Below are 41,916 nucleotides of genomic sequence, written 5' to 3'. Positions count from 1 at the left end.
CCGCCAAAGCCGGCCGGATCGGCCGTGTAGGCATCGGTGGCGCCGTCGCTGTTGTTGTCGAGCCCGTATTCGAGCTGCAGGTTCTCGATGCCCTCGGCCAGCGGCACGATGGCCACCGACAAGGTGCCGCCGTTGTTGATGATTTCGGCCCGCTTGAGGGTGGGGATGCCGTCGCCGCTCTTGTCGTTGTTGGCGATGAAGTAGACGTGGATTTCCAGGTAGCGCACGGCGGCCGCCGTGCCGCTGCCGGCCGTGGGCGTGCAGTCGCGCCGGTGCCGGGTCATGGTGGCCATGGTGGGGCCCAGGGCGTAGAAGTCGGCGCTGCTGCCCGAGCCCAGTTCGCTCAGGTTGCCGCACAGGGAAGCCTGGAAATACGGGGCGCCGGCACTGTTGACTTCGCAATTGGGGTCGTCCACCGTGCAGCTGCTGGCATGGCGCACCACCACCATGTCGGTGCCGGTGCGCACGTCGGGCACGCAGTTGAGCTGGCCGCCGGCAGCGTTGTCGTAACCTTGCACATACAGGGGCAAGGCGCCCTGCAGGTCGGCCAGCACCACCGAGCATGGGTCGGGCAGGGCGGCCGGCAGGGCCAGCACGGTGGGATCGAACTCGCCGTAGTAACCGGCGTTGCGCAATTCCTCGCTCAGCAGCTGGACGGCGTAGCGCCCGTTCTCGATCTGGCGGTTCGATTTTTCCAGTTCGGACTGGGACTGGCTGTTGGAGACAAACATGGTCGTCATGGCGGCCAGCACGACCAGGCCGATGACGGCCGCCACCATGATTTCCACCAGGGTGAAGCCTTGCTGCTTATGGGAAGGTCGGTACATGGCGCATCTCCTAGGAACAGGACGGCAAGCCGACGGTAACGTGCACGGCGATGGCGCGGCGGTAACTGTCGTTACCGTACAGGCCGGTGGCGCAAGTGAGCGCGGGGGCCACCGTCTTGTGCGCGCCTTGCCAGGTCACCGTCACCTGGTAGATCCCGGGCCGGCAGACGCCCTTGGTGGTGTCGGGGGCCTGCACCTGTTCCACGCAGCCACGCGCGCCCAGCATGGCGCCTACCTTGGCGCCGGCCTTCTGTTCGGCCGCGCCTTTCAGGGCGTTGCTCCACTCGCACACGTCGCGCGCGGCGCCGGCCGCCTGCGTGCTGCAATCGTCGGGCTGGCTGTCGCCGGTGCCGGCCGGCGCAGCCAGCACAAAGCCGACAGCATTGGCCTGGTTGGCCGCGATGCGTGCCGCCATGTCCTCCAGCAGCACGACGGCCTGGGCTCGCTGGTAAGACTCGATCGTACCGAGCTGCATCTTGCCCTGCAGCGCAGCCACGCCCAGCAGGCCGAAGGCAAGGATGACCAGCGTGACCAGCACTTCGATCATGGTGGTGCCGCGCATGCGGCGCGGGCAGTGCGTGCGGTGTGGGCAATGGCGCGCCATGGTCAGCATCCTCCCGTTTTCAGATAGGGCCGCCCGCTCAGGTCCACCAGCACGCAGCGGTGCTCGGGGTTGCCCGTGGTGCTGATGTCGAAGCTGGGCGCGGTGTTGCCGCGCAGCCGGCCGTTGGCATGGAACACGATGCTGGCCGGCCCCGTCACCGTGGCGTGGGCGATGGCGCCGTGCTGTTCCAGCATGCCGCCAGCCGGGCCCGGGTTAAGCACGGCCCAGCCCGACTGCCACTGGCCGTCGCCCGTGGGCAACAGTGTGACGTCCATGCTGCGCTTGATCGCTTCGCTGCGGGTGCGCGTCAACACCGTGACCAGGTCGGCCGCGATACTCTTGCTGCGCTGGGTTGCGATCATGTGGTTGAACGATGGGGCGGCGATGGCGCCCAGGATGGCGATCACGCTCAGGGTGACCAGCACTTCCGGCAACGTGAAGCCGGCGCCGCGCACGCGGTGGCGGCTGCTGCAGGGGGGGACGGGCTGCGCGCGGCACATGGCATTACCACTTGTTGCTGGGCGACTTCAGGCCCGTGTTGTCGATGGTCAGTGCGCCGTCCGCCTGCTGGTTGGTGCCCACCACCGGAGTGGCGGTGATGGTGAAGGCGGGCGGAGGGCCATCCTGGACAGCGATGGTGATCGTGTATTTGGCGGCCACGGCGGCCGGCGTGGGCAAATTGAGCAAGGCCACGGTGCCGGCGTAGCTGCGGCTGTCGGCCAGGTATTGCTGTTCGCGCTGAGCCAGGTCGAGCAGGTAAGTCTGCGCCGCGGCCCGGTTGGACTTGACGATCTGGCTGGTGTAGGCGGGATAGGCGACGGCGGCCAGGATGCCGATGACGACCATCGCCACCAGCAATTCGATCAAGGTGAAGCCGCGCGCAAGCCGGCCACCGCCTCCATTCCGTTTCTGCTCGTGCATTGCCTGCTCCCGGTAGCGCGCCCCGCGCAAGCGGCGGCGGCGGCAAAATTAGAGTTCCTGCACTAAAGAGTAAGTCAATAGTCTGACATTTCCCTGAGGAATTACTGACAAAAGGCTGACGGCACGACTTTATTGTCAAAAGTGGTGACCGATTATCAATAACAATGCAACTGTCTTCATGGCAGGCGATGCCGGCCAGCCGGACAGCACGTCCAGGCCGTAGCGGCAACGTTTGCGCGCCATGGCCGCTTTGGGGACAAGTGATACGGGTTTTGGGCCAGAGGCGGGCTGGGCCCCCCACAGGCCAGTGCTGCCGGGGCACAATCGCTGTACGCAAACGTATCTTTGGAGCCCCGATGAAACCCGCCCAACCGCAACACCCCCTGCCCGGCCGCGCACTGCCGTCGGTTCGCCATCTGCCCGTCAGCCTGTTCGGCGCCGTCATGAGCGTGGCCGGGCTGGCGCTGGCCTGGCGCCTGGCCAGCAAGACGTATGGCGCCGACATCGCCGTCTCCAACACCATCGGCCTGGTCGCCCTCGCCATTTTCGCCGTGCTGGCGCTGTCCTACCTGGGCAAGCTGGTCAAGTACCCCGAGCTGGTCAGGCATGAATTCACGCATCCCGTGATCGGCAGCTTCTTCGGCACGGTGGGCATCAGCATCCTGCTGCTGTCGAGCGTGCTCGGCACCTACAGCGCCACGGCCCAGCTGGTGGTGTGGTCCATCGGCACGGCCATCACGCTGGCGCTGAGCGTGCTCATGATTTCCCGCCTGCTCAACGGCAACGCCGCGGCCACCAGCGTGGCGCCGGCCTGGCTGATTGCCGGCGTGGGCAGTCTCGACATCGTGGTGACGGGCGGCGCGCTGACGGCCGACTGGACCCATGAATTGAACCTGCTGGCCGCGGCCATCGGCAGCGTCAGCGCCCTCGTGTTCTTCGTGCTGATCTTCTCGCGGCTGGTGCATCACGAACCGCTGGCCGCGCCCATGCGCCCGTCCAAGATGATACTGACGGCGCCGTTCGCGGTCGGCTTCATCGCCTACGTCAACCTGGTGCACCGGGTCGACATGTTCGCGGCGCTGCTGTTCTACTTCGCCCTGTTCCTGTTCGTGGTCATCGGCTACCGCCTGGCCGTGAAACCGGCGCCGTTCTCCCCCTCGTGGTGGGCGATCGGCTTTCCGTTGGCGGCCCTGTCCAATGCCGCGCTGCTGTACGCGAACGCCGTGGGCGGCCAGGGCCTGGGCGTGATCGCCGTCCTGCTGCTGTTCTTGCTGACGGTAGCCATCGCCGTGCTGAGCGTGCGCACGCTGCACGCGCTGGCCACCGGCCGCATGCTGACGGCCTGAGGGGCAAGCCATGCTTACGCCACTGAAGCTGGGCCAGAACCTGGACGACTACGAGGACTTCTACGAGATGCTGAGCGAGTCGCACGAGGACCTGGACGACGGCCAGAGCAAAATGCTGAGCGAGCAGCTGATCCTGCTGCTGTCCAATCACATCGGCGACCTGGCGGTGTTGCGCCAGGCGTTCGCGCTGGCGCGCGTCCAGGTCGAACAGGCGCTGCCGCGCTGACGGCCAGCGCAACGGTGAAACTGCCGGCGGCAACGGCATAGTATGATGGGAGATCACTCTTCGCCGCCTGCTTCATGAACGACGCCCAATTCGACCGCCTGCACGACAAGATCGACGCCCACACCAGGGAAGTGGAGCGCTTTCACGGTGAGGTGGCGGATCTGTCCAGGCAGGTCGCCAATTGCGACCGGCTGGTCAAGCTGGCCAATGCCAGCCTGGGCCAGATCGACGAACGCATCGCCGAAGCGGTCAAGGTCAACGCCCAGGCCCGGCAGATCGCCGATGCGGCCGCTGCCGACGCGGGCCAGGCGGCGAGTGCCGCCACCACCACCGCCATCGGCGGGCTGATCGGTGCCATGCAGGCGGCCACGGCGGCGGCGCAGGACACCAGCACGTCGCTGAACGTGCTGCGCTACAAGACCGGCGGCTGGATCGCGTTCTACGCCGCCATCACCGTGCTGTGCTGCCTGGCCACCGGTTATGTCACCAGCCGGGTCTTGCGCGGCAATGCCCTCACGCCGGAGCAGGCCAACTACGTCGAGCTGGGCAAGGCCCATGAAGCCTTGCTGCGCAACGCCACCGACCGCGAGCTGAAGCAGATCACGGCCATACGCAACCGGCCGGCCAGGACCAAATAGCGCCGGCGTTGCCCCCCGCTTTGCCTGCGGCGCCTCCCAAGGGGCGCCCGGTGGTGCCCTGGTCGCGCGCTTGCGCTCACTGACCACATCGGCATGGGCTTCCCGGTGCGCAGCACAGGCACGAGGAGGCCCTCCTTCATCCTGCCGGCCTTGACGGTTGCAGCACGTTTGCCTGCATCCGCTTCAAGTTCTTCATCCGTTCCCGTTACTTCAACAATCACCGTCATTGAAAAAATACGGTTTGGCTTGCTACGGCCAGGACATGGATTTCGACAGTCCAGGCAAGGCATCGCGATGGCACGCAATAGTGACAATTGGATAGAAATTTCCACAAGGTAATATGTTATGCTAAAGTTGAAATTTAGTTAAATTTATAGCAAGTACATGCACCGCCTAAGGAAATGGCAAGTCCTCAAAGCGATGGCCGTGCCATGTCGGATACATGGTGTCGACCTTAACAGGAGCGCGAGATTTACTTGAAATCAATCCACAGCCCCCAACCTAACCGCTCCCGTCTTACGATCAAATTCATCGTTGCGGCAACTTCTACCGCAATGATCGCTGGCTGCACCACCGATCCACGCACGGGCCAACCTTCATTCAAGGAAACGTTTGCCAGTGACGACCCCTGCTCCAACAATGCCCGCAATATCGGCGTTGCAGTCGGTGCGATCGCCGGGGCCATCCTGGGCAACCAGGCCAAGCATTCAAACGGCGCCCGCCTGCTGGGCGCCACGGCGGGGGCCGCACTGGGCGGCTTGATCGGCCACGATATGGATCAGCGCCGCTGCGCGCTGGCAAAAATCGCCAAACAGTACGACCTGAATTTGAAGACCTCGACGGTGAGTGCCAACGGCACGGTGATCGACGATAGTCAGCTTAAGCGCAACCCCAACGCCGCCGCCATTCAGCAGCATTCCGTGGGCATGGTCGTGGCAATCAGCGATCAACCCGACAAAGGCGGTCATTTTGAAAGCAACTCGGATCAGCTGACCGAGCCGGCTCAGCGCTATTTTTCCGCTATTGCCGACTCCTACAACCTGCGGGTGGCAGCCAACAATATTGCCGATCCAGCGGCCAGGGCCGATTACATCGCGCAAATTTCCAAGCGAAAAATATTATTGATCGGCCATACCGACGATACTGGCAATTCGCGCCTGAATGCCGACTTGTCGGAACGGCGTGCCAGAACGGTGGCCAGCTATATGGAAAAGCGGGGCGTGCCGCGCGATTCGCTGCACTACCAGGGCGCGGGAGAAGCGTATCCGATCGCCGATAACGCCAGCGAAATGGGCCGCGCACAAAACCGCCGGGTGGAAATCGTGGAAGTTGCGGATGCGGCCAGCTTTGACCGTTTCCTGGCCGAACGCAAGCCACGCTATGACTTATATCGCACGGTCGAGTCCGCTTCCGTGCCGCGTCCTGCGGCCAGCACGCCCGCACCGGCCCAGGCCGCGACCAGCGCTCTCCCCCGTGCCGGCACTAGTCGTCCAGCCACGCCAGTGCTGTCCTCGTCCGGTGCCAAACCGGCTGTCCGCAATCCAGCGCCGGCAGCGCTTGCCGCACAGCCCACGGCAGTCGACACCGGCATCGATTTTGGCGGCACGCCGTTGCGCAACGCCATCGCTCTGGCCGACATCGGCACGGTGGAAAACCGGCGCCATAGCGTCTTCCAGCTCATCAGCGATGCCTATGCGGACGAGCCGCCCGTGATTGGCGACTGCACGCGCGACCGGCCGCGCCTGTCCAACGGGGTCAAGACGCTGGCTGACGGCAAGAGCTATCGTAGCAGCGAATTCCTGCCCGGCCTGTATGGCAAGACGTGGACCGAGCAAGTCAATGGCCATCAAGTGGTCTTGAACAAGGTTGCCGTGCTGGCCAACGATGGCGTTGCCGCCAATCGGCCGGAACTGAAGGTCTACGCCAATTACAACCCAGCGCGCAATGCCAATCCAACGCCGTCGTTGCAAGCCACCCCAGAGGTCAACACTTACCTGGGCAACAAGGGTTTGCTCTACCGTATGTTCTTGAACGGCAAAGCCGGTCTGAACTGTGTTGACGTGGTCTTTGCCAGCGAAGGCGGTGCCACGGCCAAGAGCGGGCGCCTCGTCTATACCCATGCCGCGCAAGTGCTGGCGGCCGATTTCAAACCCAAAATCTATCAAAAATAAAGGGATCGCCCTATGAAGGAAATAATTACCGAATCGCCCCTGCTGGCCTGGAGCCTGGTCGGCGTCTTGTTGGCCCTGGTCGTGGTGGCAACGCTGTGGGAGCGGGTCAAGTGGTGGTGGTTTAACACCTGGGTTAACTTCCCGCTGGTCGGCCGCATCGCCACCCTGGCGCGTGACGCCAGCGAAGACGTATCCTACCCCGGCTGGTTTTCCGGCGAGCGCACCTTGTGCCAGGAGTATAAGAATTTCGTCCATGTGCAGGACGAGCACGACTTCAATGAAAAAATCACCTACCTCACCAAGGCCGGCGACAATGGCCGGCGCAGCACACCGGGCTGGATCTGGCTGCTGACGGTCTCCATGGTGTTCGTCGAAGCGCTGGGATTTTCCTACGTGCTGGCCGGCTATACCATCCCCGGCGCCAGCGAGAACATGCAACAGACCGGCGCCTATGGCATCGCTTTCCTGATCTCCGTGATCCTCGTCGCCTTCACCCACTTCGCGGGCCACGAACTGTACAAGTCGCACCGTATCCGCAACGCGCGCCGCGAATGGGTGGAAGACAAGCGCCGCTTCAAGCTGACTACCGGCACCATGCCCTTGGCGCGCTCGCAGTCGGAGGACGACGATCAACCCGCCTACACGCAGTTGTGCAACCGCGTGGGCGCGCACCCGAGCTACATCCTGTCGATCGCCACGCTCGTCATCGTGCTGTTGATCGCCGGTGCCGCCACCTATGTGCGCGGCCAGGTGCTGGAAAAGGAACTGGTGGCGCGCATCACGCAGACCAACGCCGACATCGACAATGCGACACAATCGGCGGGCGACAGCCTGGACATGAGCAAGACGGCAGTGCGACTTCCCGACAGCGATACCGCATCGAACAACAATGCCGACAAGAAGGTGGCGGTCGACCAGGCCGATCTGGACCGTCATGGCGGCTGGGCCACATTTATTATCCTGGCCTTTGTGTTCGTCTTCCTGCAATTGCTGGGTGTAATCTTTGGCTACCGCTGGGGCTTCGCCGGCGAAAACAGCGCCGAAGCCTATCGCGACATCGGTGGCGGCCGCTACTCCAGCTACAGCGCCGTGCGTGATGCCTATCGCCGCGTGGCCGATACGGCCCAGGCCAGATTGGCCGTGTTGCAGCACCGTATCATGGCCGAGAACGGCCATGCCGGCACCTCCGGGCAGCACTTGAGCAAGACATTCCGCGACTATATCCAGGAAACCCGCATCGCCGACGAAGCGGAACGGTTGAACGAACAGCGCCATGCCAGTGCCATCAAGGCCCAGGTCGCGGCCCGTCCGGCAACGCCCGCGCCAGCGGCGCCGCGCCCGGCTACGCCGCCGTCCGGTGAGCAGAGTTGCGCCGACATCCTGGCCCAGCTGGACACCATGGGCGACGACAAGCCGGCCAAGCTGGCATTGTTGTCCACCCTGCCGGAAGAACTCAACGCCCAAGTCGTCGTTGCGCTGAAACGGCAAAAGGAAGAAAAGGCGCTGCGGGCCCGCAATGCGGAACTGGAGGACCTGCTGTGATCGCGGTACGCCTGCTGCCAGCGCTGCTGCTGTCCGGCGCAGCCTGGGCCGGCCCCGGCAATGCCGTTCACCCTTGCCATGACAGGCAATTGCCGGCCGCCGGCGCGCCGGCGCGCGCCATCTTCATCGCGGTCGATCAAACCACGCCGCTTAGTGCCGCGCTCCAGCAATCAGTCGCCGACAATCTGAAGCCATTCCTGGAGCCGGGCAGCAGCTTCACCGTACTGGTGTTTTCCGCCTACACCCAGGGCCATTACACCGACGTGCTGACGGCAGGCCAACTCGATCCCGCGTTGCCGCCCGCCGCCCGCAATGACATCGCCAAGCCCTTGCTGGCCAAGCTGGACCAGTGCCTGCAGCGCCAGCCCGTGCAAGCGGCCCAAGCCGCCGGCCAAGCGTTGCGGACGGCCTATCAGGGAACCAGCAGCAACATCGCGAAGTCGGATGTGCTGGCCAGCCTGAAGGCCATTTCGGCCATGGTGCAGCAATCGCCGGCGGCGGACAAGGTGGTGCTGATCGTGTCGGACATGCTGGAAAACTCGTCGGTGGCGAATTTCTACGCCGAGCAAGGTCGCGCCGTGCGCAATATCGATCCGGCGAAGGAACTGCGGGCGGTCGAAGAAAACCATTTGACCGGCGACTTTGACGGCGCCCGCCTGTACGTGATGGGGGCCGGCCTGTTGCCGGAGGATGGCAAGCAAAACAAGAGCTATCGCGACCCGAAAACCATGCAGGCCCTGTCCGCCTTCTGGAGTACCTATCTGGGCAAGTCAAACGGGAAACTGGTCGAATTCGGCCAACCGGCCCTGCTCAACCCGATCCGCTGAAGCGCGCAATGGCCGTTTCGACGGCTGATGAAAAAGCCCTGCAAGTCAACCACCTGCAGGGCTTTTTTACAGCAGCGTTATTGCTGTGTTTTAGAACGGAATATCGTCATCCATATCCGAGAAGTTCGGCGCCGGCTTCGGTGCCGGGCGCGGGGCCGGTGCCGGGGCCGCTTGCTGCGGACGGGGTGCCGGACGAGCCGGTGGGGCGTCGTAGCCGCCGTCATCCATGCCGGCGTCGCCGCCCATGCCCTGGCGGCCACCCAGCATCTGCATCTGCTCGGCGATGATGTCGGTCGCGTACTTCTCCACGCCGTCCTTGTCCGTGTACTTGCGGGTCTGCAGGCGGCCTTCGACGTAGACGGACGACCCTTTCTTCAGGTACTGGCCGACGATTTCGGCCAGGCGGCCGAAGAAGGAAATGCGGTGCCATTCCGTCAGCTCTTTCTGCTCGCCGGTGTTGCGGTCTTTCGACTTGTACGAGGTCGCCACGGCAATGTTGGCGATCGCGTCACCGCTAGGCATGTAGCGAATTTCCGGATCGCGACCCAGATTGCCGACGATGATGACTTTGTTGACTGATGCCATGAATAAAACTCCTGAGTAACGGCCGCTTCTGCACGCGGTTGATGTTTTGTAGAACCAAACGGCGATTATATGCCAAGCCGCCAGCGCGAGGCCAAGCAATTCGCGCGCCGCCGGCCAACCCCTGCGCCGCAACTTTTTCGTGTCACGGCTGAAACAGCCAATTCGAATACTGTTATTATATACAGTATTTAATACCCAACCTTTAGCGCTGTATCAATTCCGCCGCAGCTTGCGCCCAGGTCCGCGCCGCCGCGGCCGGCAGGGGCGCGGCCACGCGCCGGCGGAAACCCGGCTATAGTACTAGGTTGACCCGTTAGTTCCGGACCCGGACGCGCGCCGGCCCGCACCACTTACTGAAAGCAAGGCACGATAATGGAACAGATCCGCATCCGCGGCGCCCGTACGCACAACCTCAAGAACATCAATCTCGACCTGCCGCGCAACAAGCTGATCGTCATTACCGGCCTGTCCGGCTCGGGCAAGTCTTCGCTCGCGTTCGACACGCTGTACGCCGAGGGCCAGCGCCGCTATGTGGAATCGCTGTCGGCCTACGCGCGCCAGTTCCTGCAACTGATGGAAAAGCCGGACGTGGACTTGATCGAGGGCCTGTCGCCGGCCATCTCCATCGAACAGAAGGCCACGTCCCACAACCCGCGCTCCACCGTGGGCACGGTGACGGAAATCCACGACTACCTGCGCCTGCTGTACGCGCGCGTGGGCACGCCCTACTGCCCCGACCACCCGGAAAATCCGCTGGCGGCCCAGTCCGTGTCGCAGATGGTCGATGCCGTGCTGGCCATGCCCGAAGGCACCAAGCTGATGATCCTCGCGCCCGTGGTGGCCAACCGCAAGGGCGAGCACGCCGACCTGTTCGAGCAGATGCAGGCCCAGGGCTTTGTGCGCTTTCGCGTCCAGAGCGGCACGCACGACGCCAAGATCCATGAAGTGGAGAATCTGCCCAAGCTGAAGAAGACGGAAAAGCACACCATCGACGTGGTGGTGGACCGGGTCAAGGTCAATGCCGAGCTCAAGCAGCGGCTGGCGGAAAGCTTCGAGACGGCGCTGCGCCTGGCCGACGGCCGCGCCGTGGCGCTGGAAATGGATACCGGCAAGGAGCACGTCTATTCCAACAAGTTCGCCTGCAATGTGTGCGGCTATTCGCTGCAGGAGCTGGAACCGCGCCTGTTCTCGTTCAACAACCCGATGGGCGCCTGCCCCGAGTGCGACGGCCTGGGCCATATCGAATTCTTCGACCCCAAGCGCATCGTCGCCTTCCCCAACCTGTCGCTGGCGTCGGGCGCCGTCAAGGGCTGGGACCGGCGCAACCAGTTCTACTTCCAGATGCTGTCCAACCTGGCGGCCTACTACGAGTTCGACCTCGACCAGCCGTTCGAGCAGCTGCCGGCCCCGGCCCAGCAAGTGATCTTGCACGGCTCGGGCAAGCAGCAGATCCCGTTCGCCTACGTCAACGAGCGCGGCCGCACCGTCATCAAGGAACACACGTTCGAAGGCGTGGTCACCAACCTGGCGCGCCGCTACCGCGAAACGGACTCGATGGCCGTCAAGGAAGAACTGGCCAAGTTCATCAACGAGAAGCAGTGCCCGTCCTGCCACGGCGCGCGCCTGCGGGTGGAAGCGCGCTACGTCAAGGTCGGCACCGGCAAGCAGGAAAAAGCCATCTACGAGATCGCGGAAAAGCCGCTGCGTGACACCCTGACCTTCTTCGAGCAGCTGAAACTGAAAGGCGCCAAGAAGGACATCGCCGACCGCGTCGTCAAGGAAATCGTGTCGCGCCTGAAGTTCCTCAACAACGTGGGCCTGGACTACCTGTCGCTGGACCGCAGCGCCGACACCCTGTCCGGCGGCGAAGCCCAGCGCATCCGCCTGGCGTCGCAGATCGGTTCCGGCCTGACGGGCGTGATGTACGTGCTCGACGAACCGTCCATCGGCCTGCACCAGCGCGACAACGACCGCCTGATCGAGACCCTCAAGCACTTGCGCGACATCGGCAACAGCGTGCTGGTGGTCGAGCATGACGAAGACGCCATCCGTACCGCCGACTTCATCGTCGACATGGGCAAGGGCGCCGGCGTGCATGGCGGCGACGTGATCGCCCAGGGCACGCTGAAGGACATCCTGAAGAACAAGCAATCGCTCACGGCCCAGTACCTGAACGGCACGCTGCAGATCGCCGTGCCGGCCAAGCGCCACGTGGCCGATCCGGACCGCCAGCTGGTCATCACGGGTGCCACCGGCAACAACCTGAAAGGCGTCACGCTGAACCTGCCCGTGGGCCTGATGACGTGCGTGACGGGCGTGTCCGGTTCCGGCAAGTCGTCGCTGATCAACGACACGCTGTACCCGGCCCTGTCGCGCCACCTGTACGGTTCGCAGACGGAACCGTCGCCGCACGACAGCATCAGCGGCCTGGAGCACTTCGACAAGGTGATCGCCGTCGACCAGGCGCCCATCGGCCGCACGCCCCGCTCCAACCCGGCCACCTACACGGGCCTGTTCACGCCCATCCGCGACCTGTTCGCCACCGTGCCCATGGCCAAGGAACGGGGCTACAGCGCGGGCCGCTTCTCGTTCAACGTCAAGGGCGGACGCTGCGAAGCGTGCCAGGGCGATGGCGTAATCAAGGTCGAGATGCACTTCCTGCCCGACGTGTACGTGCCGTGCGACGTCTGCCACGGCAAGCGCTACAACCGCGAAACGCTGGAAGTGCACTACAAGGGCAAGAGCATCACGGAAATCCTCGACATGACGGTGGAGGACGCGCACGAGTTCTTCAAGCCGGTGCCGCTGATCGCGCGCAAGCTGCACACGCTGCTGGACGTGGGCCTCGGTTACATCAAGCTGGGCCAGAGCGCCACCACCTTGTCGGGCGGCGAGGCGCAGCGCGTCAAGCTGTCGCTGGAACTGTCCAAGCGCGACACGGGGCGCACCCTGTACATCCTGGACGAACCGACCACGGGCCTGCATTTCCACGACATCGACCTGCTGCTGAAGGTGATCCACCGCCTGCGCGACCAGGGCAACTCGCTCGTCATCATCGAGCACAACCTGGACGTCATCAAGACGGCGGACTGGATCGTGGACCTGGGACCGGAAGGGGGCGCCGGCGGCGGCCAGATCATCGCCAGCGGCACGCCGGAAGAGGTGGCTGCCAACCCGGCCAGCGTGACGGGCAAGTATCTGCAGCCGCTGCTCAACAGCAAATAAGGGTCAAGGGCTGGCGGGCCTGTCTCCAGGCCGCCAGCCGACACCTCAAGCGCCCCTGCCTACTGAACCCAGTTTCGCCTCCAGCTGCGCCAGCCGGTCAAAGCCCCAGAACGGCTCGCCGTCCGCGATCATGAACGGCACGCCGAACACGCCCCTGTCCACCGCGTCCGCGCTGGCCTGCTTGAACGCGGCCTTGACGGCCTCATCCTCCATCCCGGCCAGCAGCGCCTCGCGCTGCACACCGAGCGCGCCGGCGATCCCGGCCAGCACTTCCCTGTCCCCGATATCGACCCCGTCCCCGAAGTAGGCACTGAAACAGGTGCGGGCAAACGAGGCCGCCGTGTCCTCGTCATGGTTGGCGGCCAGCCACATCATGGCGCGCCCCGGCGCCAGCAACAACCTGGGGAAGCCGTCCGGCAAGCGGTAGGGAATGCCCGCCAGCCGCGCGCTGCGTTCCAGGTCGTGCTGCACATACCGCCACTTCAAGGGCACGAACGGCGCCAGCTGGGTGCCTGCCGCCTGGCTCAGGGCCGTCAACAGCACCGGCTTCCAGCGCACCCGGCGCCCGTGGGCGGCGGCCAGCCGCTCGATGCGGGTGGCCGCCAGATAGGCATAGGGCGAAATAAAGTCAAAGTAGAACTCGATGTCACTGCTCATGGTCAGCCTCCTATATGAAAGTCGTCATTACTATCGGGAAGGGAACGCAGCAGCGCCACCAGGCCAGTGGGCCAGGCCAGGTAGAGCGCCACGGGGACAAGCAACAGCCAGATACTCATATCAGCCTCCTTTTTCGCACACCTGTGCGAAATTAAAGCAAAAAAAACGGCCGGGCGCCACCCCGGCCCGCCGGCTACACCTCGTTGAAGCTCTTGTAGGTGGATATCAGCCGGTTGAAGGCGCGCTGGGCGTGGCGCAGCGCCGTGTCGTCATGCAGGAAACGGGTGTCGTGCAGCAAGCCCACGATCAGGCTGTAGATCTCGTACACCAGCTGTTCGGGGTCCGTGTCGGGCCGCAACTGGCCCGCTTCGATGGCCTGGCCTATGGTCTTGCGCAGCGACGCCCGCCACACCAGCGCGCCCTTGGCCAGCCGGTCGCGCACGGGACCGGGCTGGTCGTCGAATTCGAAGGCGCCGGCCGTGTACAGGCAGGAATGCCGCACTTCGCCGTCGCACACGCGGCGCATCCAGTTGCCCACCTGGGCCGTCAAACGGGGCAGGCCGCGCGGCAATTGCAGCGTGGGCAGCAGCACGGCGGCCGTGAAGCGGCGGTCGTATTCGTCCAGTACCGCCTCCTGCAACGCTTCCAGCGAACCGACACGGGAAAACACGCCGCTCTTGCTGATGCCGGTGCGCTTGGCGATCTCGCCCAGCGACAGCTTGCCTATGCCTTCGCCGGCCGCCATCTCGCAGGCGGCCACGATGATGGCGGCATAGGTGGCTTCGCTCTTGGCGGTCAGGGTGTCCATGGAAAGCACTTTAGCACACCTGTGCGAAATTGGCGAGGAATGAAAGAAAAATGAAAAACGCGCCACGTGGGCGCGTTCTTCCTCGGCTTGGTCAGGCTGCCGGGCCGGGCGCCGGGTCCGTTGCGCTAGCCATCAGGCCAGCGCTGGGCCGGTCGCCGCCCCGTCAGCCGCCGGCTCAGCCGTTCAGGCGCTGTTCCAGCTTGGCCATGTTGTCCTTCAGCTCTTGCGGCAGATGGTAGGCCAGCTTCTCGAACAGTTCGGCGTGCAGCTTCAGTTCTTCGCGCCAGGCGTCCTTGTCGATCGAGGTGATGGTCTCGAACTCTTCCGGCGTGAACGGCAGGCCGTCCCAGTGAATGTCGCCATAGCGCGGGGTCATGCCGAACAGGTTTTCGACGCCGCCGGCCTGGCCTTCCAGACGCTCCAGCATCCACTTCAGCACGCGCATGTTGTCGCCGAAGCCGGGCCACACGAAATGGCCCTGCTCGTCGGTGCGGAACCAGTTGACGCAGTAGATCTTCGGTGCGGCCGCGCCCAGCTTGGCGCCCATGTCCAGCCAGTGCTGGAAGTAGTCGCTCATGTTGTAGCCCATGAACGGCAGCATGGCGAACGGGTCGCGGCGCACGACGCCCATCTGGCCGGCGGCGGCGGCCGTCGTTTCCGAGCCCATGGTGGCAGCCATGTACACGCCTTCGATCCAGTTGCGCGCTTCCGTCACCAGCGGCACGGTGGTCGAGCGGCGGCCGCCGAAGATGAAGGCCGAGATCGGCACGCCGGCCGGATCGTCCCAGGCCGGGTCGATCACGGGGTTCTGGGTCGAGGCCACGGTGAAGCGGGCGTTCGGGTGGGCGGCCTTGGTGCCGGAGGCCGGCGTCCAGTCCTTGCCCTGCCAGTCGATCAGGTGCGCTGGCGCTTCCTTGGTCAAGCCTTCCCACCACACGTCGCCGTCGTCGGTCAGGGCGACGTTGGTGAAGATGGTGTTCTCGTTCAGGCAGGCCATGCAGTTCGAGTTGGTCTTGGTGTTGGTGCCGGGCGCTACGCCGAAGTAGCCCGCTTCCGGGTTGATGGCGTACAGGCGGCCGTCGGCGCCCGGTTTGATCCAGGCGATGTCGTCGCCGATGGTGGTCACTTTCCAGCCCTTGAAGGTGGCCGGCGGGATCATCATCGAGAAGTTGGTCTTGCCGCAGGCGGACGGGAAGGCAGCCGCCACATAGTGCTTCTTGCCTTCCGGCGATTCCACACCCAGGATCAGCATGTGCTCGGCCAGCCAGCCGTGACCGCCGGCCTTGGCTTCCTTGTGGCCCATGTTGGAGGCGATGCGCAGCGCGAAGCATTTCTTGCCCAGCAGCGCGTTGCCGCCGTAACCGGAACCGTAGGACCAGATTTCGCGCGTCTCAGGGAAGTGCACGATGTATTTGGTGGCGTTGCAGGGCCACGCCACATCCTTCTGGCCAGCCTTGAGGGGGGCGCCCACGCTGTGCACGCACGGCACGAAGGGGCCGTCTTCGCCCAGCACGTCGTACACGGCGCGGCCCATGCGGGTCATCACTTTCATGTTGACGGCCACATAGGCCGAGTCGGACAGTTCGACGCCGATGTGGGCGATCGGCGAACCGAGCGGGCCCATCGAGAACGGCACCACATACATGGTGCGGCCCGTCATGCAGCCGTCGAACAGGCCGTTCAGGGTGCCGCGCATTTCGCCCGGTTCCGTCCAGTTGTTGGTAGGGCCGGCTTCTTCCTTGGTGGCCGAGCAGATGAAGGTGCGGTCTTCCACCCGCGCCACGTCGCTCGGGTCGGAGCAGGCCAGGTAAGAGTTGGGACGCTTGTCCTGGCTCAGCCGTTTCATGGTGCCCGCTGCCACCATCTCGCCGCACAGGCGGTCGTATTCTTCTTGCGAACCGTCGCACCAGTAGATACGATCCGGTTTGGTCAGGGCGGCGATATCGGCCACCCAATTGATCAGTTTTTGCTGCTTGATGTAAGCTGGGACGTTCAGTGCTGCAACGCCACCCATAACGGGCTGATTCATAGTACCTCCAATGCCAATAAAAGAATTCTGGTCTTGTCCCGGCAGGCAGGATCGTCGTCAGCCGCGCACGCTGGTAGCGCGCGCCTTGCGCCCGGGAGGCATGGCGAGATGGGGCTATGCTCCGGCGGTACGGCGGTCATGTCGCGCACCCCGCGCCGGCGGGACACGCAGCCCAATCATGTGCCTGGGCTGATGGAACGTATTGCGCAGGCTCGGTGGTCGAGCCTGAAAAATTGTGGGCGATTGTACACCTGTCCACCCCGCTTTCCGACATAAATGTAGGAGAAATTGTTGAGTAAAGTAGTAAGCTATTCCGGAAATTAATAAACCTGTTATTTCGCTACGAAATCCACCACAAAATCTGGCAACTCCCATGAAAATTGCAATTCTCGACGATTACCAGAATGCTACTCCAAGCCTGGAATGCTTCAAGCTCCTGGACGGTCATGATGTCAAAATCTTCAACAATTCGGCGCGCGGATTAGGCCAGCTGGCGATCCGCCTGGCGCCGTTCGACGCCCTGGTGCTGATCCGCGAACGCACCGTGTTGAACCGGGCCCTGCTGTCCAAACTGCCCAACTTGAAGCTGATCTCCCAGACCGGCAAGGTGGCCGGCCACGTCAACGTGGACGCGGCCACCGAGCACGGCATCGCCATCGCGGAAGGGGTCGGTTCGCCCACGGCGCCGGCCGAACTGACGTGGGCCCTGATCATGGCCGCCGCGCGCAAGATCGTGCCCTATGCCAGCAACCTCAAGGACGGCCTGTGGCAGACGGCCTCCATCAACCCGGCCCTGAACACGCTGGGCACGACGCTCAAGGGCCGCACGCTGGCCATCTGGGGTTACGGCAAGATCGGCCAGCTGGTGGCCGGCTACGGCCGCGCGTTCGGCATGCAGGTGCTGGTGTGGGGCAGCCAGGCCAGCCGCGAGGCGGCCGTGCGCGACGGCAACCAGGCGGCCGCCAGCCGGCAAGCGTTCTTCGAGCAGGCCGACGTGTTGAGCCTGCATTTGCGCCTGAACGACGCCACCCGCGGCATCGTCACGGCCGACGACCTGGCCCGCATGAAGAAAAGCGCCCTGTTCGTCAACACCAGCCGGGCCGAACTGGTGCAGCCGGAAGCGCTGGAACTGGCCCTGCCCCAGGGCCGGCCCGGCTACGCGGCGCTGGACGTGTACACGGACGAGCCGCTGCCGGCCAGCCATCCGCTGCTGCGCATGCCGGTGGTGCTGGCCACGCCCCACCTGGGCTATGTGGAAAAGGACAGCTACGAGCTGTATTTCCGCCATGCCTTCCAGAACGTGGTCGATTTCGCGGCCGGCCGCTGCGACAAGATCCTCAACCCGGACTACCTGCAGTACGTGCAGGCGGGCTGAGGCCGCTAGCGGATTGCGGGCAGGCCAGTCAGGTCGATGGCGGGGGTGGGCAGCGCGTGGACCTTGCTCCACAGGCCGGCCCAGCCGGGCGGCCACGGCAGCGCCGGCCCCGTGTAGGGCGCCAGCGTGGCCCGCACCGGCACCACGGGCACGGGCGGCATGTCCTGCAGCGGGCCGTGGGCCGGGCGCTGCATGTCCAGGCTGTACATATAGCCGGGCAGCAAGGCGTCGCACACGGCGGCGAACCAGGCCGTGTGGTCCTCGTCGCGGCCCAGGGCCTGGGCCAGTCCCTGGGGATCGAAGCGGGCCAGGGCGTGGACCAGCTCGTCCGTGGAGGCGCCCGGCGAGTCGCCCCAGCCCATCACGGGGTTGACGTTGTAATCGGCGCCCGAGCCGTACCAGCCTTCGCGCCACGGCCGCTGCATCCAGTCGCGCTGGCCCGTGAACAAATGCCAGCGCCAGTGCAGCCCGGACGGCTTGGGCCAGGAATACAGGTACAGCCGCTGGTAGCCGGCCTGGTGCAGGGCGCGCACCAGCGCCATCAGGCGCGCGTGGGGCATGCGGTCGGGCGGGGCGCGGCGGAACAGGATGGCTTCGCCGTCGGCGAACTGCACCTCGTCGGTGGACAGGTTCAAGTCCAGCGTGCGGGCCTCGCTGCCGAAGCGGGCGCTGATCCAGCCCGTCAACAGGTTGACGGTCGTGATAACGCCGTAGCCGCGGTAGCGGTGGAAGATGACGGTGCCGGGAGCGACGGTTTTCATGACGGCGGGCAAGCTAAAGACGGACAAAGAAACCAGTGTAGTCACAGTATGCCCGACTTTCCAGTCCCTCGTAACGGCGCGCGGCGGGCTGGGGGCGCGGGCCGTTTCGCGTTATGATGCGCCTCATTTCACTGTAGAGGATTTTCCCACCATGACCTTGCGCATCCTCGCCACCGGCGGCACTTTCGACAAGCATTACGATGAACTGAACGGTAAACTGGGCTTCGGCGACAGCCACGTGCCGGCCCTGCTGGCGCGCTGCCGCCTGACGGTGGACGTGGCACTGGAGCAACTGCCGCTCATGGATTCACTCGACATGGTGGACGCCGACCGCGCCCGCATCCTGGCCGCGTGCCAGGCGGCGCCCGAGCGGGCCATCGTCATCATCCACGGCACCGACACCATGCCGCAGACGGCGGCCGTGCTGGGGCCGGCCAAGCTGGGCCAGACCATCGTCCTGACGGGCGCCATGATCCCCTACGAAATCGCCAATTCGGACGCCCTGTTCAACCTGGGCTTCGCCTGCGGCGTGGCGCAGACCCTGGCGCCGGGCGTGTACGTGGCCATGAACGGCCAGATCTTCGCCTGGGACAACGTGCAGAAGAACCGCGCCGCCGGCGTGTTCCAGCCGCTGTAAGCAAATCCTCAAAAAAAAATGCCGCACCGTGGTCTCCGGTGCGGCATGGGGATGGTGCGGGCCGGGCTTAAGCCTTGGCTTCGCCGCCCAGCGCCTCGACCACGTCGGCCAGCAGCTTGCTCAGCTCGCCCGTCATCAGCATGAAGTCGCCGTCGAAACGCTCGTCGTCGTTGCGGGTCGACGATTCCTTTTCGCTGATCACGTCCAGCGGCTTGATGCCCTTGATGGCCAGCGATTCCGTGAGCACGAAGGAAATCTTGCTGTCCCACGTCATGGCCAGGCGGGTGCACTGCTTGCCGGCCGCGATGTGGCGCCGCACTTCGTCCGCTTCCAGCGTGTGGCGCACGTAGCGCACGGCGGCCTTGCTCTCGCCCGTGGCGCGCAGTTCCGTGTCCATGTCGACCGTGAAGCCGGCCGGGGCGTCGTCCGCCTGCAGCCATTCCGTCATCACGCCCACCGGCGAGCGCTGCACGCGCAGGCTCTCCAGCGGCAGCTTGTCGACCGCCTTCAGCAGCAGCTTGATCACTTCGTCAGCCTTGGCCGGGCTGGCCGCGTCCACCACCAGCCAGCCGTTGACGGGGTCGATCCACGTCCACACATTGCCGCGGATGGAGAAGGCGCGCGGCAGCAGTTCGTCGGCCACGCGCTCCTTCAGTTCCTTCATGGCTTTCTTGCCGGGCGCGAAACCTTGCGCTTCTTCCATCTCGGCCGCGCGGGCCTTGGCCACCTGGTTGATGACGGACGATGGCAGCAGTTTCTTTTCCGTGCCCAGCAGGATCAGCATCTGCTTGTTGACCACGTGCACCAGGCCGCCGTTCGGACGGGGACGGTCCCAACCCTGGCGCAGCAGTTCGTTGCTGCTGGCAGGCACAAAGGAATGGGGCGCCAGCGCTGCTTCCAGTTGTTCCGGGGTGTACGCCCAAGGGGCGGGCAGACGGTAAATCTGAAGATTCTTGAACCACATAAGAGTATTTGCCTTGTTTCAGTGTTGCCAGGGGAACGACATTTTACACGCTCGCGCCCCCGCCGCGCCGGGATTCGCACCGGCGCGCACGGCAACACAATTCAAGCCGGCAGGCGGTAGTCCTTGAACTGCTCGCGCAGCTTCATCTTCTGCAGTTTGCCGGTGGCCGTGTGCGGCAAGTCCTCGACGAAGGCGACATCGTCCGGCAGCCACCACTTGGCCACCCGCCCGCCCAGATAGGCCAGCAAGTCCTCGCGCGTGACCTCGTGGCCGGCCTTGCGCACCACCACCAGCAGCGGACGCTCCTGCCACTTGGGGTGGGCGATGCCGATCACGGCCGCCTCGGCCACGGCCGGGTGGCCCACGGCCGCGTTCTCCAGGTCGATCGACGAAATCCACTCGCCGCCCGACTTGATCACGTCCTTGGCGCGGTCCGTGATGTGCATGTAGCCGTCGGCATCGATGGTGGCCACGTCGCCCGTGTCGAAAAAGCCGTCGGCGTCGAGCTGCCGGCCCCCTTCGCCGCGGAAGTAGGACGACACGATCCACGGCCCCTTGACCAGCAGGTGGCCGAAGGCCTTGCCGTCGCGCGGCAGGCTGTGGCCCTCGTCGTCCGTGATCTTCATGGTCACGCCGAACAGGGTGCGGCCCTGCTTGGACTGCAGCTTGCGGCGCGCCTCCAGCGGCAGCGCCGCGTGCTTGGGCAGCAGCTTGCACACGGTGCCCAATGGCGACATCTCCGTCATGCCCCAGGCGTGCATCACGGTGGCGCCGAAGCCGTCCTCGAACCGTTCGATCATGGATACGGCGGCCGCCGAGCCGCCGATCACGCAGCGCTGCAGGCACAGTTCGCGGCGCGGGTCGACGCCGGCCGTGTCCACATGGCGGAACAGCATCAGCCACACGGTGGGCACGCCCAGCGCCATCGTCACGCGCTCGTCGCGCATCAGTTCATAGATGCTCTTGCCGTCCAGCCCGGGGCCGGGCAGCACCAGCTTGGCGCCGCACATGGCGCCCGAATAGGGCATGCCCCAGGCGTTCACGTGGAACATGGGCACCACCACCAGGGCCGAATCGCCGCCCGACAGGGCCAGGCCGTCGGCGCTGCAGGCGGCCATCGAATGGAGCACGGTGGAGCGGTGCGAATACAGCACGCCCTTGGGGTGGCCCGTGGTACCGGAGGTGTAGCACAGCGAGGCGGCGGTGTTCTCGTCCAGCTCGGGCCAGGCGAACGCGGGGGCGGCGCCGTCCAGCAGCTCTTCGTAGCACTGCAGGCGCGGGATGTCGAGCTGCGGCATGTGGGCCCGGTCCGTCATGGCGATGAAGGCCTTGACGGTGGGCAGCTGCGGCGCCAGCTCGGCCACCAGGGCCGCGAAGCCGATGTCGAAGAACAGGTACTGGTCTTCCGCATGGTTGACGATGTACTCGATCTGCTCCTTGAACAGGCGCGGATTGATCGTGTGCAGCACGGCGCCCATGCCCGACACGGCGTAGTACAGCTCCATGTGACGGTAGCCGTTCCAGGCCAGCGTGCCCACGCGCTCGCCCTGCTGCACGCCGAGGCGGGTCAGCACATTGGCCATCTGGCAGGCGCGCTGGTGCACCTGGCCGTAGCTGGTGCGGTGCACCGGTCCCTCGGACGTACGGGAGATGATTTCCGCCTGCGGGTGGTTGCTGGCGGCGTGTTCAATCAGCGACGAGACCAGCAGCGACTGGTGTTGCATTAATCCGAGCATGTACTTCTCCTGAAAACGAACTATGAGTGAGATTGATCCTGCAGGGCCAACGGGCAGGGCCGGCGCCGCTGGCGGCAGCGCGCAGTGCAGCGGTGCGGCACGTGGTCGGCCATGGCCGGCGCCAGCACGGCGCGCCGCACGGAGGCGGCATACCAGCGTCCGCCGTTCTGGCCCTTGAGGCCGCGCCCGTTCAGGCGCGCGGCGATCTGGTGGAAGGCCGCGCCGGCCGCCCGCAGCGCCAGGATTTCGGCGCGGATGGCGGCGTCGGGCGGCGCAAGCTGGGACATGGAACGCGGGCCGCTTACACTTTCCGCAGCAGGAAGTGCGACAGCGCCGGCACCAGCATCAGCGCGCCCAGCATATTGAGCGTGAACATGAACGTGAGCAGGATGCCCATGTCGGCCTGGAACTTGATGGGCGACCAGGCCCAGCACACCACGCCGGCGGCCAGCGTCACGCCCACCAGCGCCACTACCTTGCCGGTGAATTGCAGCGCGTGGCGGTAGGCTTCGGCCAGCGTGTCGCCCTGGCGTTGCTGCGCCAGCTGCACCGACAGCAGGTACAGCGCGTAATCGACGCCGATGCCCACGCCAAGCGCGATCACGGGCAAGGTGGCCACCTTGACGCCCATGCCCAGCATGACCATCAGCGCTTCGCACAGGATGGAGGTCAGCACCAGCGGCAGCACGGCCACCAGCACCGCGCGCCAGCTGCGGAAGGTGAGGAAGCACAGCACGATCACGGCCGCATACACATACAGCAGCATCTTGTGGTTCGCTTCGCGCACCACGATGTTGGTGGCCGCTTCGATGCCGGCGCTGCCGGCGGCCAGCAGGAACTGGCGATCGTTGCCGCTGTGGGCGGCGGCGAAGGCGGCGGCGGCGGCCGTCACCCGTTCCAGCGTCTCGGCCTTGTGGTCGGACAGGTAGGCGATCACGGGCATGAGCGAGCAGTCGCCGTTGAACAGGTCGGGGTTGTTGACGGACGCCTGCTGGGCGCCGTAGTTGAGCACATCCTGGTTGCGCGAGATGGTCAGCCATTTCGGGCTGCCCTCGGAACTGCCGGCCGTCACCTGGCGCACGGCGTCCACCAGCGACACGGTGGTCTGCACGCCGGGGATCTGCTGCAGGGTCCACGCCAGGCGGTCCGCCTCGACCAGGGTTTCGTATTTGAGGCAGCCTTCCTTGGGCGTCTTGACCATCACGGCGAACTGGTCGGACGAGAGCGAATAGTGGGCCGTGATGTAGCCGTTGTCGCGGTTGTAGCGCGACTCGGCGCGCAGCTCGGGCGCGCCCGGATCGAGGTCGCCGATCTTCAGGCCCGTGCTGACGATGAAGCCGCCCACGGCCAGCACCAGCGCCACGGCGATGGCGCCTATGGCCCATCGGCGTTCCGTGAAGCGCTCCAGCAGATGCCAGACGCCGTGCTGGGTCAGGGTGGCTTCCTCGCGCAGGCAGCGGCGCGCGGCCGCCTTCGATACGCCCACATACGACAGCAGCACTGGCAACAGCAGCAGGTTGGTGAAGATCAGCACGGCCACGCCCAGCGAGGCCGTCATGGCCAGGTCCTTGATGACGGGGATGTCGATCACCATCAGCACGGCAAAGCCCACGGCGTCGGCCAGCAGCGCCGTCAGGCCGGCCAGGAACAGGCGGCGGAAGGTATAGCGGGCCGCCACCAGCAGGTGGGTGCCGCGGCCCACGTCCTGCATGATGCCGTTCATCTTCTGGGCCCCGTGCGAGACGCCGATGGCGAACACCAGGAACGGCACCAGGATCGAGAACGGGTCCAGTTCAAATCCGAGCGCAGCCACCAGGCCCAGTTGCCACACCACGGCCACGATGGAGCAGGCCACCACCAGCGCGGTGGAACGCACGCAGCGCGTGTAGCCGTAGATGACGGCGGTGGCGATGGCGGCGGCGGCGCCGAAGTACAGCACCACCTTCATCATGCCGGCCAGCAGTTCGCCGATCAGCTTGGCGAAGCCCACCGTGTGCAGCCGCACCTTGAACGGGCCCTTTTCGGCGGCCTGCATCTGCCTGTCGAGCGCAGTCGAAAACGTTGAGTAGTCAATCATCTTGCCCGTGGCCGGGTCCTTGTCCAAGAGCGGCACGAAGATCATGGTGGACTTGAAGTCGTTCGCCACCAGGCTGCCGACGATGCCGGAGCGGGCGATGTTGATCTTGAGCTGTTCCACGCTGCGCGCCGAGCCGTCGTAACTGTCTGGCATCACGGGGCCGCCCTGGAAGCCTTCCTCCGTCACTTCGTTCCAGCGCACGGTGGGGGTCCACATGGACTTCATCCACGCGCGGTCCACGCCGGGCGTGAGGAACAGTTCGTCGTTGACGCGCTTGAGCGCTTCCAGGTATTGCGGGTCGAAGATGTCGCCGGTGGGGTTTTCCACCACCACCCGCACCGCGTTACCGAGGCCGCGCAAGGCGCCCTTGTTGGCCAGGTAGTTCTGGATATAGGGCTGCGACTGCGGCATCATTTTTTCGAAGCTGGCGTTGAGCTTGAGCCGCGTGACGCCGCTCCAGGCCAGCGCCAGCGTCACCAGCGCGCACACCACCACGAACCACACGCGGTGGTTGAACACCATGCGTTCCAGCCGGTTGCCCGAGCGCTGGTCGAACTGGTCCAGCGTGCGTACCACCGGCATGCTGTCTAGTTGGTTGATCCCCATATCCATTCCTGTCTCTCCAAAGATGCTGATGGCCGTTGGCGCGCTGCGCTGCGGCTCTTGTGTGTTGTGATGTTTAAAAGTTCAATGGGCCGCCAGCGGCTGCTGGCGCAGGCCGCGCACACCGCCCAGCACCAGTTGCCCGTCGGCGGCCAGCGCGGCCGACACGGGGCCGCCCGGCGGCGTGGGCAGGCGTGCGAAGGTGGCGCCGGCGTCGGTGCTGACCAGCACCTGGCCGGCCTGGCTGACCAGCAGCAAGCGCCCGTCCGGCGCCAGGGCCGATGCCGTCAGGCCCACCTGCAGGCCCGTCTCCACCTTGCTCCAGCTGGCGCCGCGGTCCGTACTGCGATAGGCGTTGCCGCGCAGGCCGTACACCAGCAGCGCGTCGCCCTGGCCCGCGAGGCCAAAATAGGTGCCGCGATAGGGCGTGGCCTGGGCCTGGAAGCGGCCCTGCTCGCGGTTCAGGCGCAGCACCAGGCCCTGCTCGCCCACGATGTACAGATCACCGCCCACGGCGCGGATCGCGTTCAGGTGGAAGGCGCTGGGATTGTCGGTACGGTCGGCCCAGCTCTGCCAGGTGCGGCCGCCGTCGGCCGTGTGGAAGATCAGGTTGAAGGCGCCCACCACGTAGCCATTGTTGCGGTCCTCGAACCACACGTCGAGGAAGGGTTTGTCGGGCCCCTGCTGCACCATGCGCTGGGCATCGGCGCGCTGGGCGTCGGTGGCGCGCGGGTCCTTGCTCACCTGTTCGTTGAGCAGAAAGGCGGCGGCGCGGCCGTCGAGCTGCTTGCTCCAGCTGGCGCCGCCGTCCACGCTGTGCAGCACCACGCCGTCGTGGCCCACGGCCCAGCCCAGCTCCGGCGTGGGGAAGTGCACGGCCACCAGGTCCGAGGCCAGCGGCACGGCGGCCTGGGTCCAGTTCTTGCCGCCGTCGTCCGAGTAGACGATGTGGCCGCGCTGGCCCACGGCCACCAGCCGCTTGCCGGCCTGCGCCAGCCCGTTGATCAGGGCGCGCGCGGCCAGCGGGCTGCGCGCGGCCGGCGTGTCGAGCGGGTCGGCGAACGGTTGGGTGGCCGCCAGCGCGGGCGTGGCGGCGACGGCCATGGCAGCCGTGGCGACCACGTAAGCCAGCAGGCCGCGCTTGAAACAGGTGAGTGCGTTCATGTTCGGTACTGAAAAAAATCGGTGAAGCTGCAAACAGGCAGGGCTGCCGAAAAAGGCCGCCGGCCGGCGGAGATCGAACTGATTCCGGCCGGCGACAAAGAGAAACACGGTGCTTGGTGCCTGACTCTTGCTACGTATTGCCGTTACTGCCCTCGCTTAGCGCACGCCGGCGCCGGCCAGCGCCTCGGCCGTCCATTCCGACGCCTTGAGCGGCTCGATGTACTTGATGCCGCCGTGCATGCCGAATACGCCCGTGATGTTGTAGGCGCCGCTGACGAAGTCGTAAATCATGTGGTTGCCCGTCTGGCCGGCCTGCACGTCCCAGCTGAAGCTGATGTGGTCGAACGAGGCGCGGTACAACTGGCCGCGCGCATCGTATTCGTCCGACGCCAGCGCGGTCCAGCTGTCCTCGTCGATGTAGAACGTGCGCTTGCTGTAGATGTGGCGCTTGCCCGGCTTGAGGGTGGCCTCCACCACCCACACGCGGTGGGTTTCCCAGCGCACCAGGTCGGGATTGACGTGGTTGGGCTTGGTGATGTCGGCCGCCACCTTGTGATAGCCGATCTTGTAGGCGTTGTACGGCACGATCATTTCCTTCTTGCCGATCAGCTTGAAGTCGTAGCGGTCCATGGCGCCATTGAACACCCACGCATCGTCATAGGTCGAGGCGCCGGCCGAGCCGGGGTTGGGTGTGTCGTAGGCCACGTCCGGCGCCAGCTTGACGCGGCGCTGGCCGGGCAGGTACTGCCACACTTTGCGCGGCTGGACCATGGGGTTGACGGCGTCCAGCACCAGCAAGCCTTCGCCGGCGCGGCGGGCCGGCGCCACGTAGGCCAGCTTGGTGCGGAAGAACACTTCATTCTGCTTGGCCGGTTCCGTGCGCTTGGGGTCCGACAGCGGGAATTCCTGGTAGATCTCGCCCGTCGTGGCCAGGGTCGGCACGCCCGACGCGTCCACGTTCCACGAATCGTACTTGGTGAAGTTGGCCAGGCCCTGGTAGCGCAGCAGGTGGTTCCACATCACTTCGTAGCCGCTCTTGGGGATGGGGAACGGCACCCCGGCCAGCGCCCCTTCCAGGCCCACGCCGCCTTCGGTGGCCTTGGCGTTGACGGCGTTCTTGGCCGTGTTGTCGATCACGAACTTCGGATAGTTGAAGCTGCGATGGGTCGGATACACGTCGACCCGGTAGGTGGCGAAGCGCTTGAGCAGTTCGCGCGTGCCGGCCGTCAGCTTGTCTTCCTGGCCGGCCAGGTTCTTGCCCGTGATGACCAGGCGCGGCTTATCGGCCGCATACGGGTCGGGGCGCATGCCGCCGCCCTTGGCGATGGCCGGGCCGTTGGTCAGGCCGCCCGTGTACTCGGGGATCACGCCATCCTTGCTGGCCGCCTTTTCCGCGCCGACGGCGGTCAGGGTGGTGCCCAGCTGTTTGGCTTCGTCCGGCGAGACGTTGGCGTGGGCCAGGGTGGCGGCCGACAGGGCGGCCGCCATCAGGGTGAGTTTGAACAGTTTATGGGTAGCCATCATCATCATCCAAATCAGAAAGTGGTTTTAAAGGTCAGTGCGACAAAGCCGCGGTCCTTGAGCAGGGGCGTCACGCCCGCGTACGAGGTGACGGCGCCGCTGGCGTCCGTCGCGAACGGGCCGAAGAAGTCCACATACTTCACGTCGAAGCGGTACTTCTGGTACAGGTCGAAGCCCAGGCCGACGCTGTAGTTGCCGGCGTGCTTGTTGCCGCCCGAGTTCACGCCCGAGTTGCCCGACAGGCCCACCGAATAGTTGAGCGGCAGGGTCAGGTCCAGGCCCGGCAGCACCTGGAACCAGGTCGGGGTGAAGTTGAGCGCCATGCCGAAGTAGTCCTTGCTGACCTTGTCGATGCCCGTGTAGCTGTCGCGGCCCTTGTAGAACTGGGCGCCCTGGGTCACCTTGGCCACCCGGTTCCACGTCAGTTCGGCGATCCAGCTGGAGGCGTCGAACAGCGGCGTCTTGGCCGTCGTGCCCAGCGCGTTGAGCACGCCGTGCACGGTGTCGCCGCGCGTGCCGCTGACCTGGCCCTGGCCGGGCTGGTTGGCCGCCGTCACCACCAGCGCCCCGCCCAGCATGCTGTTCAGGCCAGCCATCAGGGCCGGATTGGTGCCGACCGGCATCAGGACGGCCGGGCTGCTGTTGAGCGGCATGTCGCGCCGGTAGCTGAGGTCGGCGCCGATGGCCACCCCCGCCACGCTCTTGGACAGGCTCATGCCGAACACGTCGATGCCGCCCGCGTATTCCAGCTGGTAGCGGCTGGTGCCGCCCAGCGTGGCCGGGTAGAACAGGCAGTTGCCGGCCACCACGGCGGCGCCGGGAATGGCGGCCGTGCAGGTGGCGTTGCCCACGGCCTGGGCCGTGGCGGCGCCCGCTTGCTGGGCTGCCGCCTGGGCGGCGGCGGGCGTGCCGCCGGCCGCGATGACGGCCGCGGCCGCCTTCTGGGCGTTGGCTGCCACCAGCGGATTGCTTTGGCCTAAGGCGGCGGCCGGCAACCCGGCCAGGCGGAAGTTCACTTGCGGCAGCAGGTCGGCCGTGCGGCGGCCGTAGAAGCCCAGCGTGCCGTCCAGCCACTCCGGGCTCCAGCGCGCGGCCAGGCCGAAATCGCCCTTGTGATCGGGCTCGCGGTCGGCCTCGCGCATGGCGCGGCCCAGGCCGGGCAGGATGAACGATTGTCCGCCCTGCAGGCCAAAGTCGAAGAAACCGAGGTAGGAACCCGATTCCGGCAGGCGGGCCGGCTTCCACTTGAAGAAGTACTGGGCCGCGAACGACAGTTCCGTGGTGGGCGAGAACTGGGTGGAGATGGCCTGGCGCGGCAGGAACAGTTCCTTGGCGTCCGTGTTGGGCACCGAGTAGGCCTTGATCAGGTCGACGGCCGACTGGCCGTAGTTGACGCCGTGGATCACCGACAGCAGGCTCTCGCCCCAATACAGCGTGTGCTGGCCCAGCTTGACGTTGACGGGCATGTCACCCAGCTCGAAACCGGCGAACACGAAGGCGTCCAGCACCTCGCCCGACGGGCCCTTGTGATAGCGTTTGGCGTAATCCGACAGGCCCAGCGCCGGCTTGCCGTCCGCGCCCAGGTGGTTTTCCGTCGCCACGTTGTTGTTGTCCAGGTGGCCGTAGGCGCCGTCGGCCCAGCCGGCAGCGCTGACGCGAAAGCCCATCTTCTTCTGGTAGACGAAGTCGAATTCGCTCAGCAGGTCGATCCGGTTCGACACCGTGCCCTTGTCGAAGTTGCGGTCGCCGTCGTCGGAGTTGACCGACTTGAGGATGCTGGCGTTCTGGCTGCCGAGGCGATTGGCGTAGTTGTACTTGACCGTGTTGTCGAAGCGGATGGCCAGGTCGGGATTGCCGGTCTCCAGTTCCATCGCGCCCGCCGCGCCCATGGCGCACAGGGCCGCCGCGAGGGCGGTTGCGCGCAGGACCAGGGCCTGTTTCTGCTGTGTTTGTTTCATGCTGCACCATCTCCTTGGTTATCGTTATGTGTACCGCTGGGTACTGCCACTGCTACCTGCAAAACTGGACGGCGGCCCAGGCCAGGGCCGGGTGGGCGCGCGCCGCGGACGGCACGGATCCTGCCGCGTGGGCATGCTGGAAATCGAGGCTGGCTTACGGGTGGGATCGCGCCGTCGGCGCGCGGCGCCGCTGTCGCTGGTGGTATCGCTGCATGGTGGTGTCTCCCGTGTCGTGCCGCTTTTGTTTGCGCTGCCGTGAGATCTATGGATGATCTCTTGATTGCATTCTGCGACCATCGTCCACGCCGCGCTTGTCATTTTTTGTCAAGCGACAGTCATTTTGCGACAGCTGTGGTTTTCAGGATCAGGGGGCCCTTGTAGGCGTCCATGATGGCCGACGCCGGCATGCCGTTGCCGACGATCTGGGCCAGCGCGTTCATGGCGCGCGTGACGTGGCGGAAGTACTTCTCGTAGCTGGGGCACAGGTAGTTCATGCCGGCCTCGCCGTCGGGCGAGGCCATGAAGCGGTTCTTGGGGCACTCGCCGTGGCAGGCGAACAGGTAGGGGCAGCGCTTGCAGTAGCCGGGCAGCGCCGTCTCCTTGGCGGCGCCGAAAGCCTGCTGTTGGGCGCTGGCGGCCAGTTGCCGCGGGTCGTCGTTGGCAATATTGCCAAGCAGGTAATCGGGATACATGTAGTGGTCGCACGAGTACACATCGCCGCTGTGCTCGACGATCATGGCCTTGCCGCAGCGCGGCGCGAACAGGCAGACCGTGGCCGGCAGCTGCAACCACGACGCCAGCGCCCATTCGAAATTCATCACGTGGACCGTGCCCACGTCGTTGCGCACCCACTCGTCGAAGATGGCGATCAGGAAGTCGCCGTAGGCGTCGCGCGCCACCGTCTGCGCCGTGACGGCAGGCGCCACGGCCGGTGCGGCTGGTGCGGCCGGCGCGCACGCCGCTGCGGGCGCGGGTGCGGACGCGCGTGCGGGCATGGGCGTGGCTGCGGATGCGCGCGCGGCCAGCTTGGGCGGCGTGGCGAAGTGCAGGCCGATCACCTGCTCGCGCGGGGCCGGCATGCGCTCCACCACGGGATTGAACTGGATGAAGCGCACGCCCTCGGCCTTGAGGAAACGGTATATCTCCAGGCCGCGTGCCGTGCTGTCGCTGGTAACGGTGACCAGCACGTTGAACTGCACGCCATGGCGCGCCAGCAGGCGCAGGCCGCGCATCACCTGTGCGTGGCTGGAGCGGCCCTGCTTGTCCGGCCGGTGGGCGTCGTGGATGGCCTGCGGGCCGTCCAGCGACAGCCCCACCGTGAAGCCGTGCTGCGCCAGGAAGGCGCACCATTCGTCGTCGAGCAGGGTGCCGTTGGTCTGCAGGCTGTTGCGGATGGTCTTGCCCTGGCCGTATTCCTGCTGCAGCGCCAGCGCGCGGCGGAAGAAATCCAGTCCCAGCAAGGTCGGTTCGCCGCCCTGCCAGGTGAACTCCACTTCCGGCGTGTCCTGCGCCGCGATGTAGCGCTGCACGTAGGCCCGCAGCACCTCGTCGGCCATGCGGAATTTTTCGCGCGGCGGATACAGCTGCTCCTTCTCCAGGTAGAAGCAGTAGTCGCAATCGAGGTTGCACAGCGGCCCGATCGGCTTGGCCATCAGGTGCAGGCCCTGTTCCGGCGCGGGCGGGGTCACGGGGGCGGGCGGTGTGTGCATGGCGAGGACTCGCAGGTGGATGGCCGAAGCCGCATTGTCGGACGCGCCCTGTTGCGGCGCTTGTCATTTTTCGACAAGCCGCTGTCATTTGCCGACACAACTCATTATGATGGAATTCGAGCGGCAAGCATATGCCGACGACGACACGCCAGAGGCCAGCATGAACACGTTAGAGCAGTCCGTCCCGGCGCGCTATTTCGCGATGCTGATGGATTACCTGGAAAGCCACGGCACGCCCTGCCGCGACGCCCTCAGCGCGGCCCAGATACGTACCCTGAACGATCCGCTGGCCCTGCTCACCACCAGCCAGGTCGACACCCTGGTGCATGAAATGACGCGCCTGACGGGCCGCCACGACCTGGGCTTCGAACTGGGGCGCCTGATCAAGCTCAATTCGCACGACGTGCTGGGCTACGCCATGATCAGCAGCCCCACCATCGACCACATGCTGCGCCTGGTGTCGCGCTACTACCGCCTGATGTCGCCCATGTTCGTGTTCCGCTACCAGCGCCTGGGCGAGCGGGCCGAAGTCAGCTTCCAGCCGGTGGTGGCCATGAGCGAACCGACCTTGCAGTTCTACCTGGAGACGGTGGCGCTGTCGTTCCACGTGCAGCTGATGGCCGCCTCGGGCGGCAAGCTGGGGCCGTACGACATCGCCATGTCCATGCCGGAACCGGCCCACGCGCAGCGCTACCGCGAGCTGGCGCCGGCCCGCTTCCATTTCGGCGCGGCCCAGCCGGGCGTTCACATTACGATGAACGCGGCCAACTTCGACCAGCCCTTGCCGATGGCCGACCTGCGCGCGCTGGCCCGCGCCGAGGCGCGCTGCAAGCTGCTGCTGCAGGAAATGACGGCGGCCGGCAAATGGTGCGACTGGGTCGCCATGATGCTGCGCGAGGCCGAGGACAGCCAGCCCACGCTGGACGAACTGGCGCGCATCCTCAACATCTCGGCCCGCACGCTGGACCGCTACCTGGCGCGCGAAGGGGTCAGCTTCCGCGACCTGGCGCTGGCCATCCGCAACGAGCGGGCCTGTGAAATGCTCGCCAGCGGCAAGCACCCGGTGTCGCAGATCGCCTACCGGCTCGGCTACAGCGACATGGCCAACTTCAGCCGCTCGTTCAAGAAAAGCAACGGCATCAGCCCGTCCACCTACATGGCGCGGCATCGCGGCTAGGCGCTCCTATCATTCCGATACCTAATTGACAACATCGTGCGGACTACATTATGGTTAATGTTGTTTGTTAATCAAACAATTCCAGCCCATTCCCGACCCAACAGGAGCCCACGATGACACCACGCATGATGCTGACGGCAGCACTGCTGTCCGGCCTGACCCTGCCCGCCCTGGCCGATACCCTGGCCACCCTGTCGCTCAGCGATTTCCACACCCAGCTGAAAGACCTCAACCAGGCCGACGGGGTGGGGCCGCAGATCCAGTGGGGTTATGGTGGCACATCCACCTATTCCAACGATCAGGCCCAGCTGGGCTGGACCAAGAACAGCTATCCCTGGGGCGACTACTGGATGCCCCAGTGGAGCATGGGCGGCGAGGCGAGCCAGTGGGCCACATCGCCCGCCACGCTCAATGAAACGTCGGTGCATGGCCATGGCACGCAACAGATCAGCACCACCGGGGCCGGTCTCGATAGCATCTCGCTGGCAGCGAGCGCCCAGCGCGGCCAGAACGTGTCGTCCCAAGCTTCGATGTACCAACAATTTACGCTGACGGCCGGTACCCAGGTGACCTTCAGCGTGCAGGTCAATGCCTATCTGTCGGGCACCGGCTACAGCGGCAGCTGGACGCCGCCCATAGGCTGGAGCGGTGCGGGCAATGAACTTTCCGCGTTTAGCGCCGGCATGAACGCCGCCGCCCTCAATACCAGTTTGTACGGGTCGGGCAGCAGCGCCTGGACGTGGCAGCCGGACGCCTACGAATCATCGATGGGCGGCCAGATCATGCAACTGACGGTCAAGAACACGGGCAACTCCGACAAGAGCTACACCTTGGGCATCTATGGCAACAGCGAGGCCTGGGAGCTGGCCGCTCCCGTGCCGGAACCGGCCAGCTACGCCATGCTGGGCGCCGGCTTGTTGCTGGTGGGCGCCGCGGCTCGCCGGCGCCGCCAGGGCTGATCCGTCCGCAGCGGCGCCCGGTGATACGCCTTCGCCGGAACGCCGCTAACTCACGGTGGCGCGCTGCACCTCTTCCGCCGCGCGCATCCCCGACTGATAGGCCCCATGCACGGTTTGATAGTATTTTTTGTCGGTCGCTTCGCCGGCAAAATAGAGCCTGCCACTGACGCTTTTCGCCAGGTCCGCGCGGTGCGCCGGCGTGGCCCCCACAATATGACAGGAATAGGCGCCACGGGCGTACGGATCCGACGACCAGCGCGAGATCGCCACATCCAGTGGGGCGGGAATGGCTGTGCCAAACATATTGCGCGGCGCTGCCATCGCACTTTGCGCGATCTGCGCATCGCTCCATTGTTATTTGACAAATAATTAATATTTATATTATTATCATAATACCGGATGGATATCCAATGGTAAAGATATGCACGCTTTCTCACATTTGGCGTGAGCGGCCCCAAATCGCCGCGGTAGTTTATTGAACGTCAGAGTTTTCCATCCACGATGGCCAAACTCATTTTTTCACGCTAACCCAACACAAACCTAACTTTTTAGACCAGGACGTATGACAACATCATTGAGCCAATCACAAAAAGAAGCTGAATTGCTGATTGAAAACTATGGTAAGCGGAATGGTTCTCGAAGCGAGGATACCGCGTATGCTGTGAAAACTGCCTACATCGAATCAAGTCTCACCTCAAACGCCGGCGGCCCCGGTAGCTCAACCGGTTTGTATCAATACAAGGACGCGAATTGGCACGACAATCATCGCGAGCTAAACAAAAATAGTCCTGCGGACCAGATTGAAGCCTTTTTTGAAGACATGAAAGTATTTTCTGACATGTATGAAAACTCGGCCGATGGTAAAGCCGCCCATGTGGCCGGTCTGACACGCGAGGAGTTCATGTATTCCAAGCATCATGACGGCCGTTATTCTCATCCTAGTGCAACTTCACCTGGCAAGAAAATATGGGATGCGTCAAATTTTGAGCCCGCGACACACGCTGCAGGGGGGACCGGTGGCGCTGGAGAAGGCACCGACCAGAAACCAGGTGACGGAAGTGGATTCAACCCTGGAGGCATTGGCAATATTGGCGGCTTTGGACCAGTGCCAGGTGGGGGCGGTCATTGGATACCTCAGTTGACCGTTCCAGACGTTGGCGCCCAGGCAGCGGAAGAACCGATGACATCGCTCCCTTGTCACTTTCATATCGAGGCTACAATCATCGGCAATGGGCTTGAATATAGTTCCATTATTTAAGCTAATATCATTACTTTAGCTAGAACGATGCGTGACTCTTCTTCATTTCTGACGCATCGTTCCGGAAGATATTGACCTAACTGTTTAACAGCGCGTCGAGCCAAACACGCCCCAGGCGCGTGATCCGGAGTAAATATGAGCATTTTCCAGGTGATTGTACTGGCCCCCGCGCTTAGCTCGCCATTAGCACATGCAACGGCAGCACACCCACAAGACTGTCCATTCGAACGCGCGCAGTATGTCTTGCGCGCAGACAAAAACGTGACCGCCAACTTCACCCCAACCGGCAACCAAACTGACCAACATTTATTACTACGGATCGCCTCACGCAAAACAGGACGGACTTATTGGTTCACGATTGACGAAGGCAACGGCTATAGCGACGCGCATATTTCATCCACTGATGCGCCGAATGCAGATATATCAAAGGACAGGGTAAAGGCAGCACCCGAGACTGGCAATGCGGATCTGTCGTTTTTCACGCTGTCGGAAACGCTCGACGTGGCTTCCGAGTCGCCGCGCACTGGCAATCCAGCACCCGCCTATCTTTTTGTACCGGAACTTGGCGCCAACCTCTGGTATTTTGGACCGTATTTCCTCGCAAAGTCCGACACCTCTGTGCGTGAGAAACTACCACGCAGCCTGTTTGAACTGGCCGCATGCCAATAGCTGGCAGCGGCCGCGCGCTGTTCGCTCACCGGCCGCTCGTCATAGGCAAGTTCCGCATCGATCTGGCACGCAGCGGGCTATCGCGGCCATTGCGGTATGATCCGTCGGGCACCGGCTACAGCGGCAGCTGGACGCCACCCCTACGAATCATCGATGGGCGGCCAGATCATGCACTGACGGTCAAGAACACGGGCTAGCTCACGGTGGCGCGCAGCACTTCTTCCGCCGCGCGCATCCCCGACTGATAGGCCCCGTGCACGGTTTGATAGTATTTCTTGTCGGTCGCCTCGCCGGCAAAATAGAGCCTGCCACTGACGCTTTTCGCCAAGTCCGCGCGGTGCGCCGGCGTGGACCCCACGATGTGACATGAATAGGCGCCACGGGCGTACGGATCCGACGACCAGCGCGAGATCGCCACATCCACTGGGGCGGGAATGTCTGTGCCAAACATATTGCGCAGCGCCGCCATCGCACTTTGCGCGATCTGCGCATCGCTCCATTGCTCTATCTTTGTGCCAAACTCGGCAGCATTAAACCCCATCAACATGGGCTCTCCGGTCACGCGGGAAAAGCTGACCCATTCCGCCCATTCGCCCGCGTGTCCCTGTTTGGGAATCTGGTTGAGCCAATCGACCTGTTTATCCCAGAACGTATAGGGGAACAACAGACAACATTTATTGAGCACGCCTACGCCCAGCTTGCGTATGGCATCCTGCTTTGCGCCCGGCAACGGCGGATAGAATTTGACGTCGCCATGTTTCAGTACGCCGAGCGGCAAGGTGACGACAACGTAATCGGCTTGCAGCGTTCCCTGGCTGGTTTCAACGCTCGCCCCGCCGGCCGCCTGATAGGAGATGGAGCGCACTTCGTGCTCAAGCCGGATGTCGATGCCGGACGCCAGGCTATCGGTGATGACCTTGTAACCGTCCAGGAACAGGACTTCGTTGCCGTCGTATGAGGAGCCGCTGTCGAACCACAACCTGGACAGATGACGGGCCGCGCCGCCGTATTCATGCTCATAAGTCGTATTGACCAGGAAATCGATCATGCGCTGTTCGCTCACCGGCCGCTCGTCGTAGGCCAGTTCCGCATCGATCATGGCGCGCAGCGAGCTATCGCGGCCATTGCGGTCCTGTTCCGACACGGCTTGCTCGATGGCCGCGCCCAGCGCTTCGAGCTTGCGGTTGTCGGCTGCGCTGACCGCGCCCCCATCGCCGCTGTATGCCTCGGCATTCTCGAGATTGGTCACGCTCGTTCTCGCGCCGGCTTGCCGCGCCAGCCTTGCAATGGGATTTCTCGCACCGGCACCATGGATCCATGACGCGCCCAGGTCGACAACCGGACCTTCCCAATCGGACTGCGTGTGTATCCGCCCGCCTATCCGGTCGCGTGCTTCCACCACGACGACCTCCATGCCGGCTTCGCGCAGCCGCCTGGCGGCGGCCAGGCCGGCGATGCCGGCGCCCACGACGATGGCGCGCCCCGAGGCGCTGCGTTTCGCCCTCGCATACTCCGCTGCGCCCAGCAGGCCGCTTCCAACCAGGGGGCCGATACTGAACCCCGCTTTCAAAAGAGTGCGTCGCTTCATCCTGTTGTTCTCCCAAAGTTGAAATATGGCGGGCGGCTGCAACCGCAAGCTGTCCATCGCCGCTCGCCCACCGGGTCACGGCCAGGCTTATGAGGCCAGTATTTCGCCCGCCGCACGCTGCCCGGAAATAAATGCCCCATGAACGGTCTGAAAATATTTCTTGTCGGTCGCCTCGCCCGCGAAATACAAGGTATGCCCAACGTTACTTGCCAGGTCATCGCGCATGCCCGGGGTGGAACCGAGCTTGTTGTATGAATAGGAACCTCTGGCATAAGGGTCCGACGCCCATCTGGTGATCTGATGATCGACGGGATCCGGTATCTGATTGCCGAACATGGTTTTCAGCGTTCTCATCGCATCGGCGACGATGTCCGCGTCGCTCCACGCCTCGATTTGCGCGCCAAACTGCGCAGCATTAAAACCGAGCAGGACCGGCTGGCCCGTCGGCCTGGCCAGGCTGACCCATTCCGCCCATTGCCCGTTGCGCTCGCTGACGGGGATGAAATTGATCCAGTCCGCTTGTGCATCCCAAAACACGGACGGGAAGCGCAGCAGGCATTTGTTCAGCACACCCATCCCCAACTGCGCTATCGCCTGCCGCTTGTTGGAAGGTAAAGGTGGCTCGAACCGCACCTGGCCCGCCTGCAATACGCCCAGCGGCAAGGTGATCAGGGCACAACGGCCCTGGACCGTCCCCTGGTTGGTCGTCACGGTAACCATGTCGTTGCCGTAGCTGACGGACGCGACCACGTGTTCCAGTCGGATGTCGAGGCCTTTTGCCAGATGCTCGGTCAGGACGTTGTAGCCATCCAGGAAGAGCCGCTCCCCGCCATCGAATTTGCTGTCGCTGTCAAACCAGAGCGCGGACAGGTCGGTGGCCGCGCCGCCGTATTCATGCTCATAGGTCGTATTGACCAGATAGTTGATCGCTTCCTGCTCCGCGACCGGCCTGCTTTGATACTGGGTGCCGCTGTAGACGGCGTCGGACAGGGAACGGTCATTGGCACCATCCTGGGCGCTGCCGATGGCCTGGCGTATCTCTGCCCTCAGTGCCGAGAGACGGTCGCTCTCGGCGGCGGACAGCAGATGCCCATCGCTGCCATAGGCGAGGTCGCTGTCAAAGCTGGTGGTGGCCGTGCGGGCGCCAGCCTGCGTGGCGAGCGCGGTGATGGGATTGGCCGCGCTGTCGCCATGTATCCAGGTCGCGCCCAAATCGACGGCGGCATCTTTCCATTTGCCTGAAGTGAAGAGCCGCCCGCCCGTCCTGGCCCGCGCTTCCAGCACAATGACTTGCTTGCCGGCGTCGCGCAATTTGCTGGCGGCGGCCAGGCCGGCGATGCCCGCGCCGATGACGATGATGGGCAGGGCCGCCGTCGCCGCGCCAGGTGGCGTGACAGCTGCGGGACCGGGTGCGGCAGCGCCATCCGTTTGGCCGCCGTCACTGCCGCCACCGCATCCGACCAGGGTGAGCGCGCCCGCGATCGTCAAAAAATCTCTTCTTTTCATGTGCATCACTTAATACGAGGTTTACCGTCTGCGCTGGCCGATGGCACTCCATCATTCCCCTGCCAGCGCGGCCGTGGCTTCTAACCGATGTTGCCCATGGTATAAACTGCGGCCATGGCCAACAATTGCGCATTGCGCCGATTCCATGGCAAAACACCTCAACCCGCAGTCCCGGCCAATGCCCCCATCACCGGTCACCATCCCCATCGCACTGGTGCGCGGCATGGTCTCGGGGGTGCGCGGCCGCAGTCCGGGCCGGGAAGTGTTCCTGGCCGATGCCGGCATCGCGCCGGAGCTGCTGGAACAGGACGGCGCCCGGGCCACGGCGGCCCAGTACATCGCCCTTTACCGCGCCCTGATCGAGCGCCTCGCCGACGAAGCCATAGGCTTCCTGTCACGTCCAATGAAACCCGGCTGCTTTGCCCTGATAGTCCGTTCCGCCATGGGTGCGCCCGACCTGGAGGCGGCGATCCGGCGCAGCGCGCGCACCTTCAACCTGCTGCAGGACGACCTGGTACTCGAACTGGTGCGGGACGGGCAACTGGCGGGGGTGGCGCTGCGCTTCCTCGAGCCCACGGTTTCCCGGCCGCTGTTCGTCGACGAGATGCTGCTGCGGATCAGTTGGCGCTTGCTGGCCTGGCTGGCGGGCGGGCGCTTGCCGGTGACGCGCTTCGACTTCGCCTTCGAGCGCCCGCCCCACGTCGATTGCTATGACAAGGTGTTTCCCGCGCCGCTCAATTTCGGCCAGCAGCGCCTGGCGTTCTGGTTTGAAGGGCGGCGGCTCAAGGGGCCGGTGCGCCGGGACGAGGCGGCGCTGCGCGCCTTCCTTGCCGACGCCCATGCCTACGTCATCGTCCCGCCCCTGAGCAGGGAGCCGACGGTTGCCAGGGTGCGCCAATTTCTCAGGCAAACCCAATCCGCTTGGCCCGACCTGGCAGCCACCGCGGCGGCGCTGCACAAGTCCTGCTCGACCCTGCAGCGGCATCTGGCTGCCGAGGGCACATCGTTCCAGGCCCTCAAGGACGAGCTGCGGCGGGACATCGCCATCGTGCGCCTGAGTACCAGCCCGGTGCCGCTGGCGGCCCTGGCCCTGGAACTGGGATTTACGGACAGCGCCACGTTCCAGCGTGCCTTCAAAGGATGGACGGGCAGCCCGCCGGGCACCTATCGCCAGGGCCGGACGTAACGCGCCAACGCACGGCAGGCACGCGACGGCACAGGCCACGGCCGGCCGGGCCTGGCACGCGATGACGGAGGCCGCGGCCGGCCTTGCCGGGAGGCCACGCTACACGAACAACTCGCCCTGCACGGGCCGCGCCGCCTGCGGCACGGCTGCGCGCTCTTCCAGCGTGCTGGCCCGCACCCCCAGCAGCCGCAAGCGCCGCTCCAGCGGCACCCGCTTCAAGCCGGCGCGGGCCGCGTGCAGGATGGCGGCCGCGTCGTCCACGGCCTGCGGCACGGTGACGTTGCGGCTGACGATCTGGAAGTCGTCGAAGCGCAGCTTGATGCTGATGGTGCGGCTGACATAACCCTTGCGCCGCAAGTCCTCGGCCAGCCGTTCGCACAGGGCCGTCAGGATGGCCGACAGGGCGGCCCGGTCCTGGCGCGCGTGCAGGTCGCGCTCGAAGGTGGTTTCGCGGCTGATGGACTTGGTTTCCGAACTGGTGGCCACTTCCCGCAAGTCCACCCCGTGCGCCGCCTCGGCCAGCCAGCCGGCGTAATGGTGGCCGAAGTGCTGCTGCAGCAGGGCCGGATCGGCCGCCGCCAGCTGGCCGATGGTGGCGATGCCGAGCGCGGCCAGCTTATCGGTAGCCTTGGGGCCCACGCCGTTGATCTTGCGCACCGGCAGCGGCCAGATGCGGTCGGGGATTTCATCAAACGCGAGCACGGTCAGACCGTCCGGCTTGTCCAGGTCGGAGCAGATTTTCGACAGCAGCTTGTTGGGCGTGACGCCGATCGAGCAGCTCAGACCCGTGGCGTCGCGCACGGCCTGCTTGATGCGGCTGGCCAGCGCCACCGTCTCGCCTTCCACGTCCGTCAGGTCGATATAGATTTCGTCGATGCCGCGGTCTTCGATGGCCGGCGCGATGGCCGCCACGGCCGCCTTGAACAGGCGCGAGAAGTGGCGGTAACGGTCGAAATTGACGGGCAACAGCACGGCGTCCGGCGCCAGCCGGGCCGCCTTCATCATGCCCATGGCCGAACCGACGCCCAGCGCCCGCGCCTCGTAGGTGGCGGTGGTGATCACGCCCCGGCCCACGTAGTCGCGCAGGCGGGCGTAACGCCGGCTGCCGTCGGGCAGGAGCTGGGGCTGGCTGTCGCGGCCGCCGCCGATGACGACCGGCTGGCCCCGCAAGTCCGGATAGTGCAGCAGTTCCACGGAGGCGTAGAACGCATCCATATCCAGGTGGGCAATCCGCCGCGCGCGCGCAGTCATGGTGGTGGCAAGCAGCCCCGACGGGCTTAATACTGTAGATACATACAGTATCGCCGCAAACGGACTCGGCCGCAAGTAGGCTTCAATTATCGCCGGATCGCATTTATGCAACAGGAGAGGCCGGCCGGCACCGCCCCGCGTGACTTTCCGGGTGGACAGGAAGATGGCCGCCAGGCAGCAGTGCTACACTGGGGTTCGACTTTCCCTCGCCGCTCCCATGTCTGTCCGTCCACTGCTATTTGCCATTGCGCTGGCCGCTCACCTGGCGCCGGCCGCGGCCTATGTGTGCCCGGCCCTCACCCGGGTCGGCCTGAGCGATCTCGGTTATGCCTCCTATCGCGAAGATGGCCACTACCGCGGCACGGCCGTCGACCTGGTCGAAGAACTGAGCCGGCGTACCGGCTGCCGTTTCGCGTTCGAATGGTATCCGCGCAGCCGGCTGTTCGCCCAGTTCAGCGCCAACCGCATCGACATGGTGATGAGTTCGCTGCCCGACGCCGCGCGCGACCGGGCCGGCCGCTGGCTACCCTACGGCTATGCCCGCTTCGAACTCGTGCTGAGCCGCAGGGCCGGTGACGGCTATGCCAGCCTGGCCGACTTTGTCGAGCGCGGCACGGGACGGCTCAACATCACGCGCGGCATGTACTTTCCGCCCGCCGTACTGGCGCAGCTGGAGCGGCTGCAGCAAGCCGGACGGCTCGAATACGTGAACGATTTCGACACGGCGTACCGCAAGATCCAGGCCGGCCGCGCCGATGGCACGCTGGCGCCGCCCGTGATCCACCTGTGGTATGCCCGGCGCCTGGGCCTGGGCGAGGATTTGGCGCGCTATGAAATGCCCGAATCGCCGCGCAACATTTCGGGCGCCTACGCGTCGCGCGCCAATCTGGCGCCCGAGTTGCAACAGGCGTTCGCCACGGCCTTCCGTGCCATGGTGGCCGACGGCACGGTACAGGCCATCTACACGCGCTACCTGGGCGCCGAAGTGACCGGACAGATCTTCTCCGGCGGCAATCGCGACCTCCTCGACATCTACGGCCGTTAGCGCTGCGCCGGCGCCGGCCTGCGCGCCACGGGGCGGGCCCGCAGGCCGTGGCGGCATGCCGCCGGCCCGGCAGCGGCTGGCCGGCAGTGCAATTATTTGCGAAAACCCTTGCCGAACGCGCGGCCAAGCTTGTAGAATACGGCCTCGTTCAGCAGTTGTGACAACGGCTGAGTGTTTTCAAGCGACACATGGGTGCTTAGCTCAGTTGGTAGAGCGGCGCCCTTACAAGGCGTAGGTCGGGAGTTCGACCCTCTCAGCACCCACCATGTACTTGAAAGCATCAACGATTAGGAGTGGTAGTTCAGTTGGTTAGAATACCGGCCTGTCACGCCGGGGGTCGCGGGTTCGAGTCCCGTCCGCTCCGCC

General features: G+C 64.9%; 36 protein-coding genes, 2 tRNA genes and 1 pseudogene. 18 read left to right on the top strand and 21 right to left on the bottom strand.

Annotated features, from left to right (window positions below; translation table 11 throughout):
* From AC3WOS_RS24575 to AC3WOS_RS24560, 4 genes are all read right to left on the bottom strand, one after another.
* Positions 1-827 (bottom strand): PilW family protein (locus AC3WOS_RS24575; RefSeq protein ID WP_492719428.1); only part of this gene is annotated, 827 nt, incomplete at its 3' end.
* A gap of 10 nt (positions 828-837) precedes the next feature.
* On the bottom strand, positions 838-1,431 hold the full coding sequence (locus tag AC3WOS_RS24570; RefSeq protein ID WP_492719426.1) for a type IV pilus modification PilV family protein: 594 nt from the start codon (positions 1,429-1,431) through the stop codon (positions 838-840).
* A gap of 2 nt (positions 1,432-1,433) precedes the next feature.
* Positions 1,434-1,931 carry a GspH/FimT family pseudopilin gene (locus AC3WOS_RS24565; RefSeq protein WP_492719424.1) on the bottom strand — a complete coding sequence of 166 codons (498 nt, stop codon included), beginning with the start codon at positions 1,929-1,931 and terminating at the stop codon, positions 1,434-1,436.
* A gap of 4 nt (positions 1,932-1,935) precedes the next feature.
* Entirely contained in the window at positions 1,936-2,352 is a 417-nt protein-coding gene (locus tag AC3WOS_RS24560; RefSeq protein ID WP_492719422.1) for a type IV pilin protein, read from the bottom strand.
* Positions 2,353-2,708: 356 nt separating this feature from the next.
* Here AC3WOS_RS24560 and AC3WOS_RS24555 point away from each other — a divergent pair, with 356 nt between their 5' ends.
* From AC3WOS_RS24555 to AC3WOS_RS24530, 6 genes are all read left to right on the top strand, one after another.
* Complete coding sequence (locus tag AC3WOS_RS24555) at positions 2,709-3,698, top strand: SLAC1 anion channel family protein (RefSeq protein ID WP_492719421.1); 990 nt, start codon at positions 2,709-2,711, stop codon at positions 3,696-3,698.
* A gap of 10 nt (positions 3,699-3,708) precedes the next feature.
* The gene (locus AC3WOS_RS24550; RefSeq protein ID WP_492719419.1) at positions 3,709-3,924 is read left to right on the top strand and encodes a DUF2783 domain-containing protein; all 216 of its coding nucleotides are present in this window, start codon (positions 3,709-3,711) and stop codon (positions 3,922-3,924) included.
* A 74-nt stretch (positions 3,925-3,998) separates the two neighbouring features.
* Positions 3,999-4,562: a hypothetical protein gene (locus tag AC3WOS_RS24545; RefSeq protein ID WP_492719417.1), complete on the top strand. Its 564-nt coding sequence runs from the start codon at positions 3,999-4,001 to the stop codon at positions 4,560-4,562.
* Between the two features lie 476 nt (positions 4,563-5,038).
* Complete coding sequence (locus AC3WOS_RS24540) at positions 5,039-6,733, top strand: OmpA family protein (protein ID WP_492719416.1); 1,695 nt, start codon at positions 5,039-5,041, stop codon at positions 6,731-6,733.
* Between the two features lie 12 nt (positions 6,734-6,745).
* A complete protein-coding gene (locus AC3WOS_RS24535; protein WP_492719414.1) occupies positions 6,746-8,275 on the top strand; it encodes a hypothetical protein in 1,530 nt (509 codons plus the stop codon).
* Positions 8,272-9,102: a hypothetical protein gene (locus AC3WOS_RS24530; protein WP_492719413.1), complete on the top strand. Its 831-nt coding sequence runs from the start codon at positions 8,272-8,274 to the stop codon at positions 9,100-9,102. The genes AC3WOS_RS24535 and AC3WOS_RS24530 overlap by 4 nt, the downstream gene beginning before the upstream one ends.
* Positions 9,103-9,192: 90 nt before the next feature.
* On the opposite strand, the gene ssb is transcribed toward AC3WOS_RS24530, so the two are convergent.
* Positions 9,193-9,687 (bottom strand): single-stranded DNA-binding protein, encoded by a 495-nt coding sequence (gene ssb, locus AC3WOS_RS24525; protein ID WP_492719412.1) that lies wholly within the window; start codon positions 9,685-9,687, stop codon positions 9,193-9,195.
* A gap of 372 nt (positions 9,688-10,059) precedes the next feature.
* Here ssb and uvrA point away from each other — a divergent pair, with 372 nt between their 5' ends.
* Entirely contained in the window at positions 10,060-12,912 is a 2,853-nt protein-coding gene (gene uvrA, locus AC3WOS_RS24520; protein ID WP_492719410.1) for an excinuclease ABC subunit UvrA, read from the top strand.
* A 45-nt stretch (positions 12,913-12,957) separates the two neighbouring features.
* On the opposite strand, the gene AC3WOS_RS24515 is transcribed toward uvrA, so the two are convergent.
* The 3 genes from AC3WOS_RS24515 to AC3WOS_RS24505 all read right to left on the bottom strand — a co-directional run bounded on the left by AC3WOS_RS24515 (position 12,958) and on the right by AC3WOS_RS24505 (position 16,406).
* On the bottom strand, positions 12,958-13,569 hold the full coding sequence (locus tag AC3WOS_RS24515) for a 2-hydroxychromene-2-carboxylate isomerase (RefSeq protein ID WP_492719408.1): 612 nt from the start codon (positions 13,567-13,569) through the stop codon (positions 12,958-12,960).
* 193 nt (positions 13,570-13,762) lie between these two features.
* A complete protein-coding gene (locus AC3WOS_RS24510) occupies positions 13,763-14,377 on the bottom strand; it encodes a TetR/AcrR family transcriptional regulator (protein WP_492719407.1) in 615 nt (204 codons plus the stop codon).
* A gap of 175 nt (positions 14,378-14,552) precedes the next feature.
* The gene (locus AC3WOS_RS24505; RefSeq protein ID WP_492719405.1) at positions 14,553-16,406 is read right to left on the bottom strand and encodes a phosphoenolpyruvate carboxykinase (GTP); all 1,854 of its coding nucleotides are present in this window, start codon (positions 16,404-16,406) and stop codon (positions 14,553-14,555) included.
* 373 nt (positions 16,407-16,779) lie between these two features.
* Between AC3WOS_RS24505 and AC3WOS_RS24500 the strand changes: the two genes are divergently transcribed.
* Positions 16,780-17,781, top strand: a complete 1,002-nt coding sequence (locus tag AC3WOS_RS24500; protein ID WP_492719403.1) for a D-2-hydroxyacid dehydrogenase family protein — start codon at positions 16,780-16,782, stop codon at positions 17,779-17,781.
* A gap of 5 nt (positions 17,782-17,786) precedes the next feature.
* Here AC3WOS_RS24500 and AC3WOS_RS24495 read toward each other — a convergent pair whose 3' ends face one another.
* Complete coding sequence (locus AC3WOS_RS24495) at positions 17,787-18,542, bottom strand: L-asparaginase (RefSeq protein ID WP_492719402.1); 756 nt, start codon at positions 18,540-18,542, stop codon at positions 17,787-17,789.
* Positions 18,543-18,693: 151 nt separating this feature from the next.
* On the opposite strand from AC3WOS_RS24495, the gene AC3WOS_RS24490 reads away from it, so the two are divergent.
* A complete protein-coding gene (locus AC3WOS_RS24490) occupies positions 18,694-19,179 on the top strand; it encodes an asparaginase domain-containing protein (RefSeq protein ID WP_492719400.1) in 486 nt (161 codons plus the stop codon).
* Between the two features lie 67 nt (positions 19,180-19,246).
* Here the strand turns inward: AC3WOS_RS24490 and AC3WOS_RS24485 are convergent, their stop codons facing one another.
* The 7 genes from AC3WOS_RS24485 to AC3WOS_RS24455 all read right to left on the bottom strand — a co-directional run bounded on the left by AC3WOS_RS24485 (position 19,247) and on the right by AC3WOS_RS24455 (position 29,202).
* Complete coding sequence (locus AC3WOS_RS24485) at positions 19,247-20,143, bottom strand: recombination-associated protein RdgC (protein ID WP_492719398.1); 897 nt, start codon at positions 20,141-20,143, stop codon at positions 19,247-19,249.
* Positions 20,144-20,244: 101 nt separating this feature from the next.
* Positions 20,245-21,879 carry a 3-(methylthio)propionyl-CoA ligase gene (locus AC3WOS_RS24480; protein WP_492719397.1) on the bottom strand — a complete coding sequence of 545 codons (1,635 nt, stop codon included), beginning with the start codon at positions 21,877-21,879 and terminating at the stop codon, positions 20,245-20,247.
* 20 nt (positions 21,880-21,899) lie between these two features.
* Positions 21,900-22,166 carry a recombinase family protein gene (locus AC3WOS_RS24475; RefSeq protein ID WP_492719395.1) on the bottom strand — a complete coding sequence of 89 codons (267 nt, stop codon included), beginning with the start codon at positions 22,164-22,166 and terminating at the stop codon, positions 21,900-21,902.
* 14 nt (positions 22,167-22,180) lie between these two features.
* Complete coding sequence (locus AC3WOS_RS24470) at positions 22,181-24,562, bottom strand: efflux RND transporter permease subunit (protein ID WP_492719394.1); 2,382 nt, start codon at positions 24,560-24,562, stop codon at positions 22,181-22,183.
* 81 nt (positions 24,563-24,643) lie between these two features.
* A complete protein-coding gene (locus tag AC3WOS_RS24465; protein WP_492719392.1) occupies positions 24,644-25,723 on the bottom strand; it encodes a WD40/YVTN/BNR-like repeat-containing protein in 1,080 nt (359 codons plus the stop codon).
* Positions 25,724-25,879: 156 nt separating this feature from the next.
* The gene (locus tag AC3WOS_RS24460; RefSeq protein ID WP_492719391.1) at positions 25,880-27,244 is read right to left on the bottom strand and encodes a DUF1329 domain-containing protein; all 1,365 of its coding nucleotides are present in this window, start codon (positions 27,242-27,244) and stop codon (positions 25,880-25,882) included.
* A gap of 14 nt (positions 27,245-27,258) precedes the next feature.
* Positions 27,259-29,202, bottom strand: a complete 1,944-nt coding sequence (locus tag AC3WOS_RS24455) for a DUF1302 domain-containing protein (protein ID WP_492719390.1) — start codon at positions 29,200-29,202, stop codon at positions 27,259-27,261.
* Between AC3WOS_RS24455 and AC3WOS_RS24450 the strand changes: the two genes are divergently transcribed.
* Positions 29,201-29,461 carry a hypothetical protein gene (locus AC3WOS_RS24450; protein WP_492719389.1) on the top strand — a complete coding sequence of 87 codons (261 nt, stop codon included), beginning with the start codon at positions 29,201-29,203 and terminating at the stop codon, positions 29,459-29,461. The genes AC3WOS_RS24455 and AC3WOS_RS24450 overlap by 2 nt on opposite strands.
* A 76-nt stretch (positions 29,462-29,537) precedes the next feature.
* Here the strand turns inward: AC3WOS_RS24450 and AC3WOS_RS24445 are convergent, their stop codons facing one another.
* Positions 29,538-30,911 carry an anaerobic sulfatase maturase gene (locus AC3WOS_RS24445; RefSeq protein ID WP_492719387.1) on the bottom strand — a complete coding sequence of 458 codons (1,374 nt, stop codon included), beginning with the start codon at positions 30,909-30,911 and terminating at the stop codon, positions 29,538-29,540.
* 160 nt (positions 30,912-31,071) lie between these two features.
* On the opposite strand from AC3WOS_RS24445, the gene AC3WOS_RS24440 reads away from it, so the two are divergent.
* The gene (locus tag AC3WOS_RS24440) at positions 31,072-32,088 is read left to right on the top strand and encodes an AraC family transcriptional regulator (RefSeq protein WP_492719385.1); all 1,017 of its coding nucleotides are present in this window, start codon (positions 31,072-31,074) and stop codon (positions 32,086-32,088) included.
* A 113-nt stretch (positions 32,089-32,201) separates the two neighbouring features.
* Complete coding sequence (locus tag AC3WOS_RS24435; protein ID WP_492719383.1) at positions 32,202-33,047, top strand: PEP-CTERM sorting domain-containing protein; 846 nt, start codon at positions 32,202-32,204, stop codon at positions 33,045-33,047.
* Between the two features lie 45 nt (positions 33,048-33,092).
* Here the strand turns inward: AC3WOS_RS24435 and AC3WOS_RS24430 are convergent.
* A pseudogene (locus AC3WOS_RS24430) lies at positions 33,093-33,386 on the bottom strand (FAD-dependent oxidoreductase); the annotation flags it as partial.
* A 223-nt stretch (positions 33,387-33,609) separates the two neighbouring features.
* On the opposite strand from AC3WOS_RS24430, the gene AC3WOS_RS24425 reads away from it, so the two are divergent.
* A complete protein-coding gene (locus tag AC3WOS_RS24425; RefSeq protein ID WP_492719381.1) occupies positions 33,610-34,305 on the top strand; it encodes a hypothetical protein in 696 nt (231 codons plus the stop codon).
* A gap of 135 nt (positions 34,306-34,440) precedes the next feature.
* Positions 34,441-34,974: a hypothetical protein gene (locus AC3WOS_RS24420; RefSeq protein ID WP_492719379.1), complete on the top strand. Its 534-nt coding sequence runs from the start codon at positions 34,441-34,443 to the stop codon at positions 34,972-34,974.
* A 193-nt stretch (positions 34,975-35,167) separates the two neighbouring features.
* On the opposite strand, the gene AC3WOS_RS24415 is transcribed toward AC3WOS_RS24420, so the two are convergent.
* Positions 35,168-36,562: a flavin monoamine oxidase family protein gene (locus AC3WOS_RS24415; RefSeq protein ID WP_492719377.1), complete on the bottom strand. Its 1,395-nt coding sequence runs from the start codon at positions 36,560-36,562 to the stop codon at positions 35,168-35,170.
* A gap of 87 nt (positions 36,563-36,649) precedes the next feature.
* The gene (locus tag AC3WOS_RS24410; RefSeq protein WP_492719376.1) at positions 36,650-38,068 is read right to left on the bottom strand and encodes a flavin monoamine oxidase family protein; all 1,419 of its coding nucleotides are present in this window, start codon (positions 38,066-38,068) and stop codon (positions 36,650-36,652) included.
* Between the two features lie 178 nt (positions 38,069-38,246).
* On the opposite strand from AC3WOS_RS24410, the gene AC3WOS_RS24405 reads away from it, so the two are divergent.
* Positions 38,247-39,254 carry an AraC family transcriptional regulator gene (locus AC3WOS_RS24405; protein WP_492719375.1) on the top strand — a complete coding sequence of 336 codons (1,008 nt, stop codon included), beginning with the start codon at positions 38,247-38,249 and terminating at the stop codon, positions 39,252-39,254.
* Between the two features lie 99 nt (positions 39,255-39,353).
* Here the strand turns inward: AC3WOS_RS24405 and dinB are convergent, their stop codons facing one another.
* Entirely contained in the window at positions 39,354-40,505 is a 1,152-nt protein-coding gene (dinB, locus tag AC3WOS_RS24400) for a DNA polymerase IV (protein WP_492719374.1), read from the bottom strand.
* A 217-nt stretch (positions 40,506-40,722) separates the two neighbouring features.
* Here dinB and AC3WOS_RS24395 point away from each other — a divergent pair, with 217 nt between their 5' ends.
* The 3 genes from AC3WOS_RS24395 to AC3WOS_RS24385 all read left to right on the top strand — a co-directional run bounded on the left by AC3WOS_RS24395 (position 40,723) and on the right by AC3WOS_RS24385 (position 41,914).
* Entirely contained in the window at positions 40,723-41,550 is an 828-nt protein-coding gene (locus AC3WOS_RS24395; protein ID WP_492719373.1) for a substrate-binding periplasmic protein, read from the top strand.
* A gap of 190 nt (positions 41,551-41,740) precedes the next feature.
* Positions 41,741-41,816, top strand: a tRNA-Val gene (locus tag AC3WOS_RS24390).
* Between the two features lie 24 nt (positions 41,817-41,840).
* A tRNA-Asp gene (locus AC3WOS_RS24385) sits at positions 41,841-41,914 on the top strand.
* The last annotated feature ends 2 nt before the right edge of the window (positions 41,915-41,916 follow it).

The sequence above is a fragment of the Rugamonas sp. FW305-51 genome, from assembly GCF_058786935.1.
This window is presented reverse-complemented; position numbering and strand designations above follow the sequence as displayed.

Excerpts from the sequence above, each read along its gene's own strand:
- AC3WOS_RS24450 (WP_492719389.1), top strand. The coding sequence starts at position 29,201 with ATGCTGCACCATCTCCTTGGTTATCGTTATGTGTACCGCTGGGTACTG.
- AC3WOS_RS24395 (WP_492719373.1), top strand. The coding sequence starts at position 40,723 with ATGTCTGTCCGTCCACTGCTATTTGCCATTGCGCTGGCCGCTCACCTG.
- AC3WOS_RS24475 (WP_492719395.1), bottom strand. The coding sequence starts at position 22,166 with ATGTCCCAGCTTGCGCCGCCCGACGCCGCCATCCGCGCCGAAATCCTG.
- AC3WOS_RS24500 (WP_492719403.1), top strand. The coding sequence starts at position 16,780 with ATGAAAATTGCAATTCTCGACGATTACCAGAATGCTACTCCAAGCCTG.
- AC3WOS_RS24445 (WP_492719387.1), bottom strand. The coding sequence starts at position 30,911 with ATGCACACACCGCCCGCCCCCGTGACCCCGCCCGCGCCGGAACAGGGC.
- AC3WOS_RS24495 (WP_492719402.1), bottom strand. The coding sequence starts at position 18,542 with ATGAAAACCGTCGCTCCCGGCACCGTCATCTTCCACCGCTACCGCGGC.
- AC3WOS_RS24560 (WP_492719422.1), bottom strand. The coding sequence starts at position 2,352 with ATGCACGAGCAGAAACGGAATGGAGGCGGTGGCCGGCTTGCGCGCGGC.
- AC3WOS_RS24420 (WP_492719379.1), top strand. The coding sequence starts at position 34,441 with ATGAGCATTTTCCAGGTGATTGTACTGGCCCCCGCGCTTAGCTCGCCA.
- AC3WOS_RS24570 (WP_492719426.1), bottom strand. The coding sequence starts at position 1,431 with ATGGCGCGCCATTGCCCACACCGCACGCACTGCCCGCGCCGCATGCGC.
- AC3WOS_RS24510 (WP_492719407.1), bottom strand. The coding sequence starts at position 14,377 with ATGGACACCCTGACCGCCAAGAGCGAAGCCACCTATGCCGCCATCATC.
- AC3WOS_RS24425 (WP_492719381.1), top strand. The coding sequence starts at position 33,610 with ATGACAACATCATTGAGCCAATCACAAAAAGAAGCTGAATTGCTGATT.
- AC3WOS_RS24460 (WP_492719391.1), bottom strand. The coding sequence starts at position 27,244 with ATGGCTACCCATAAACTGTTCAAACTCACCCTGATGGCGGCCGCCCTG.
- AC3WOS_RS24505 (WP_492719405.1), bottom strand. The coding sequence starts at position 16,406 with ATGAATCAGCCCGTTATGGGTGGCGTTGCAGCACTGAACGTCCCAGCT.
- AC3WOS_RS24465 (WP_492719392.1), bottom strand. The coding sequence starts at position 25,723 with ATGAACGCACTCACCTGTTTCAAGCGCGGCCTGCTGGCTTACGTGGTC.
- AC3WOS_RS24440 (WP_492719385.1), top strand. The coding sequence starts at position 31,072 with ATGAACACGTTAGAGCAGTCCGTCCCGGCGCGCTATTTCGCGATGCTG.
- AC3WOS_RS24555 (WP_492719421.1), top strand. The coding sequence starts at position 2,709 with ATGAAACCCGCCCAACCGCAACACCCCCTGCCCGGCCGCGCACTGCCG.
- AC3WOS_RS24480 (WP_492719397.1), bottom strand. The coding sequence starts at position 21,879 with ATGCTCGGATTAATGCAACACCAGTCGCTGCTGGTCTCGTCGCTGATT.
- AC3WOS_RS24490 (WP_492719400.1), top strand. The coding sequence starts at position 18,694 with ATGACCTTGCGCATCCTCGCCACCGGCGGCACTTTCGACAAGCATTAC.
- AC3WOS_RS24455 (WP_492719390.1), bottom strand. The coding sequence starts at position 29,202 with ATGAAACAAACACAGCAGAAACAGGCCCTGGTCCTGCGCGCAACCGCC.
- AC3WOS_RS24410 (WP_492719376.1), bottom strand. The coding sequence starts at position 38,068 with ATGAAAAGAAGAGATTTTTTGACGATCGCGGGCGCGCTCACCCTGGTC.
- AC3WOS_RS24435 (WP_492719383.1), top strand. The coding sequence starts at position 32,202 with ATGACACCACGCATGATGCTGACGGCAGCACTGCTGTCCGGCCTGACC.
- AC3WOS_RS24415 (WP_492719377.1), bottom strand. The coding sequence starts at position 36,562 with ATGAAGCGACGCACTCTTTTGAAAGCGGGGTTCAGTATCGGCCCCCTG.
- AC3WOS_RS24545 (WP_492719417.1), top strand. The coding sequence starts at position 3,999 with ATGAACGACGCCCAATTCGACCGCCTGCACGACAAGATCGACGCCCAC.
- AC3WOS_RS24565 (WP_492719424.1), bottom strand. The coding sequence starts at position 1,931 with ATGTGCCGCGCGCAGCCCGTCCCCCCCTGCAGCAGCCGCCACCGCGTG.
- ssb (WP_492719412.1), bottom strand. The coding sequence starts at position 9,687 with ATGGCATCAGTCAACAAAGTCATCATCGTCGGCAATCTGGGTCGCGAT.
- AC3WOS_RS24515 (WP_492719408.1), bottom strand. The coding sequence starts at position 13,569 with ATGAGCAGTGACATCGAGTTCTACTTTGACTTTATTTCGCCCTATGCC.
- AC3WOS_RS24535 (WP_492719414.1), top strand. The coding sequence starts at position 6,746 with ATGAAGGAAATAATTACCGAATCGCCCCTGCTGGCCTGGAGCCTGGTC.
- dinB (WP_492719374.1), bottom strand. The coding sequence starts at position 40,505 with ATGACTGCGCGCGCGCGGCGGATTGCCCACCTGGATATGGATGCGTTC.
- AC3WOS_RS24485 (WP_492719398.1), bottom strand. The coding sequence starts at position 20,143 with ATGTGGTTCAAGAATCTTCAGATTTACCGTCTGCCCGCCCCTTGGGCG.
- uvrA (WP_492719410.1), top strand. The coding sequence starts at position 10,060 with ATGGAACAGATCCGCATCCGCGGCGCCCGTACGCACAACCTCAAGAAC.
- AC3WOS_RS24470 (WP_492719394.1), bottom strand. The coding sequence starts at position 24,562 with ATGGGGATCAACCAACTAGACAGCATGCCGGTGGTACGCACGCTGGAC.
- AC3WOS_RS24405 (WP_492719375.1), top strand. The coding sequence starts at position 38,247 with ATGCCCCCATCACCGGTCACCATCCCCATCGCACTGGTGCGCGGCATG.
- AC3WOS_RS24550 (WP_492719419.1), top strand. The coding sequence starts at position 3,709 with ATGCTTACGCCACTGAAGCTGGGCCAGAACCTGGACGACTACGAGGAC.